Source organism: Pseudomarimonas arenosa, from assembly GCF_014841215.1.
GTDB lineage: Bacteria > Pseudomonadota > Gammaproteobacteria > Xanthomonadales > Xanthomonadaceae > Pseudomarimonas > Pseudomarimonas arenosa.
On sequence record NZ_JACYTR010000041.1, the window covers coordinates 1 to 42,744 of the forward strand.

24 protein-coding genes and 1 pseudogene are annotated in these 42,744 nt (G+C 62.9%); 14 read left to right on the plus strand and 11 right to left on the minus strand.

What is annotated here, in order from left to right:
- Positions 1-314 precede the first annotated feature (314 nt).
- From IFO71_RS15340 to egtD, 3 genes are all read left to right on the plus strand, one after another.
- The gene (locus tag IFO71_RS15340; RefSeq protein ID WP_192030536.1) at positions 315-1,754 is read left to right on the plus strand and encodes a dihydrolipoyl dehydrogenase; all 1,440 of its coding nucleotides are present in this window, start codon (positions 315-317) and stop codon (positions 1,752-1,754) included.
- Positions 1,755-1,857: 103 nt separating this feature from the next.
- Positions 1,858-3,132: an ergothioneine biosynthesis protein EgtB gene (gene egtB / locus IFO71_RS15345; RefSeq protein WP_192030537.1), complete on the plus strand. Its 1,275-nt coding sequence runs from the start codon at positions 1,858-1,860 to the stop codon at positions 3,130-3,132.
- Positions 3,129-4,091, plus strand: a complete 963-nt coding sequence (egtD, locus tag IFO71_RS15350) for an L-histidine N(alpha)-methyltransferase (protein WP_192030538.1) — start codon at positions 3,129-3,131, stop codon at positions 4,089-4,091. Before egtB ends, egtD begins: the two co-directional genes overlap by 4 nt.
- Positions 4,092-4,129: 38 nt before the next feature.
- Here the strand turns inward: egtD and IFO71_RS15355 are convergent, their stop codons facing one another.
- The 3 genes from IFO71_RS15355 to IFO71_RS15365 all read right to left on the minus strand — a co-directional run bounded on the left by IFO71_RS15355 (position 4,130) and on the right by IFO71_RS15365 (position 7,241).
- Positions 4,130-4,579, minus strand: a complete 450-nt coding sequence (locus IFO71_RS15355) for a cache domain-containing protein (RefSeq protein ID WP_192030539.1) — start codon at positions 4,577-4,579, stop codon at positions 4,130-4,132.
- An 84-nt stretch (positions 4,580-4,663) separates the two neighbouring features.
- Complete coding sequence (recQ, locus tag IFO71_RS15360; protein WP_192030540.1) at positions 4,664-6,487, minus strand: DNA helicase RecQ; 1,824 nt, start codon at positions 6,485-6,487, stop codon at positions 4,664-4,666.
- Between the two features lie 226 nt (positions 6,488-6,713).
- Positions 6,714-7,241: a Dps family protein gene (locus IFO71_RS15365; RefSeq protein WP_192030541.1), complete on the minus strand. Its 528-nt coding sequence runs from the start codon at positions 7,239-7,241 to the stop codon at positions 6,714-6,716.
- A gap of 211 nt (positions 7,242-7,452) precedes the next feature.
- Between IFO71_RS15365 and hrpA the strand changes: the two genes are divergently transcribed.
- Positions 7,453-11,340, plus strand: a complete 3,888-nt coding sequence (hrpA, locus tag IFO71_RS15370) for an ATP-dependent RNA helicase HrpA (RefSeq protein WP_192030542.1) — start codon at positions 7,453-7,455, stop codon at positions 11,338-11,340.
- 24 nt (positions 11,341-11,364) lie between these two features.
- Here the strand turns inward: hrpA and IFO71_RS15375 are convergent, their stop codons facing one another.
- Positions 11,365-11,745, minus strand: a complete 381-nt coding sequence (locus IFO71_RS15375; RefSeq protein ID WP_192030543.1) for a hypothetical protein — start codon at positions 11,743-11,745, stop codon at positions 11,365-11,367.
- Between the two features lie 290 nt (positions 11,746-12,035).
- On the opposite strand from IFO71_RS15375, the gene IFO71_RS15380 reads away from it, so the two are divergent.
- The 3 genes from IFO71_RS15380 to IFO71_RS15390 all read left to right on the plus strand — a co-directional run bounded on the left by IFO71_RS15380 (position 12,036) and on the right by IFO71_RS15390 (position 18,797).
- Complete coding sequence (locus IFO71_RS15380; RefSeq protein WP_192030544.1) at positions 12,036-13,988, plus strand: hypothetical protein; 1,953 nt, start codon at positions 12,036-12,038, stop codon at positions 13,986-13,988.
- A gap of 71 nt (positions 13,989-14,059) precedes the next feature.
- Positions 14,060-16,189 carry a RelA/SpoT family protein gene (locus tag IFO71_RS15385; protein ID WP_192030545.1) on the plus strand — a complete coding sequence of 710 codons (2,130 nt, stop codon included), beginning with the start codon at positions 14,060-14,062 and terminating at the stop codon, positions 16,187-16,189.
- A 157-nt stretch (positions 16,190-16,346) separates the two neighbouring features.
- On the plus strand, positions 16,347-18,797 hold the full coding sequence (locus IFO71_RS15390; RefSeq protein WP_192030546.1) for a serine/threonine-protein kinase: 2,451 nt from the start codon (positions 16,347-16,349) through the stop codon (positions 18,795-18,797).
- A gap of 150 nt (positions 18,798-18,947) precedes the next feature.
- Here IFO71_RS15390 and IFO71_RS21960 read toward each other — a convergent pair whose 3' ends face one another.
- On the minus strand, positions 18,948-21,050 hold the full coding sequence (locus tag IFO71_RS21960; protein ID WP_332309384.1) for a glycosyltransferase: 2,103 nt from the start codon (positions 21,048-21,050) through the stop codon (positions 18,948-18,950).
- Between the two features lie 564 nt (positions 21,051-21,614).
- Positions 21,615-22,775, minus strand: a pseudogene (locus IFO71_RS21965) (glycosyltransferase); the annotation flags it as partial.
- Positions 22,776-23,592: 817 nt separating this feature from the next.
- On the opposite strand from IFO71_RS21965, the gene mrcB reads away from it, so the two are divergent.
- From mrcB to tsaB, 5 genes are read left to right on the plus strand one after another with little or no spacing between them, the layout of a single operon-like run.
- The gene (mrcB, locus tag IFO71_RS15400; RefSeq protein ID WP_192030548.1) at positions 23,593-25,884 is read left to right on the plus strand and encodes a penicillin-binding protein 1B; all 2,292 of its coding nucleotides are present in this window, start codon (positions 23,593-23,595) and stop codon (positions 25,882-25,884) included.
- 45 nt (positions 25,885-25,929) lie between these two features.
- Entirely contained in the window at positions 25,930-26,436 is a 507-nt protein-coding gene (locus IFO71_RS15405; protein WP_192030549.1) for a tetratricopeptide repeat protein, read from the plus strand.
- Positions 26,433-28,382, plus strand: coding sequence for a DNA repair helicase YoaA (gene yoaA / locus IFO71_RS15410; RefSeq protein WP_192030550.1), 1,950 nt, complete (start codon positions 26,433-26,435; stop codon positions 28,380-28,382). Before IFO71_RS15405 ends, yoaA begins: the two co-directional genes overlap by 4 nt.
- Positions 28,379-28,816, plus strand: coding sequence for a VOC family protein (locus IFO71_RS15415; RefSeq protein ID WP_192030551.1), 438 nt, complete (start codon positions 28,379-28,381; stop codon positions 28,814-28,816). Before yoaA ends, IFO71_RS15415 begins: the two co-directional genes overlap by 4 nt.
- Positions 28,813-29,529, plus strand: coding sequence for a tRNA (adenosine(37)-N6)-threonylcarbamoyltransferase complex dimerization subunit type 1 TsaB (gene tsaB / locus IFO71_RS15420; RefSeq protein ID WP_192030552.1), 717 nt, complete (start codon positions 28,813-28,815; stop codon positions 29,527-29,529). The genes IFO71_RS15415 and tsaB overlap by 4 nt, the downstream gene beginning before the upstream one ends.
- A 334-nt stretch (positions 29,530-29,863) precedes the next feature.
- Here the strand turns inward: tsaB and mgtE are convergent, their stop codons facing one another.
- The gene (gene mgtE, locus IFO71_RS15425) at positions 29,864-31,225 is read right to left on the minus strand and encodes a magnesium transporter (protein WP_192030553.1); all 1,362 of its coding nucleotides are present in this window, start codon (positions 31,223-31,225) and stop codon (positions 29,864-29,866) included.
- Between the two features lie 195 nt (positions 31,226-31,420).
- The gene (locus tag IFO71_RS15430) at positions 31,421-33,724 is read right to left on the minus strand and encodes an LTA synthase family protein (RefSeq protein ID WP_192030554.1); all 2,304 of its coding nucleotides are present in this window, start codon (positions 33,722-33,724) and stop codon (positions 31,421-31,423) included.
- Positions 33,725-33,945: 221 nt separating this feature from the next.
- Between IFO71_RS15430 and IFO71_RS15435 the strand changes: the two genes are divergently transcribed.
- Positions 33,946-34,887 (plus strand): glycosyltransferase family 2 protein, encoded by a 942-nt coding sequence (locus tag IFO71_RS15435; RefSeq protein WP_192030555.1) that lies wholly within the window; start codon positions 33,946-33,948, stop codon positions 34,885-34,887.
- Between the two features lie 8 nt (positions 34,888-34,895).
- On the opposite strand, the gene IFO71_RS15440 is transcribed toward IFO71_RS15435, so the two are convergent.
- Together IFO71_RS15440 and IFO71_RS15445 are read right to left on the minus strand one after the other, a co-directional pair.
- On the minus strand, positions 34,896-36,989 hold the full coding sequence (locus tag IFO71_RS15440) for a hypothetical protein (RefSeq protein WP_192030556.1): 2,094 nt from the start codon (positions 36,987-36,989) through the stop codon (positions 34,896-34,898).
- 545 nt (positions 36,990-37,534) lie between these two features.
- The gene (locus IFO71_RS15445) at positions 37,535-39,439 is read right to left on the minus strand and encodes a methyltransferase domain-containing protein (RefSeq protein WP_192030557.1); all 1,905 of its coding nucleotides are present in this window, start codon (positions 39,437-39,439) and stop codon (positions 37,535-37,537) included.
- Between the two features lie 230 nt (positions 39,440-39,669).
- On the opposite strand from IFO71_RS15445, the gene IFO71_RS15450 reads away from it, so the two are divergent.
- Complete coding sequence (locus IFO71_RS15450; protein WP_192030558.1) at positions 39,670-40,923, plus strand: 2OG-Fe(II) oxygenase; 1,254 nt, start codon at positions 39,670-39,672, stop codon at positions 40,921-40,923.
- Between the two features lie 105 nt (positions 40,924-41,028).
- Here IFO71_RS15450 and IFO71_RS15455 read toward each other — a convergent pair whose 3' ends face one another.
- Positions 41,029-42,474: a class I SAM-dependent methyltransferase gene (locus IFO71_RS15455; protein WP_192030559.1), complete on the minus strand. Its 1,446-nt coding sequence runs from the start codon at positions 42,472-42,474 to the stop codon at positions 41,029-41,031.
- Positions 42,475-42,744 lie beyond the last annotated feature (270 nt).

Genomic DNA, 42,744 nt, shown 5'->3' on the forward strand with positions numbered 1-42,744 from the left:
CGGCGCAAAGGACCTCAGGGCGAATGCCCTGCGTAGCCGCGCAGCGGCCGAATGAGGGCCGTGCCAGCGCCGAAAGATCGCGAACACTCTGTTATCTCAACACCATCGGTCGAAACTCTCGCCGCGCTTGGAATCGCCGGATCTTTCGGCGCGACCTCATGAAATATCCGGGCTAGGCTGGGGTGCTGTTTCGCGCATGACAGCGCTGAATCGTCATCGATGCAGCTTGCGATGTACCACTGTGTGGCCGGCGACACTTGAGCCCAAGGCGCGCAGCACCTACCGTGTGCCAATCGAACAGCCGGGGCAAGCTGATGCGCACACTGGAAGTCGATGTCGCTGTAATCGGCGCGGGAACCGCGGGCATGAACGCCTATCGCGCAGCGCTAGCCCACACCGATCGCGTCGTGCTGATCGAAAGCGCGCTCTACGGGACTACGTGTGCCCGGGTCGGCTGCATGCCCAGCAAGCTGCTGATTGCCGCCGCCGAGGCCGCCGCCAACGTTCGGCTTGCGCCAACCTTCGGCGTGCACGGAGGCGATCCGGCGATCGATGGGCCAGCGGTGATGCGGCGATTGCGGCATGAGCGCGATCGCTTTGTCGGCTTTGTGGTGGATGCCGTTGAGGCCTGGCCGGAGGCGCACCGGTTGCGCGGAACTGCATGTTTTGCCGATCGCCACACCATCCGCGTGGATGATCAGATCGAAGTACGTGCCGGCCGCACGGTGATTGCCAGCGGCTCGCGGCCCAGGAAACCCGCCGAGTGGAGCGCCGCTATCGGCGAGCGTTTGCTGGTGAATGACGATGTGTTCGAATGGCAGGATCTGCCCAGTTCGCTGGCGGTGATCGGTGCTGGGGTGATTGGCATCGAGCTGGCGCAGGCCCTGCATGCCTTGGGTGTACGGGTGCGCCTGCTGGGTCGCTCCAAGCGCTTGCTACATCTCACCGATCCGCAGGTGGCTGAGTGCGCGCGACAGCTGACGCATCAGCACCTGCCCTACGTTGACGATGCCCAACACCTGCAGTTTCAGCAGGTGGCCGACGGCGTGCGTGTGGGCTGGATGCAGGGCGGCGCCCAGGTTCACGAGGAGTTCGAGTATGTGCTGTGTGCAATTGGTCGCGAATCCAACCTCGACGCCCTGAATCTGCAAGCCATCGATCCGCCGCGCGATGCCCAGGGGCGGCTGCTGGTCGATCGAGACACTTGCCAGCTCGGCGATACACCGATCTTTGTCGCCGGCGATGTGCATGCGCTGACTCCGATCCTGCATGAGGCCGCTGATGATGGCCGGATTGCCGGCGAGAACGCCGGACGCTGGCCCGACCTGCGCGCTCATCCGCGCCGCGTGCGGCTCAACATCGCGTTCAGTGATCCACAGGCAGTGATCGTCGGTGACGGCTACGCAGAATTGCAGGCCAAGGGCCAAGCCTTCGCCTGCGGCGCCGTCAACTGGTCCGATCAAGGGCGCGCCCGGGTAATGGCGCGCAATGCCGGGCTGCTGCGCGTCTACGGCGATTGCGCCAGTGGCCTGTTCCTGGGCGCGGAAATGTTGGGCCCGAATGCCGAACATATCGGCCATCTATTGGCCTGGTCATTGCAACAGGGCCTGACGGTAGAGCGCATGCTGGACATGCCGTTCTATCATCCGGTGTTGGAAGAAGGCCTGCGTACCGCCTTGCGCGAGCTGCTGCGCGAGCTGCGCATGGGGCCGGCGCCAGCGAGGCGTGGACTGGACTGTGGCCCGGGCGCATAGCCCATAGTTTCGCCGTTTTGGCCGGGCCGCCTGTCATGTGAATGAAACTTGTCAGCGCGATCGTTTCCGCCTATGGTCAAGACCTGCGCCAGCGGAGCTGCCTATGACTACGGGACTTGCCAGCGCGCAAGACGGCATTGATATAAATGAACGTTTTCAACAGGTTCGCAAGCAAAGCTTGAGTCTTGTCGAGCCGTTGAGCGCAGAGGACTGCGCCCTGCAGTCGATGCCCGAGGCCAGTCCTGCCAAGTGGCATCTGGGCCACACCACCTGGTTCTTTGAACAGTTCGTACTGCGGCGCTACCAGCCGGATCGGCCTTGGTATGCCGAGGGCTGGGATTACCTGTTCAATTCCTATTACCAAAGCGTCGGGCCGATGCATGCGCGGCCGCGGCGCGGTGTGCTGAGCCGACCTGCGCTGGCCGAGGTGCTGGCCTATCGCCAGCGGATCGAGGCCGAGGTCAGCGATTTGATCGCCGATCGGCCGCAGGATATCGAGCTCAGCCGCCTGATCACTTTGGGTCTGCAGCACGAGCAGCAACATCAGGAGCTTCTGCTCACCGATATTCAGCACTTGCTGTGGTGCAATCCACTGCAGCCGGCATATCGATCGCGTCCGGTGGAACCTGTGGCTGGAGCGAAGGGTGGCAATGAGCTGGACTTTGTCGCGCGCTCGGAAGGCTTTGCCGAGATTGGTAACGAGGGTATCGAGTTCGGCTTTGACAATGAGTTTCCGCGGCATCGTGATTGGTTGCCGGCGCATGCGCTGGGCAATCGCTTGATCACCAATGGCGAGTATCGACAGTTCATACAGGAGGGGGGGTACCGAAGCGCCGCCCTATGGCTGTCCGATGGCTGGGCCACGGTGCAACGTGAAGGATGGGATCGACCACTGTACTGGGCCAAAGACCTCGCCAGCAGTTTCACCCTGCTCGGTGAGATCGAGCTGGATGACGCGGCGCCGGTGTGTCATATCAGCTTCTTCGAGGCGGATGCCTTTGCGCGCTGGGCCGGTGCCCGTTTGCCGACCGAGCAGGAATGGGAGGTGGCTGCCGCTGCACAGCCGGTGCGTGGCAATTTCCGACAACGCGGCAGTCTGCGGCCCTTGCCGCACCAGCCGGTACGGGGAGCAGTCGGACAACTCTATGGCGATTGCTGGGAATGGACAGCCAGTCCCTATGTCGGCTATCCGGGCTTCAAGCCACTGGCCGGTTCGCTAGGCGAGTACAACGGCAAATTCATGTGCGGGCAATGGGTGCTGCGCGGCGGCTCCTGCGTGTCGCCTGAAGATCATCTGCGAGCCAGCTATCGCAATTTCTTTTATCCCGCAGATCGTTGGCAATTCATGGGTCTGCGCCTGGCCAAGGACTTGCCATGAATGCCGTGATGCCCCTGATCGATCTTCGGCCACCGGTCGAGGACATGTTGAGCGAAGTGTGCCGCGGCCTGGCGCAAACGCCGAAGCGGATTTCTTCGAAGTATTTCTACGATGCCCGCGGCTCGGCGCTGTTCGAGCAGATCTGTGCCCAGCCCGAGTACTACCTTACCCGTACCGAGCTGGGCATTCTGCAGCAACAGATCGGTGCGATCGCCGAGGCGCTGGGGCCGGATGTGCTGTTGATCGAGTTCGGTAGCGGCAGCGGCATCAAGACCGAACGCCTGCTGCGCGGCATGCGGACCCCCGTGGCCTATGTGCCGATCGATATCTCGCGCAGCGCGCTCCGCGCCAGCGCCGAGGCGCTGCGTCAGGCCTTGCCCGGCGTGCCGATCATTCCGGTTTGCGCTGATTTCACCCAGGCTCTGTCACTGCCCACGGCACCGCGGCCGACGAAACGGCGAGTGTTGTTCTTTCCCGGCTCGACGCTGGGGAATTTCTCGACAGATGATGCACTGGCCCTGCTGCGCCGCATGCGCCAGGTGGTAGGCACTGGCGGCGCGGTGTTGATCGGTCTCGACATGAAGAAATCGGTTGAACGCCTGGAGGCAGCCTACAACGATGCCGCCGGGGTGACCGCCGAATTCACCCTGAACCTGCTGGTACGCTTGAATCGTGAGCTGGGCGCTGATTTTGCAGTTGATCGGTTCCGCCACCGGGCGCGCTACAACCGTCTGGCCGGGAGGATAGAAACGCATCTGCTCAGCCAATGTCGACAGCAGGTCAGCCTCGACGGTCAGCGCTTTGAGTTCGCTGCCGGCGAGGCGATGCTGGTGGAATACAGTGCCAAGTACGATCAGACCGATGTCGAGCGCATGGCGAGCAAGAGTGGTCTGGCGGTTGAACGCGTATTCAGCGACGCCGAGGGTGATTTTTCGCTGCAGCTGCTGAGCGCAGTCTGATCAGCAGCGCCGCGCTAACAGGCAACTTTGCCTAAGGCTCAGCGCGGCGCCGGGCTGCCCTGGTAGACGCCGGCTCCGCAGATGTCGCTGCCGATACGGCGCAGGAACAGGCGCTTGGACTCCATTCCGCCGGTCTTCGGATTGAGCCAGGGGTACTCGATTTCGCCGTGCTTCTGCCCTTGCATGTCGCGCATTGCCTGTTTGGCGATCTCGCCGACATGACCGAGCTTGAAGTGATCGGCGCGTTTGCCGATGACGCTGTTGAAACCACCATTGGCGACTACCACGCCATCAGCATCGACGCAGAGCACATACAGATCACCCGACACGAACGGGCCGTCTCGATCGGAAATATCGCTCAGCGCCTGCTGGCGCGGTGTGCTGGCGAAATGCGCCTCAACCCGATCCAGCAATTCGGCTGGGCTGGGTGATTGAGCGAACCCAGTGGCGGGCACGCTGGCGGCGAGCAAGATGAGACCCAAACGCATGGCGGCAGCCTGAAAACGAGGGCGCGTAGGCTAGCGTAGTGCGTGAACGACATCCGTGAAGGGCGTTGGGGATTTGATCTTCGCTCAGACCTCGTGCGCAGCCTGCAGGGCTTCGATCACCTGACGCCCATAGCGTTCGAGCTTGCGGTCGCCGACACCGGCCACCGTGGCCAGTTGCTCCAGGCTGAGCGGCTGCTGCTCGGCGATCGCGCGCAGCGTGGTGTCGTGGAAGATGATGTAAGCCGGCACGCTTTGTTCGTTGGCCAGGCGCTGGCGCAGTGCGCGAAGCTGTACGAAGCGCCGCTCGGCCGCTGGCGATGACAGCTGTGGTGCGGTTCGCTCAGTCGCCGGCTGCTTGCCACGGCTGCGCAGTCGGTCGCGTCGCAGATACACCGATTGCTCGCCGCGCAGCACCTGGCGACTGGCTTGCGTCAGTCGCAGTCCGGCGATGCCATCGCCGGTGCTCTGCAGCAGACCGGCCGCCAACAGTTGGCGGAAGACGGAACGCCAGGTGTTGGCGTCGTGCTGCGCGCCGATGCCATAGGTGCTGAGCCGGTCGTGGCCGAAGTCGCGAATCTTGGCCGTGTTGCCGCCGCGCAGGATGTCGATCAGGTGCGCTGAACCAAAGCGCTGGCCGCTGCGGTAGACGCAGCTCAGCGCCTGCTGTGCTTCGCGCGTGGCGTCCCAGGTTTCCGGCGGTTCCAGGCAGTTGTCGCAGTTGCCGCAGGGCTGCGGATAGGATTCGCCGAATGAGGCGAGCAAGAGTTGGCGCCGGCACTGGGTGGTTTCGACCAGGCCGAGCAGAGCATCGAGGCGACGACGCTCGGCCCACTTGCGCGCTTCGCTGGCCTCGGATTCGTCGATCATCCGGCTGAGGTTCACCACATCGGCGAGGCTGTAGCACAGCCAGGCCTCGGCCGGCTCACCGTCGCGGCCGGCGCGGCCGGTTTCCTGATAATAGCCCTCGATGCTCTTGGGCAGATTCATATGCGCAACAAAGCGCACATCGGGCTTGTCGATGCCCATGCCAAAGGCAATCGTCGCCACCATCACCAGGCCTTCCTCGCGCAGGAAGCGGCGTTGGTGCTCGGCGCGCAGCTGGCTGTCCATGCCGGCGTGATAGGGCAGGGCGCGAATGCCGCGCGCGCACAGCTCGTCGGCGGTGCGATCGACCTCTCGTCGCGACAGGCAGTAGACGATGCCGGCCTCGTCGCGGTGGCCAGCCAGAAAGTCAAACAGCTGGTTCAGGCCGGTGCGTTTGACCTCGGCGCGGTAGCAGATGTTGGGGCGGTCGAACGAGCTGAGGAACACCTCGGCCGATTCGAGATTGAGGCGTTCGATGATCTCGGTGCGGGTGGGTAGATCGGCGGTGGCGGTGAGCGCAATGCGCGGCACCTCGGGCCAGCGACGGTGCAACACGTCGAGCTGTCGGTATTCGGGCCGGAAATCGTGACCCCATTGCGAAACGCAATGTGCCTCGTCGATGGCAAACAGGGCGATCCGAACCTCGTCCAGCTGTTCCAGGAACGTCTGGCTGAGCAAGCGCTCGGGTGCCACGTAGAGCAGATCAAGTTCGCCTTTACGCAAGTGACGGGTTACTTCGCGCGCTGCTTCTGCGCTAAGTGATGAGTTAAGAAAGGCAGCGCGCACGCCGAGCTGTTGCAGCGCTTCGACTTGATCCTGCATCAAGGCGATCAGCGGGCTGACCACGATGGCGCAGCCCGGTCGGGCCAGGGCTGGCAACTGATAGCACAGTGACTTGCCGCCGCCGGTGGGCATCAGCACCAGGCAATCGCGCCCCGCGACCAGTGCTTCGATCACCGCCTGCTGCTCACCGCGGAAGGCGCTGTAGCCCCAGGTGTGCTGGAGCAGATCGAGCAGGCGTTGCGGCTGGGAACTATCGGGCATCAGGTAGGCAGGCAGGCGACCGCACAGGCGCCGCGAACAGAGCTAGCGGGCTGCGCAGTATGAGCCCTGGGCGGACAGGTCGCCAGCGTGGTGCCGGCTTCAGGGTCGAGTATGGGGTGCGCCTTGGGCGCACCGGCGGGCGCCAACCCGTGCGACGCGCGGTGCGTCCAGGACCTGTCGTGAGCCTGTCGAACGGTGCACCCTGTGTCCAACGTCTGGCGCGCCGTTACTCCAGCAAGGAACGCAGCATCCAGGCGGTCTTCTCATGCACCTGCAGGCGCTGGGTCAGCAAGTCTTCGGTCGGTTGATCGGCGGCCTTGTCGGTGGCCTTGAAAGCCTCGCGGGCGGTGCGGCAGACCGCTTCGTTGGCCAACACCAGCTCGGTGACCATGCCGCGCCAGTCGCCGGCGGCGATGTCGGCGGCATTGTCGTCGATGCTGCTGAGGCGGGCGAACTCGCGATACGAGCCCGGCGCGCGCTGGCCGAGGGCGCGGATGCGCTCGGCGATGTCATCCAGCGCCTGCCACTGCTCGGTGTATTGAGTCTCGAACATCAGGTGCAGTGTATTGAACATCGGCCCGGTGATATTCCAGTGGAAATTATGCGTCTTCAGATAGAGTGAATAGCTGTCGGCCAGAAGTCGCGACAGGCTGTCGGCGATGGCTTGACGGTCGCCCTTGCTGATGCCGATATCGACCGGCAACGACGTCGGTTTGCTGGCCTTCTTGCTGGCTTTGGCTTTCGACTTCGACATAAGACTGGCTCCTGTTGGTTGAAAGCTGCGGAATGACCGCGTGCGGGGAACCCATTAAACTCTCGGCCCGCTGGGCTCGATCTGACCAAAGTCAAGTTCAGCGGGCGGCGAACGCGCTCCTCGCCGGAGCTGAGCCATGCAACACGGCTTGGGAGAAGACTAGCCTCCCGCCGACCAAATGTGAAATTGATTGAGTAGACGGCTTCGATAGATGAAGGCAATGGATCAGGCCGTGCGCCGCGAGCTGGGGCGCGCGCGGCGCGATATCGAGCAGGGCTTGAGCCGCGACCGTGGTCGTTTGCATCGGCTGTGGTCGAAGTGGAGCGAGCGGCCTGAAGAGGCGGCTCGGCGCCAGGCTTTCGAACAGCTGCTGGAGGGGTCGAAGGCGGCGCGACAACGGCGCGTGGCGGCGATGCCGGCGATCAGGCTGGCCGACGATCTGCCGGTCAGTCGCGAAGCCGAAGCCATCATCGAGGCGATCCAGCAGAATCAGGTGCTGGTGGTGGCCGGCGAAACGGGCTCGGGCAAGACCACCCAGCTGCCGAAACTGGCCATGGCGGCCGGCTGTGGCGCGGCCGGCATGATCGGTTGCACGCAGCCGCGCCGTATCGCCGCGCGCTCGGTCGCGCGTCGTGTCGCAGAAGAACTTAACGCAGAGTTAGGTTCGGTGGTCGGGTTTCAGGTGCGCTTTACCGAGCAGGTGCGCGAGGACACCGTGGTCAAGTTCATGACCGACGGTATTCTGCTGGCCGAGATCCAGAGCGATCGCTATCTGTCGCGCTACGACACCCTGATCCTGGATGAGGCCCACGAGCGCAGTCTGAACATCGACTTTTTGCTCGGCTATCTCAAAGGCCTGCTGCGCAAGCGGCGGGATCTGAAGTTGATCGTTACCTCGGCCACCATCGATACCGAGCGCTTTGCCCAGCACTTCGAAGGCGCGCCGGTGATCAATGTCGAGGGTCGCAGCTATCCAGTTGAGCTGCGCTATCGGCCGCTGGAGGCCGCTGGCGAAATCGAAGATGAAAGCGGTGAAACGGTGCGTGAAGCGCGCAGCGTGACTGAGGCGATCGTCGCCGCCGCCGATGAAATCACCCGCGAAGATCCGCACGGCGATGTGCTGATCTTTCTGCCCGGCGAGCGTGAGATTCGCGAGGTGCACCGGGCGCTGGAACGCCGCCTCTACAAGGCCACCGAAGTGCTGCCCCTGTACGCGCGGCTGTCGGCGCGCGATCAGGATCGGGTGTTCCGCCCAGGGCCGGGCCGACGCATCGTGCTGGCCACCAATGTGGCGGAAACCTCGCTGACCGTGCCGCGAATTCGCTATGTGATCGACCCCGGCCTGGCCCGGGTGAAGCGCTACAGCCCGCGACAGAAACTCGATCGCCTGCATATCGAGCCGATTTCGCGCGCCTCGGCCGATCAACGCAAGGGGCGCTGTGGCCGCGTGGCGGCTGGTGTGTGCTATCGGCTGTACAGCGAGCCCGACTACTTAGCACGGCCTTTGTACACCGACCCGGAGATTCGCCGCTCGGCGCTGGCCGGGGTGATCCTGCGCATGCTGTCGCTGGGCCTGGGGCAGATCGATCGCTTCGCCTTTATCGACGAGCCGGACAGCCGGGCGATTGCCGAGGGCTGGCAGCAGCTCGACGAACTCGGTGCGGTCGACAAGCAGAAGCAGTTGACCGCCACCGGTCGTGCCATGGCCAAACTGCCGATCGACGTCAAGCTGGCGCGCATGCTGATCGCCGCGGTGGAACTCGGTGCTGTCAGCGAGTTGCTGATCATCGCCAGCTTTCTCAGCATTCAGGATCCGCGTGAGCGCCCAGTCGAGGCGCGCGGTGCAGCCGATAGCGCGCACGGGACATGGGCCGATGAGCGCTCGGAATTCGTCGCCATCCTGAATTTGTGGAAGGCGTATCAGCATGAGCATGCCGAGCGTACCCAGAGCGGCTTGCGGCAGTGGTGCGAGAAACATTTCCTCAGCTTCTTGCGCATGCGCGAGTGGCGCGAGCTGCACCGGCAGTTGCTGTTGCTGGCCCAGGAGCAAGGCTGGACCTTGAGCGCCGAGGCTGCCGACTACGCCGCCCTGCACAAGGCGATCATCTGCGGTGTGCCGATGCAGATCGGGCAGAAGAACGACAAGCATCTGTTCGACGCGCCGCGCCAGCGTCGCTTTGCCGTGTTCCCCGGTTCGCGTCTGGCCAAACGGCCGCCGAACTGGTTGATGGCTGCGGTATTGCTCGATATCCACAAGGTCTATGCCATGACCGTGGCCAAGATCGAGCCCGAATGGGTGATCGAACAGCTGCCGCATCTGCTGTCGCGCAAGCATTTTGACCCGCACTGGTCGCGTGCCCAGGGCCGGGTGGTGGGTTTCGAGCAGATCAGTCTGTTTGGCCTGCTGCTGCAGGCCAAGCGACCGATCCACTATGGCGGCCTGTATCCGCAGGAAGCGCATCAAATCTTCGTCCAGCAGGCCCTGGTGACCGGCGAGATCAATACCCGTCTGCCGTTCATCGAGCGCAACCTGAAGATGCTCGACAAGGCGCGGGAAGAAGAGGCTAAGTTGCGGCGGGTCGGCCTGGTGGCCGACGAAGAGTGGCAGGCGCGCTGGTACCTCGATCGCATCCCGCCCGAGATCAATAGCGCGGTGGGTCTCGATGCCTGGCACAAGCGCCTTAACGCACAGCTTAGCCAGGCGCTGGAATGGAATCTGGCCGATCTTCTGCCCGGTGAGGGCAGTGAGCAAGATCGCTTTCCCAAGTTCTGGCCCTTGGCCGAAACTCGGCTGCGCCTGCACTACGCTTTTGAGCCCGGCCAGGGTGCCGATGGTGTGACCCTGGAGGTGCCACTGCACCTGCTGGGCGCCCTGGATGAGGCGCGGCTCAGTTGGCTGGTGCCGGGCTTCGTTGAAGACAAGGCGACCGCGCTGATCCGTGGATTGCCAAAGCAGCTTCGACGAAATTTCGTGCCGGCGCCGGATTTCGCCCGCGCGTTCGCCGAGGCCTTCCCGCAGCCCGGTGCCGATGCTCTGGTGGGCGAACTGGCACGCTTTCTGCGTCGCCTCACTGGGGTGGAGATCCAGGCCAGTGACTTCGATGAGGCAGCGGTAGCCGAGCACCTGCGCATGAATCTGCGCCTGCTGGCGCGCGACGGCCGCAAGGCGCTGGCTGAGTCACGCGATCTTGCCGTTCTGCGCCAGCGCTTCGCCGAGCAGGCCGAGCGCGCGTTTGCAGCGCGCGTGGCCAAGGGCATGGAAGCGCTGGGCCTGATCGATTTCCCAGAGCAAGGCGTGCCCGAGCAAGTGGTCGGTGAAGCAGGGGTGCCGGCGTTTCCGGCCCTGGTCGATCAGGGAGAGTCGGTGAGCCTGCAGGTGCGTGCCGATCGTGATGAGGCGTCAGCGTTGCACGCGCAGGGTGTGCGGCGACTGATGCTGCTGGCCTTGGCGCCGAAGATCAAGCAGGCGCGCAAGCAGTTACCGATCGACCCCAAGATCGGTCTGTTGTACGCCGCCATCGAGTCACAGGAGCGCCTGCGGGGCGATCTGGTCGAGGCGGCGGTGAATGCGCTGTGTGCAGATGGTCTGCAAGCGATCCGCACGGCCGCCGCATTTGCGACGCGCCTGGACGAGGTGCAGCGCAACCTGTTTGCCGCTGCGGTGGAGCGCTTGCGTTTGGCCGAGCAGGTGCTGGCCCAGTACGCCGAGCTGAAGCCGCTGCTGGAGCCGGAGCTGGTCGGCTTCGCCCGGGCCAACTTCGATGACCTGCGCGCGCAGTTGCAGGGACTGATGCCGCCTGGCTTCCTGCGCGACACACCGGCCGAACACCTGCAGAGTTTTCCGCGCTATCTGAAGGCGATGCGCCTGCGGGTCGATCGACTGAACAATGATCCGCCGCGCGATCAGCAAAAAATGCTGGAAGTTCAGCCGTTTACAACCGCGCTGGAGCGGCTGCCGGCGGATCGGCCCGGCCGCTCAGAGCTGCGCTGGGCGCTGGAGGAATTGCGCGTGTCGCTGTTTGCACAGGAGCTGGGCACCCGCGAGCCGATCTCGACCAAACGGGTGGCCAAACTGCTGGAGCGATTGCTCGCCGACTGAGCTGGCAGGTCGCGTGGCGAGCGACTACTGGATGCGCTTGACCTTGACGCTGCTGTTGTAACCTTCCACCTGCAGGAACCAGGTATCCAATACGCCCGGCGAGATCGTCACCGTCGGCGACTGCAGCCTGACCACGAAGCTGGCGCCAGGATCGGTCGATTGCCAGATCTGGCCGTTTTCCAGCGTAAACGTGGTCTGACCGCGCCAGCCGGTGAATTCGCCCGGGATGCGCGAAACGATATTGCCGCCCTTGCGCAGGCTCGATTTGCTCAAGCCTCGAAGATCAGGTGCCTGAGCGGCTGCTGCCGCCGTGGTGCCCTTGCTACGCAGCCAGTCATTGAGGGCGCGCAATTCAGCCTCGCTGAGCTTGTCGAGGCCCGCCGCCTTGAACTCCGCGGCGCTCATTCGCTCCTCCAGCGAGGAAAACGACTGGGCCGACACAGTGGCAGAGAACAGCATAGCGATCAGCAGGGGCGCGAAACGAAGCACAGGCGATCTCACAGTCAGTGGCGTGGGTCGCGGAATTGTACCGGCTGATAACCGAAAATGCTCCGGTGGTCAGGGGATAGCGCGTATTGTTCACGTTTCACCCAGCCAATCGACTAAAATCGCGCGACGGTGCTACAACGATGCCGCGTCCGTCCTTGGGCGCGGTGCGTAGCCCCACCACAGAGTCAGATTCGGAGTAGTTCTTAGTGTCCCAGCGAATTTCACCCCGCCGTCGCATGGTCGAAGCCATTGCCGTCGCTCTTGCCGCAGCCCCCCTGGCGGTCAGTGCGGCCAACCCGTCGGCCAAGCCTGTGGTGAGCGAATCTGCTCCGATGATTTGTTCAGGCAAGGAATCAACCGGAAGTCTGGCGCTCCAATACACGCCGTTTGGTTGGGCTCTGGCCGAAGTGGGTGATGACCCGAAGTCGGCCTGCAACATGAAGCTGACCACGGCGAATCTGCATGTCTTGTTCCCGGGTGACGGCGACAACACTGTGCTGCTGGAGTCGGCGCCGGTGTTCTCGCTCGCAGCCAAGCAATTCAGTCTTGAGTTTGTCGAGCCGGTACTGTGTGAGAGCTACTATCCGGTCGAGAGCCCCAATCTGCTATCGCTGCAGCTGACTGGCCCAGACGGTGCCGTGCAAACCGTGCGCGGTGTGTCGGCGCTGAACTATTCCTTGCCGGTGGCTGGTCAGGCCTCAACGGGGCGACTGTCGCCGGTCATGGCCAACGGCAGCTTCGGCCCCTGGGTGCAGTGCTACGGCGTGCCCTACACCAGTCTGGTGGTGGGCGTGCCTGACGTTCCGGCGTCGGACGCAACCGCAACCGATCTGGTGTTTGCCGCCGGGTTCGAGGATCAGGTCGCGCCGGCAATGCGTTCGGACCTCAAGGTCGAGATTCTGGATGGGCCGGTCGATACCCCCACCGCCTTCCTCACTCGCAACCTCACCAAGACGGTCAATATTCCGTTCCAGTACTCGATTCGAGTGCGCAATATCGGTATGGCCGCGGCCAACAACGTGCGCCTGAAGGAGTTCGTGCCGACCACCGGGCCGCTGACCCCGCTGGTGCAGGCGCAGGCCTTCACCTGCGTTGATCGCGCATCGGGAGAAACGATGGCCGATCCGGGCACCACCTGCGCTGGCGGCACCGGCGTGCTCAACGCCAGTGGTTTCAGCGTGCCGGCGGGCGGGTCGCGTACCTACACTCTGACTCGCAACGTGCCGAGCGGTACCACTGGGCAGAAGTCGGTGCTGGCCGCAGGGCTGTTCTTCGATCCGCAAGATGCGGTGGGTCAGGGCGATGTCGCCACCAATGACAATTCCGCCGCCGCGGTGATCAATCTGATCGAGAATCAGGCGCCGACGATTGCCTGCGTCAGCAACCCGGGGGGCAGCCCTATTGGCGCCACCATCAATCTGACCGAAGACGATCCGACCGCTCCGCGCAACTTCCTGTGCACCCTGGTCGATCCTGAAACCGATCCGCTGCACCCGACCACGCCGTTCACCGCGACCAGTTCGAATCAGAATCTGATCAGCAACGCATCCCTGTTGGGCAGCCCGACCGGCAATCAGTGGCCGCTGAGTATCGGCCCGCAAGCAGAGACCTCGGGCTCGGCGATCATCACCCTGACGTCGCAGGACGACCGCGGTGCGACGCGTGCCGTGAACGTCACGGTCAACGTCAGCAATGTCAATGATCCGCCGGAAGCGTCGCTGCTGCACAACGATCTGAGGCTGAGTTCGGCCGGTGATTTGCCGCGCGATTCGGGCAACCAGTTCGTGCCTGCCACCCGCACCGGCTGTCTGTCCTTGCCGGATGGTCAGGGCGAATGTCAGATTGAGATCGTCGACTTCTTCGCTGTCAGTCCGGGGCCGAACGAGACCAGTCAGACGCTTACCCCGAACGCGGTGAGCTGCGTCAATGAGGGCGGCAGCCCGATTCCGGAGGCAGTCTTCACCGCCATGCCGACCGCTTTGGTGGGAGTGCCGCCGGTCACCGGGGCGTTTAATCTGCGCTTTACCTATGCCAAGAATCTGCCTGCCAACACACAGATTCGTTGTACCTTTACCTTCCGCGACAACGGCTCACCCGTGGAAAACTCGGCCACCGGTGCTGCTGCCGAACTGCTGTTCACCCGTTGGGCCAGCTCCTGATAGCGGCCTGATTCTCATCGAACCCGCAACGCCGGAGCTCGCTCCGGCGTTGTTTTTTCTACACTGCTCCGGTGAAACGTTCCGATACCGCCGTCATCCAGTTTCAGCATTGGTGTCAGTCGCGACCGGCCGAGGCGCCGGCGTTGCCGCCACCGGTGCTGGCCTGGATTGAACAGCAATTGGCTCAGGTCCCGGCGGATCAAGGGCTGGACCGAGAACAGAGCCTGGTCCAGACCCTAAGCATCCTGGATGAGCTGGGCGGCGATCGTGACACCTTGATTGCCGCAGCGATCTACGGATTGGCTACCGCGCCGCCGGAGGCCGAATGGGCCAAGGGCAGTGTGGAGAGTCTGATCCTGGGGCAGGCCGAGGCCGAAAAGGTCTGGTCGATCTACGATCAGCGCAGCGCCTCGGCTGGCACGGAAGGACTGCGTCGTCTGCTGCTGTCGATTGTGCGCGATGTGCGGGTGGTGTTGATCCTGCTGGCGCGGCAGCTGGTGCGGATGCGCGATGCCGGATCGCTGCCTGAGGACGAACGTCGACGACTGGCGCAGCTGACTGCCGACATTCATTCGCCGCTGGCCAACCGCCTGGGCATCTGGCAGGTCAAATGGGAACTGGAGGATCTGGCCTTCCGCCACCTTCATCCAGACACCTACAAGCGCATTGCCAAGTTACTCGATGAGCGTCGCATCGATCGCGAGCAGTACATCGAGAGCTTCAAGCAGCGTCTGCGTGAGGCGCTGAAGGAAGCCAATCTGAAGGCCGATGTGGCTGGGCGGCCGAAGCATATCTACAGCATCTACAAGAAGATGCAGCGCAAGAACGTGCCGTTCAGTGAGCTGTACGACATCCGCGCGGTGCGGGTGATGGTGAACGACATTGCCAGCTGCTATTCCGCACTCGGCGTGGTGCATGGGCTGTGGACGCCGGTGGCCAAGGAGTTCGATGACTACATCGCGCATCCCAAGGGCAACAACTACCGATCGCTGCACACCGCGGTGCTGGGGCCTGAGGGCAAGACGGTCGAGATCCAGATCCGCACCCACGAAATGCACGCCCAGGCGGAACTCGGTGTTGCGGCGCACTGGCGCTACAAGGAAGGCGGTCACGCCGATGCCGAGTTCCAGCGCAAGATTGCCTGGATGCGCCAGCTGCTCGACAACAACGCTTCCGACGAGGAAGCGCTGGCTGCCGAACTTAACGCTGAGTTGGTGGAAGATCGTGTCTACGCGCTGACCCCGCAAGGCCAGGTGATCGATTTGCCGAACGGTGGCACTGTGCTGGATTTCGCCTATCACGTGCATACCGAAGTTGGCCATCGTTGTCGCGGCGCCAAGGTCAACGGCCGCATCGTGCCGCTGACCTATGCGGTGAAGAGTGGCGAGCGGGTGGAGATTCTCACCGGCAAGGTGTCCGAGCCGCGCCGCGACTGGCTGTTGCCGCACAACGGCTTCCTGCAAAGCTCGCGTGCTCGCGACAAGGTGCGAGCCTGGTTCCGCCGGCTCGATTTCGAGCGCAATCTGGCCGAGGGCAAGGAGCTGCTGGAGCGCGAACTGAAGCGTCTCGGCCTGCATCAGAGCGACCTCGGCTCGATTCTCGCGCCGCTGCGCTTTCAGCGACTGGAAGATCTGTACGTGGCGGTGGCCCTGGGTGATGTCGGGCCGACCCAGGTGGCGCGTGCCCTGCATGAGCCCAAGGCCGAAGCACCCGCCAAGCCTGCGCATACCCTGGCCAAACCGCCCAAGCCGGCGACCGGCTTCACCATCGAGGGTGTGGGCAATTTGCTGACGCAAATGGCGCAATGCTGTCAGCCGGTGGCCGGTGACCCAATCGTCGGCTATCTCACCGTCGGGCGTGGGGTCAGCATTCATCGCGAGCAGTGCAGCAACTTTGAGCACCTGGCCTCGCAGCACCCGGAGCGGGTGTTGCCGGTGGAGTGGGGCGGCAAGGCCGGGCAGAGCTTCCGAGTCGATCTGCGCATTCACGCCTTCGATCGCAAATGGCTGCTGAAGGACATCACCAATATCATCGGCACCAGCAATGCGCATATTCTCTCCCTCGACAGCCATGTCGATGATCAAAGCGGCAATGCCGAGCTGCGCATGGCGGTGAAGGTCAGTGACTACGATCAGCTCGGCAGCCTGCTCTCCAGCCTGTCGGCGGTGCCGGGCGTGTCCGGCGTCGAGCGCGCACGTTAGTCGACCCGGCGCCGACGTCGGCTGGTATGCTGCGAGAAACCGGGCCAGCCAGGGCAAATCGGCTGCCGGGTAGGATGCTGTCGCGTTGGATGCCCCAGGGGTGAGGCACCGCGACCCGATGCCGCTAGAGGCGCCCAGCCATGGAAATGCAACACGAATGATCGAGGTGCCGGGGTACCGAATTCTCAAGCCGCTGGGGCGCGGCGGCATGGCCAGCGTCTATCTGGCCATCCAGGAATCGGTGGATCGCGAAGTCGCATTGAAAGTCATGGCGCCGACCCTGCTGGGCGACCCGCAGTTTGGCGAGCGCTTTCTGCGTGAGGCGCGTATCGCGGCCAAGCTGCGGCATCCGCACGTGGTGCAGGTGCACGACGTCGGACGCTTCGACGAAATCCACTACATGGCCATGGAGTACCTGCCGGGCGGATCGGTGGTCACCTCCGGGGCCGGGCCGCGCGGCTTGCGCTATGCGCTGCGAGTGACGCGGGAAATCGCCTCCGCGCTGGGCTATGCCCATGCTCGTGGTGTGGTCCATCGTGACATCAAGCCCGATAACATCCTGTTGCGCGAGGACGGTGCGGCAGTGCTGACCGATTTCGGTATCGCCCGCGCCAACGACAACGTCCGCATGACGCGCACCGGCTCGATCATGGGCACCCCGAGTTACATGAGCCCGGAGCAGGCGCAGGGGTTCGAGATCGACGGTCGTGCCGATCTGTACAGCCTGGGGATCGTGTTCTTCGAGCTATTAGTGGGACGGTTGCCGTTTGCCGCGCAGGATTCGATTTCGGTCGGGGTCATGCATATCACCGCGCCAGTACCGCAGCTGCCGCCGGAACTGAACTGGCTGCAGCCGTTGCTCAATCGCCTGCTGGCCAAGGAGCCGGCGGCCCGGTTCCAGAGCGGCAGCGATCTGGCGCAGGCGCTGGCCGATATTGAATCGCGATTTACCCCGAGCCCAGTCAGTGTGCCGAGCGGGCACAACAGTCAGTCGACCACCAAGGTGTTCGAGCCGGATGCAGACGCCGCCGACACCGAGCCGACCCTGGGGCAGATTGATCCCGACCTGCTGGCTGCAGCGGCAGCGCGGCGCAGCGGTTCGCGACGCACTCGGCGCCAGACTGGCGGCCCGCGGCTCTGGCTGTGGGGCGCGCTGTTGTTGGTCGGCGGCGGTGGCGCGGCACTATGGACCTTTCAGGACCAGCTGCGCGAGGCTCTGCTGCCACGGACCAAGGTCGATCTCGATCTGGAAAAGGCCGAGCAGGCGTTTCGCGAGGGACGGCTGGCCCAGCTTGACGGCACCGAGCCGGGTGCCGCCGAGCTGTATGAGCAGGTGCTGGCCATGGACCCGGAAAACCAGCGTGCACTGCAGGGTCGTCAGCGTCTTGGCACACAGTGGATGGCGCGTGCCCGCAATGCGATTGCCGCCCAGCAGTTCGCTGAGGCCGAGCAGGCCCTCAACCAAGCCAAGCGTTATGTGCCAGCGGCGCAGACCGATGCCCTGCAGGCGCAGCTGCAAACGATATCCGTCAGTGAACAGGAGATTGGCCAACTGCTCGCCGCCGCCGATGCCGCCCTGCGTTCCGGCCGCATTGATCAGGGTGCCGACAGCGCCCTGGCCCTGTATGCCCAGGTGCTCAAGCTGGCGCCGGAGAACGCCTTGGCCAAGGCTGGGCAGGGTGATGCACTGATCCAGCTGTTTGAGCGCGCCGCGACGCTGTCCGAACAGGGAGAACTGGAGGCCGCCGAGCGGGTCTTGGATCGCATCGCCGAAGTGGAGCCGGCCAATCTGAAGCTGCCCGATGCCCGGGCCAGAATTGCCGAGCAACGACAGGCGGGCAGCGTCGCGCTGAGCAAGGAATTGGAACGCGCCGAGCAGTTGTTGCGCCAGGGCCGACTGAGCGGCGCGCTGGCTCTGTATCGCTCGGTGCTGGAGAAGGATCCGAACAACAGCAGCGCCAAGGCAGGCGTGCAGAGCATCGTCAGCCAGCTGCAAAGCCAGATCGATCGTGTCCTGGGCGATTTCCAGATCGACCGTGCCGATGCTCTGCTGGCCACCATGGCCGATGCTGGCGCCAGCGGTGGGCAAATCGCCGCCACCCGGGCCCGGATCAGTGAGGCGGCCGAGCGTGCCGCTCAGCTGAACTCAAGGATGAGCGCCGATCGGGATCCGGCCCGACTGAACCAGATGTTGCAACAGGCGGAGCAGGCGATGTCGAACGGCCAACTGTTCGCGCCGCCCGGCGAGTCGGCGTTCGATCTGTTCAGTCGGGTGCTGAGCGCCGATCCCAGCAACGCCTTGGCTCGCGCCGGACGCGATCGTCTGGCCGGAGAGGCCAAACGTCGATTCGAGGAGTCGTTGGCGGGTAGCCGCTTGAGCTCGGCGCGCGGCTATGTCGAGGGGCTGGAGAGCTACCGGGCTGACGACCCCGGTCTGCCGGGCATGAAGCGGCGACTGGCCAGTCTGTATCTCGGGGATGCCCGGCAGCGGCTCGAGCGCAATGAGTTGCAGCAGGCGCAACGCTCGCTGAACTATGCCCGCGAACTCGACCCCAACAACCCCGACTCGGTGGAACTGCAGGCCCGGCTGGATCGGGCCGGCGGATAGTCGGGCGATGGTGGTCGCCTTCTTAACATGCCGATTGGGTGAGTCGGTGGTAGGAAGGCGAAGCACCGGCCAATCGTGGTCAACGCTGGCTGAGTTTGCCGAAGCCAGCCGGCCTCCACGGAGCGCAAGTCGATGCCCCTGGGCCGTCGCTCAGCGCGTACCCAGGGCGCGGTGCACGGCGGCACGTGCGGCAGCGAAGCCGAAGTGTCGCTCAACATTGGCCAGGCCGTTGGCAGAGAGCTGATTCCACAGCGTCTCATCCTGGTACGCCTGGACGATGGCTTCGGCCATCTGAGCCGGATCATCGCCGATCAGCACGTCTTCCCCCACCCGCAGGTGCATACCTTCCATCGCCATGCTGGTACCCACCACTGGCTGGCCATAGCTCATGCTCATATTGACCTTGCCTTTGACGCCGGCACCGTAACGCAGCGGTGCAACCGCCAGGCGGCAGCCATCGAGATAGGGTTCGATGTCTTGAACAAAGCCGTGGAAGCGAATGCCGGGCAGATCACCCACCGCCTTCAGGTCGGCCGGTGCCTTGCTGCCAATGATGTGGAATTCCACCTCAGGCAGTCGCTCGCGTACCCGTGGGAAAATCTCGCGACTGAACCAGGTCACTGCATCGATATTCGGCGGGTGTTGAAAGCCACCGACAAACATCAAATCCTTGCGCTCGGCGAAAGGCCGCCGACAGCCGAACACTGGATGCACATTGGATAGCACGTCGACGGCAGCGGCCGGTGCCTCCTTGGCCAGCAATGCCTGCTCAACTGGACTGACCACCCAGGTTAGATCCACCTTGTTGATCAGGCCAAGCTCTTTCCTACGCGTTTCAGCGGCGGTCTTGCGCAGGTCATCGCGGTCGGCCAGATCGGCAGCGCGTTGTTCACGCAGATAGTGCAGGTCCACGGTGTCGAACACCAACCTGGCGCGCGGTGCATGGCGTCGGATCAGCTCGTAGAAATTGCTCAGCACGTAGTGACGCGAGACCACGATGCAGTCGAATCGCTTGCCGTGCTCGGCGAACCAGCTCACCGGTTCGGCCATGAACGGATGCCATAGCACTTCGACGCCGAGTTGCTGCAATTGCCCGGTGTAGCGCTCGACCCAGGCACGGTTCTCGGCAAAGAAGGTCACCGCGCAACCGTCCTCAACCAGCAGGCGGAACAGATTGGTCAAGCGCACCGAGCCCGAATCCTGATCTGGCTGCGGCGTGGTGGCATCAATCACCAGCACTTGCTTGCGGCAGCGGTGCTGGCGGGCGATCAGGATATCGGTGCCGGGTGCCGCATGCGTTTTTAACACCTCTTTCCAGCGTTCCAGGAACTTGCTCTGATTGATCACCTGGTAGCGCTTGGTGCCGCTGGAAGTGTCGGTGCCCGAGGTCACACCTTCGAAGTGCACCACCACCGACTTGGGTTGATAAAGCACGCGCAGGCCGGACTGCCGCACCCGCATGGCGAGATCGGTATCCTCGTAGTAGGCTGGCGCATAGTGCGCATCGAAGCCCTGCAGCTGTTCGAACAAGGCGCGCGGCAGGGCAATGGCGGCGCCTGAGCAGTAGTCGACCTCACGCACGAAGTTGTAGCGCGGATCGGCCGGATCATCGAAGCGGCCGTAGTTCCAGCCCGAGCCATCGGAGAACACAATGCCGCCGGCTTCCTGCAGGCGGCCATCCGGGTAGACCAGTTTGGCGCCGACCAGGCCGACTCTGTCATGCTGCTCGAAGGTGGCCAGCAGGGCCTCCAGCCAGCCCGGCTGTACGGCCGTGTCATTGTTCAGGAACACCACGTACTCGCCGCGGGCGCGCGCAGCGCCGGCATTGCAGGCGCCGATAAAGCCGAGATTCTGCGGGTTCTTGTGAAACACCAGGCCGGGTATCTGCGGCAGCAGCTCGGCGGTGGCGTCACTGGAGCCATCGTCGACCACGATGACTTCGAAGGCGTCACGATCGGCGCAGGCCATCAGCGCGCGCAGACAGGTCAGGGTGTGCTGCAGCTGGTTGTACACCGGCACGACGACGCTGGCGCGCAGCGTTTCGCTGTGCGCTGTGAAGCGAATGTCTTCGATACCCGAACTTTGTTCGGGCACGCTGAGCGCCGTCTTTGGCTGCGGCGGCCGAAACTCCTGTCCCAGTCGACGCATGCTGCCGGCCACGCCGCGCGTCTTCAGGCTGCGCTTGGCGCGATGACCAAGGCTGCCGGCGCGGCCGATACTGAAGCGGGCGCGTTCCGCCAATCGCTTCAGAATCCGCCTGCTGACGCGAATGGGAGCGGTAATCTTCCACGAGGTGCTGGACAGGATCTCGTTGCGCTCGCGCTCGAATTCGTCGCGCTGCAGCTCCAGTGACTCTACCCAGCGCTGATGCTCGCCCAGGGTGTGCTGGAGCGCTTCGATTTGACCCAAGGCCGATTGCCTGGCCTGTTCCGCAATCTGATGTGCCTGTTCGGCTTCCAGCCGAGCGTGCTCGGTACGTTGCCAATCTGCTCTTGTCCGCTCAACCTCACGTTCCAGCGAGCAGGCCCACTGCAGACGCGAATCCGCCAGCGTCGATTGCTCGCGTGCCCAGGCGCCGCGCCGGGCCGCTTCCTCGCGCAGGGCTTCAAGGGCGCCGATCGAGTCGGCAAGGTCTTTCTCACGCTGGCGCAATTGCAGCTGCAAGTGGCTGACCTCACTGACTTCCAGGGCCATGGGCTGGGCGGCGGCCACCCGACTTTCGGCCAACTGCAACAGCTCGGTATAGGCTTCTGCCATCCGCGTCAGCGAGTTCGAAGCGAAGTCGAACTCCGGCCCCGGAGGAGCCTCGCCGCGCAGCAATCGATTGAGAGCCGCCAGCACGGCATCGGCGTTGGGGTCGACCAGCCAGCCCGTGCGGCCGTCGTGCAGGCGGTCGACAAAGGCGCCGATTCGGGTGGCGATCACCGGTACGCCAAGACTGAGCATCTCGCTCAGCGCGTAGCTGAATGTTTCGGCGACCGTGGATAGTAGCAGGCAGGTGCGCGGCCGCAGCGCTGCAATGCGGAACGGCAGTTCGTCGCGCTGATAGTCGAGCAGCACATGGACCTGTGGGTGTCCAAAGAACTCCATGCCGGCATCGCCGGCGCCGAGCAACACCAGTTCGATACCCTTTGGCAATCGTCCCAGGATCTGCCGCAGCAGTTGCTGACCCTTGCCACCCTTGATCCGACCTGGAATCAGCACTCGATAGCGCAGCAAATCCGCAGACCAGCCCGGGCGAGCCGCCCACGCCGCCAGACCGTGTGGAATGACCTGCCAGCGCAGCGTGCCCAGCTTGGGTTCGATTCGCTGCAGGTTGCGTTGCACGCCGGGGCTGGGTGCAATCAGTTGAACGCGGTGTTGCACCAGGGCATCGACCCATCCGCGGCGAAGTCCCTGCCACCAGGCGGCGCGGCGTTCACCGAACACCTGGTTTGCGTTGGCCTGGTCCAGCGCCTGGGCAATCGCCTGGCAGCTGAAGTCCTGGCGAGTGTCATCGAAATTGGCATGCAGGATCGGCCAGGCTGGAAAATAGTCGTGACAGACCTGAGCGGTCGGCAGGTCAGTGCGCAGCGCATCCAGCGCGTGGCCAATCAGTGAAGAAACCAGAATCGACGCTGGCGCGAATTCCTGGCGGATCCGTTGCAGCAGCGCACGATACTCGGCATGACTGTGGCTGCTGCTGCGAATGGGCAGTTGCAGGTGCCAACGCCGGATCGGGGCGCGGTCCAGATCCAGCAGCAGCTCGTAGCCGATGGCGGCCAGCCCCCGGTCGGGATCATTGATCGCTCGCAGCACCAGGTGTTGGTGCTTCTGGTCAGCGCTGATGAGGTCACGGACGAAGCGTTCGGCGCCTCCCCCCCAGCCGTGCAGGATGTGCAGAAGCAGGGGGCGGTCGCCCAGCGCCGCCGGCACGGCGAAATCGCACCCTGGCAAGCTGTCGGACAGCGTCTGCAGAGCCGCCGGACAGGGCTCCATCGGCAACCAGGCCGGGGCCTCCGGCGCGCCGATGAGCAGCCGTGGATAGAGGAACCCGCCGTCCGCGGATCCTGCGCTGTCCAGTAAGTTCGTGCTCCTCGCGGGCCAGAAGCACAAGCGCTGCGACAGCCGCTCGCTGGGGATCAGCTCGTTGCCGGCCAGCCAACTGAGGAGGCGATTGCAGGCATCGAGTCGGACCTGGCTATGGGTCTGATCCGACAGGGCTGACGGTAGGAAGCCGCATTCATTCGATAGCGGGCTGACCGGCGCGTCGTGACCGGCTTCGATGGCGGGCCAGAATCGCGTCCACCAGCCTTTCGGAAGGCGGCAGGTGGTGTCGATCAGCAATAGGCCTTGATCAGGGTACTCGCGAGCCAGCTCACGCAGTGTCTGCAGGCGGTCGACGCCGCCAAGATGACTGATGTCGCGATCCTGCCAGGCCTGCGGCAGGGCCAGCGATCCGATCACGCTGATCGGCAGCGCGGCGGGCAGTTCGCACAGGCGATCCCACCAGACGGCTAGTTCGCTCGCGTCATCCGTGCTCGGATCACGAAAAAGGCAGAGTCGAATGGGCGGCGTGGAACGAGAAGACAGCGCAGAATTCACAAGGGCACTCGGGCAAGGCTCGCCAGGGCAGAGCTTGGTGACAACATCAGAATCAAGGATCGCGCCGTGGCAGCGGCGGCCGTCGGTCTTTCGATCGGCGGGCAAAGGTTAGAATTATCGCCGTTTGGCGGCCTCGGTCGCCAGCCGACCGCGTGTACAGGTCGTCTTGCCGTGTTTTGGCCGCTGCCGGCCTCGAACTTGATGGAGTGGTGTGGCTCGTTCAACTGCGTCGGCCCCGGCCGCCGAAAAATCGTCTCATTGGCGCTGGCTGCGCTACCCGACCCTGCTCGGCATTGGGCTGGCCCTGGGCTTCCTGGTGCCGTATTTCTGGGCCGTCGATCGCTGGCTGCAGCAGGAGTTCGGTCGTCTGACCTGGAGCGAGCCGACCCGGGTATGGGCGCGGCCGCTGCACCTGCGGCCTGGCTTGGCGATGACGGCCAAGGCCCTGGGCATCGAATTGGCTGCGGCGCAGTACCGCAGCCAAGGGCGCGGCGCGGGCAGCTATACGCAGACCGGCAACAGTTTCGAGCTTCGGACTCGCGCCTTTCGCGATGTCGACTTGCAGCGACCGGCGCAGCAGCTGCGCCTGGAACTGGCCAACGGTCGCCTGCGCAGCCTGCAATCGAGTGACGGCAGGGCACTGGCCGAGGCCTGGCTGGACCCGGCGCGGATTGCCACCTTGTACGGGCCCGAGCGCGAAGAGCGGCGCCTGGTGCGTCTGGCCGAGTTGCCGCCGACCCTGCTGGCTGCGGTGCAGGCAGTCGAAGATCGTAGCTTCAAGCATCATCGTGGGATCGATTTCTGGGGCATCCTGCGTGCCCTGGTCAGCAATATCGAGGCGGGCGAGATTCGACAGGGTGCCAGTACCCTGACCCAGCAGCTGGTGCGCAATCTGTACCTGAGTCGGGATCAGACCTGGTCGCGCAAGCTGCGTGAGGCGGCCTATTCCCTGGTCATCGAGGCGCGTTTCGACAAGGCGCGGATCTTCGAGGCGTATCTCAATCAGGTCTATCTGGGGCAGTCCGGCGGTCAGGCCATCCACGGAATTGGCGCTGCCGCCGAATTCTGGTTCGGTCGACAGGCCATTGATCTGGAGGCAGCCGAGATCGCCCTGCTGGTCGGGATGATTCAAGGGCCCTCTTACTACGACCCGCGCAAGCATCCCCAACGCGCCACCCAGAGGCGCAATCTCGTGCTGAAGATGCTGCTCGATACCGGCGTGCTTGATCAGGCCGTGGTCGAGGCGGCGCAGGCGGCGCCGCTCGGCGTGTTGGCCAAGCCGCAGCTGGCGGCCAACGTATTCCCGGCTTTCCTCGCCTTGGTGCAAACGCAGCTGGAGCGCGACTACCCGGCCGAACGCCTGCGCGGCGCCGGATTGAACGTGTTGACGACGCTGGCGCCCAGTGCACAACGTGCGGCTGAACAAGCATTGGCCCAGACCTTGAAGTCGCTTGACGGCGCCGCCAAAGGCGCAACGCTGGAGGGTGCGGTGGTGCTGACCGATACCGGCAGCGGCGAAGTGCAGGCCGTGGTCGGGGCGCGCGATCCGCGACGACAAGGCTTCGATCGTGCTTTGCAGGCGAAACGGCCTGTTGGGTCTTTGCTGAAACCGTTCGTCTACCTGCTGGCACTGGCTCAGCCTGGCCGCTATCACCTGGCCAGCGAGATCGAGGATGCACCGATCACGCTGCGGGTCAGCGCTGGCAAGGAATGGTCGCCGGACAACTACGATGGCCGCAGCCACGGCTGGGTCACCCTGATGGATGCCCTGGCGCAGTCCTACAATCAGGCCGCTGTGCGTCTGGGGATGGACATCGGTGTCGATCGCTTGGTTCGATTGATCGATGTGTTAACCTCGATTCGTCCTGATGCGCATCCGTCCTTGCTGCTTGGTGCGGTGGATCTCAGTCCGCTGGAAACCGCACAGCTGTATCAGTTTCTGGCCTCGACTGGGCAGGTGCAGCCATTGCGCGCGGTGCGCGGCGTACTCGATGCCGAAGGGCGCGCCCTGAGCCGCTACGCGCGACCGCTGCCCGAGGCAGAGCGCGGCGACGCCATTGCCACCCGTTTGATCGCCATCGCCCTGCAATACGCGGCCCGCAGTGGCACTGCCCGGCGACTGCAGCAAGAAGGCGTGGCCTACCTCAATACGGCCGGCAAGACCGGCACCAGCAACGACAGTCGTGACAGCTGGTTCGCCGGTTGGACAGGATCGCATCTGGGTGTGGTTTGGATCGGCGACGACCAGAACCGCCCCACCGGCCTGACCGGCGGGGCAGGGGCGATGAAGGTGTGGGCGGCGATCTTCCGCGATCTGCCCAGTGAGCCGCTCAAGGTCTCGGCCGAGGGGCTGGAGAGCGCTTGGCTGGCCGCCGACGCACCGGTCCAAACCGATCCTGAATGCGAGGGCGCGCGGCAGTTCTGGTTCGTGGCGGGATACTCGCCAGCCGAACACCGTGGTTGTACGCTGTCGCGTCTCAGAGACTGGTTCAGCAGAGAGTAGTGTGTCATGGCGGCTGCGGTGCAAGATTCGAGAGTGCGAGAGGGCATGGTCTGGCTTGCCAGTCTGCTCACCCTGGCAGGCTGCGCCAGCACGCCGCCTCCGGTCGCGCAGCAGCCCCCCGAGCCGCCCGCTCCGACGCGCGATCTGTTGGCCGAAGTGCGGCTGGCCGCAGCGGATGCGGGTGATGTGATCGAAGTGCAGCCACTGCGCGACCCGGGCGTCGACGATCTCTTGCTGCGCGCCGAGCGCGGCACCGAGCGTGGTCGCTTGAAGTCAGCCGATCGCGCATTGAGCAAGGCGCTGGAACTGGTGCCGAATGATCCCGAGATCATGCAGCGGCGTGCCGAAGTGCTGTTGGCCCGACGGCAGCTCGACGAGGCCGAGCAACTGGCCTACCAGAGCTTCGAGCGTGGCCCGCAGCTTGGATCGCTGTGTCGGCGCAATTGGGCAACCGTGCAGTTCGCCCGCGAAGAGCGTGGCGATCAGGAGGGCGCCGCGCGCGCCCTGGATCAACGGCTGCGTTGCGTGGTCGAACCGCCGGTACGAATGTGAAGCTGGCGAGCGCCAGTCTGGCGGCGCTCAGTGAAGACGGTGCGCTGGCCGGGGCCATACCCGGCTTTGCGCCGCGGCAAGCGCAACAGGGCCTGGCCGAAGCCATCGCCCAGGCGATTGCCGATCGCGAATGCCTGGTTGCCGAAGCCGGCACCGGTACCGGCAAGACCTATGCCTATCTGGTGCCGGCCCTGCTTTCCGGCCTGCGGGTGATCGTGTCAACTGGCACCAAGGCCTTGCAGGACCAGCTTTACGATCGCGATCTGCCGCGGGTGCGCGATGCCCTGGGCCTGCCGATCAAGACCGCCTTACTCAAGGGGCGAGCCAATTACGCCTGCTGGTTTCGGCTCGAACGGGCCAAGAAAGAGGGCCAGTTCAGCAGTCGTGAGATCGCCTCGCAGCTGGTCGATGTGCACAGTTGGGCCGGACGCAGTGCCCGTGGTGATATTGCCGAACTCGACAGCATTCCCGAGGATTCGCCGATCTGGCCGCAGGTTACTTCGACCACCGACAATTGCCTCGGCGCAGAGTGCGACTACTACGACGACTGCTTCGTGGTGAAAGCGCGCCGTGCCGCTCAGGAGGCGGATCTGGTGGTGGTGAACCACCACCTGCTGCTGGCCGATATGGCACTACGCCAGGAAGGCTTTGGCGAAATCCTGCCCGGCGCCCATGTGTTTGTGCTCGACGAAGCGCACCAACTGCCCGAGCTCGCCTCGCAGTTCTTCAGCCTGTCGCTGTCGGCCAGGCAGCTGCTTGATCTGGGCCGCGATGCGCTGTCCGAGTGCAGTCAGGTGACCGGTGCCTTGGCCGAGATCCAGCGGCCGGTCAAGGATCTCGAACAGGCCATCCGCGAATTGCGCCTGAGCATGGACCCGCTACCGGCGCGCGCGGCGATGGCACGACTAACCGAGAACGAAGCGGTGATGCGTGACCTCGACAAGCTGGCCGACGCCTTGGCCGCGCTCGGCGAGGCGGTGGCCAGTCAGTCCGAACGCAGTACCGGGTTCAAGGCGCTCGATGAGCGCGTCGAAGACTTGCAGCAGCGCCTGCGTGAATTGAAACAGCCCCGCCCCGAGGGGCAGGTGCAGTGGTACGAGCTCACCGCACGCGGTTTCACTTTCAGTCAAACCCCGCTGGATGTGGCCGGGCCACTGCGCGCGTTTCGCGAGAAGACCGGCGCCGCCTGGATCTTTACCTCAGCCACCGTGGCCGTTAACGGAAAGTTTCATCACTTTGCCTATCAGCTGGGGCTGGATGAGCCACGTACTTCGCTGCAACCCAGCCCATTCGATTTTCAGGCGCAAGCGCTGGCCTACCTGCCCAAGGGGCTGGGTGAGCCGGCCGGAGCCGAGTTCGGCCCACGTCTGTTGGCCGCCATTGAGCCGGTGCTGCAGGCCTCAAAAGGTCGCGCCTTCCTGCTTTTCACCTCGCACCGCGCCCTGCGCGAAGCAGCGGAACGGCTGGCTGGGTCGTCGCCGTTTCCATTGTTTGTTCAAGGCACCACGCCACGCACTCGTCTGCTGCAGGAGTTCCGAGCATCCGGCAATGGCGTGCTGCTAGGGGCCGCCAGCTTCTGGGAAGGCGTAGACGTGGCCGGCGAAGCGCTCAGCGTCGTGGTGATCGACAAGCTGCCGTTCGCCGCGCCGGATGATCCGGTACTGGAAGCACGCCTGGAGGCGATCCGGCATCGCGGCGGCAATCCGTTCCGTGACTGGCAGCTGCCCAGCGCGGTGATTGCGCTGAAACAGGGCGCCGGTCGGCTGATTCGCACGCCGCAGGATCGTGGTGTATTGGTTCTATGCGACACTCGCCTGGTCACCAAGCCCTATGGTCGCCTGTTTATCGACAGTCTGCCGCCATTCCGGCGCACGCGCGATCTGTCTGAGGTGCTGAATTTCTTCGCTTCGGGCCCTGACCACAGCGACGAGGAGGAAGCCGCATGAGCAAAGCAAAAGTGCACGGGCTGGGAGGTCTATTCTTCAAGGCGAAAGACCCGGAATCGCTGGGGCGCTGGTATGCCGAGCACCTTGGAATGCCGGTGCTGCCCTGGGGCGGTGCCGTGCTCGAATGGCAGCGCCGAGATCCGGCGCCTGAACCAAGATTGCAGCACGGCTACACCGTATGGGGGCCGTTCAAGCCCGATACGGAGTACTTCCAGCCGAGCCAGAAGGACTACATGATCAATCTGCGCGTCGACGATCTCGATGCCATGCTGGCGCAGCTGCGCGAGGCCGGTGCCCAGGTGCTGGATCGTCGCGAGGATTGCGAGAACGGGCAGTTTGGCTATGTGCTGGATCCCGAGGGCACCCTGATCGAACTGTGGCAGCCCAGCGCGGATGATCCTGGCTTGCAGGAGAACGAGGGCGGCGGAGAGTGAAACTGCTGGCTATCGACACCGCCACCGAAGCACTGAGCCTGGCTCTGCTCGATGGTGAGATGCTGCACACTCGGCACGCACTCATGCCACGCCAGCATGCCGAGCAGGTGTTGCCCTGGATCGACCAATTGCTGGCCGAAGCCGATATTGGTCGCGAGCAGCTTGATGCCGTGGCCGTTGGGCGAGGACCTGGCGGATTCACCGGTGTGCGGCTTGGGGTCTCCCTGGCACAAGGCATCGCGTTCGGGCTGGATCGGCCGCTGTTTGCCGAATCCAGCCTGGCTGCGCTGGCCGGTCAGGCCCAGGCAAGCGCTGGACAGCGGGTGCTCGCCGCCATCGACGCGCGCATGGGGGAGCTGTATCTCGGCGCTTTCAAGATCGATCAGGCGGGCTTGCCGCGGTTGATCGGTGAAGAATGGCTGGCAGCCGTCGATCAGGCGGAACTACCTGCTGAGGGCGCATGGATTGGCGTGGGTAGCGGCTTTGCCGCCGCCGAGGGCAAGCTCAGCCAGCGCTGGCAAGCCGGCCTGGTTCGCTCCGACTCCGATCAGTATCCCAGCGCCGCCGTCATTGCCCGGCTTGCGGCAGGCCGCTATCGCGCCGGCGAGCGACCCGAGTCGGCCCTGGTTGAACCGGCCTACTTGCGCAACAAGGTGGCGCAAACTTTGCTTGAGCGTGGTCAGCCGCTGCCGAGGATGCCGGCGGGGTTGTAGCGCAGCGGTGCGCCAAGGCGCGGGGGCGGTGCGCCTTGGCGCACCCTATTATTGATTCGGCAACTTGAAGTTTGAACATCCTGTTCAGACCTCAAGTCCCGCGCGTCCGGTACCGTTCGACAGGCTCACGGCGAGCATGCCCGTACGCGCGGCGCTGCGAAGCGACTGCATCGCTGCGCGCGTGCAGCCCATCCTTGGGCTGCTCATTGACCCGGCCAATTAAACATCAATTGGCCGGGTCAATATCTCGACTTAACCATAGGGTGCACCAAGGTGCACCTTGGTGCACCATTGCCGACCCAGCTGTGCACCTACGATGAGGTTCGCCGCCGGCTCATTTCAGCAACAGCACGGTCCCCAGCCCGAGGAAGGCCAGAAAGCCAATCACATCGGTCACCGTGGTCAGCACCACGCCGCCGGCCAGCGCCGGATCGATGGCCAGGCGCCGCAACAGCAGCGGGATGGCCACGCCGCTCAAGGCCGCAACGATCAGGTTTATCGCCATTGCCGCTGCAATTACCAGGCCAATGGTGGGATCGCTGAACCAAAGGCTGGCCAGGGTGCCTACCACGATCGCCCAGATCAGACCATTCAATGCCCCGACCGAGAGTTCCTTGGTCAGCAGGGCTCGGGTGTTGCCGGTGCCGACCTGGCCCAGGGCCAGGCCGCGCACCATCAGGGTCAGCGTTTGGGTGCCGGCAATGCCGCCCATGCTGGCCACGATCGGCATCAGTACGGCCAGCGCAACGACTTGTTCAAGGGTGGCCTCGAACAGACCGATGACCCAGGAAGCAAGAAAGGCCGTGGCCAGATTGATGCCGAGCCAGATGGCGCGACGCCGCGCGGCGCGGCGCACCGGGCTGAACAGGTCTTCCTCTTCATCCAGACCCGCTGCCGACAGCACCTGGTGTTCGGCCTGTTCACGAATGATGTCGACCACGTCGTCGATGGTGATGCGACCGAGCAGGATATTGTTGTCGTCCACCACCGGCGCCGAGATCCAGTCGCGGTCGGAGAACTGATGCGCCACTTCGTCGGCCGGGGTTTCGACCGAGATTGCCGGCTGCTCGTCATCGATCAGCTCATTGATCGGTCGCGAGGGCTCATTGGTGAGCAGGCCGGCCAAGGACAGGCGGCCAAGATACTGATGGCGGCGGCTGACCACGAATAGATGATCGGTGTGCTCGGGCAACTCGCCACGCAGGCGCAAGTAGCGCAACACCACATCAACCGTGACATCAGCCCGCACGGTGACCACGTCCGGGTTCATCAAGCGCCCGGCGGTATCTTCGGGATAGCTCAGCACCTGCTCCAGGCGCTCGCGGTTCTCCCGATCCATCGCGCTGAGCAACTCGTCGATCACCTGATCTGGCAGGTCCTCGACCAGATCGGCCAGATCGTCGATATCGAGGTCCTCGACCGCGGCGACCAGCTCATCGGTGTCCATGTCGGCGATCAGCGCTTCACGCACCTCATCGCCAACGTGCAGCAACACCTCGCCGTCGTCTTCCGGATCGACCAGCCCCCAAACGATTTCACGCTTGCCGGGTGGCATCGACTCCAGCAAATGGCCGATCTCGGCCGGGCTCAAGGTGTTGACCAAACGCCGCACCGGCCCCAGCCGCCCCGACGCCAGCGCCTGCGACAGCAGCTTGAGTTGACGTGAAGAACGGTCGTGGCGCGCAGCGTCAGCCATGAATACCTCCCGGGAAGCCCTGCGCATTATCGGTGATTGGCGCCAAATTGCCGAGGCGAGGCTCTGGCCTCGGCATCTGACGCTACCGACCCGGTGGCTTTTGCATCCCAGAGATAAGGCCGGCTTGATGGCTCACAGGCATCGACACAATGCTCATGCCGTTCGTTTGTCAGTGAAACTACGTGTTCAAGGGGGCTAGTGCGGCATGACTCTGAGCTGCCCGACCGATAGACGCTCTTGACCAGAAACCAGCTCCACTGAAAGGTACTCGGCCTCGGTGAGAAGAGTTGCCGACACGCTGCTGGATACAATCAAATCGCCGGCCCCCCAATTGCTCTGCAGGGGGCGACCTGCAAGCCAAATGGTGACATCCTCGGGGAAGCAGTTCGACTTGATCCACAACCCCATGCCGCCATCGGGTTGTCGATTCTCGATATTGGACAAGCGTGTGCTGCGCGGCCCCCAGTCTTCAATGGGGCAGAACGGCCCGCCACCCCAGCCGAAGAACTCACCGACTCGTGGTGTTCTCGGTCGGATCTCGAACTCGCCAATCGATTGGCGTCGCTTGGTCAATGGGTCAAGGATCTCCAGCGGCAATGTCTCTGGTCTTGCCAACATGGCAACTGACTGCTGTAGGGAAAGCCAGGTAGACCAAACGAGGGCGTCAGAGGATGTGTGCGGCATTTGAATGTTGCCGAGACGGATTCGCCAGTTGGGGTTGGGCGGCTCGCCAAACCGGATCCAAAGTCTGAGCGGGCCCTCGTGCTCGCTTTGTTCCTCTCGCCCGCGTGGCCCCCAATTGTCAATGAGGGCGAAGTTCTCCACTGTCTCGGCGTGTTTGACCTCAGAGACCGGCGCCAGAAAGTTGTGCAGGGCGAGCGTCTGCAGAGAGGTGGAATAACTCGCTTCTGCAACCGACTCTCTTCGCGCCAGCAAGTCGGCCATCTTTGACATGTCGCTGCGGTCGCTGATTCCGCTGGTCTTCAGCAGCAGGGCCGCCAACTCGCTGCTGTCCAGTTCTTCAGGAAGCGCTGGCAGCGAGAAGTTGCTCAATAGGATCCAAGGAGTGCGCTGTTGATTGGCGGGCAATTCGTTCTTGAAGCCGATCCGCCCGAACAGCTGATGAAGGCCCGGCAGATGATCGCCATAGAACAGCACGAGAGTCGGGGTTGAGCGTTGTTCAACCCAAGCATCAAGTCGCGCCAGCTCGGCATCGGCGTGGCGCAAATGGGTCAAGAACTGGCTCAAGCTGACTCGTGTCTCGGGCGGCAGGGCAGCGAAACTCGGAGTATCCGGCGGCGCGACCAAGTCGGGCTCAGGCAAGGCTCGGTTTGCATCCCAGGGGCCGTGGTTCTCGATGCTGACGGCAAAGACGAAATCCGGGCCGTCGGCTTCCAATAGTTCGATCACATGGTTGCTAAGCGAGTGGTCGCTTATGTAGTAGCCGAATCGCCGCGCCGTGCCGAACTGCGGCTCAGCGTCGAAGCGTTCAAACCCTAGCCAGTCGTATACCTTGTCGCGGCGGTAGAAACTTGGGCTATAGGGATGAACGGCCACACTGCTGTAGCCCATCGATGTCAGGTGGCGCGGAAGGCTGTTGCGCGGACGATGAACCAGGGCGGCATACGGGTATTGAATCTGCGGCAATTCTTGCAGCGAAAGGCCGGTCAGCACCTCGAACTCCGTGCGCGTAGTAAGCCCGCCGTAAGTGGGCACGCGCAGCTTGCCGTGGGGGTGACGTGCTTTTAATGCTTCGAGATGAGGGGTGAATTGTCCCGCTTCGATGCCGCGAAGAATGGATGGATCAAAGAAGGACTCGCTTTGCAAGACCAAGATATCGGGTCGGCTGTGACGCGCCTCGCGCGGCTGGGCCAGCGCGTAGGCGGCCTGCAACTGTTGCGCTGTGGGGGCGCTCAAGCTGGATCGATTGATCAGCGCCAGATGAACGAAATGGGCCATCCAGCCGACACGATCTGCCGCCTCGGCCGGCAACCAAATCGAAACGCCCAGTCGATCCGACTGGTAGAGCGCGGTCAGTGGAGGCGAACGGAGAGCGAAGGCCAGCATCATCAACACAGACAGAATGCCGGTAGCAAGGCGCGCTTTGCCGCGCAGACGCCAACGTCTCGGCTCGATCCGCCACAGCAAGGCGGCAAGCAGCAGTCCGAGTAGCCACCAGGCCAGATTCGGGGTCGCATAGCGCAGATACAGGGAGGGCGTTGCCAGCACGCTATGCAGCGCCTCACTGTCTTCTGGAGTCAGAGGTAATGCTAGATTGGCCAGCTTCAGCTGGTTGATCTCGCATAGCAGCCAGTAGCTTGCAGCAACTGCACAAGCTGCGAACCCGGGCCGAGCCAACAAGGTGTACAGGAACAGCCAGAGCACCGCGAGCGGCAGCGCATTGGCGGCATGAATCCAGGGAGACTGATGGGCCTGATCGTAGCTGATATCGCTCAAAGGCAGGCACAGCACGCAGATCAGCGCCAATAGCGCGACCATGCTTGCCCTGGAGGCTGAACTGTTATGATTGCGCGCGGTCAAGGTGAGCTCTAAAGCTGAAAAACCAACGCCACCGTGGCCGCAAGTTCGACCTCATTGTCTGATGACTTGGATCGTTCGACTGGCGCCTTGAACGGACGTCGGCCAGCAATGTAACCAATTTGTCATGGTCCGAACAGTAGTGCCCACCGCTTCCAACCCGATCCCTGCTGACTGCCCATATGAGTCATCCTCCGCGTATTGCCGTTCTTATTCCCTGCTACAACGAAGCGGTCACCATCAAACAGGTGGTCAGTGATTTCAAGGCGGCCCTGCCGCTGGCCGACGTGTATGTCTTCGACAACAACTCGAAGGACGATACGGCCAGAATCGCTTCGGAAGCGGGAGCCCGGGTGCGCCGCGTTGGATTACAAGGAAAGGGCAATGTCGTAAGACGGATGTTTGCTGACATCGATGCCGATATCTATGTCATGGTTGATGGTGACGACACCTACCACGGTGCCAGTGCGCCGATGTTGATAGACACCTTTAACTCAGGCTGTCACGACATGGTGGTGGGCATTCGCAAGGCACAGAATGAGGCTGCCTATCGCAGTGGCCACGCGTGGGGAAACAAGCTGTTGACTGGCTTTCTTAGCTGGTTATTTGGACGGAATTGCCGGGATATTCTCTCCGGCTATCGTGTCTTCAGCCGTCGCTTCGCCAAGAGCTTCCCCGTGCTGACAGCAGGGTTCGATATTGAAACCGAACTGACCGTGCACGCCTTGGAATTGAAGATGTCTGTGGGAGAGGCGGAAACGCCGTACAAGGAGAGGCCCGAAGGTTCGTTCAGCAAACTGAGCACCTATCGCGATGGCTGGCGCATACTCGGCACCATGCTGCGCCTGTTCAGTGCCGAGCGGCCGCTGGCGTTTTTTGGCGCCATTGCCTGCATGTTGGCTCTTCTCTCTATCGTGCTCGGTATTCCGTTGATCAATGAGTTCGTTGAGACCGGCCTGGTGCCGCGTTTCCCAACGGCAATCCTGAGTACCGGGCTGATGATTCTGGCTGCGCTATCAGGCTTTGCTGGACTTATCCTGGATACCGTGACCCGTGGTCGGCGTGAAACCAAGATGTTGGCCTATTTACAGCTGTCGGTGGCAAACGACAAGGCCGCGAGTTGATGCTGAGATCAGCTGCAGCCGCCAATTCGAGCTGCAAATGGCCGATACTCGAAGCGTAGTCTGTGGTCTCCAGGCGGCGCTTTGATCGCACGCAGCGGGATCTCCCGTCCGCCGAGTACGGCGTTGTGAATCGCGGTAGGCTGGTCATTGAGGAAGGCGCACCAGCCGGGGTAGGTCAGCTCGGAAACGACGACTGTGTCGGCGTTCGTCAAACTGAAGCGGAACTCGATGCGATGGTCGTCGTAATGTTCCAGCGTGAGGCTTTCAGGGGCGCTGTGGGCCGCGTCACCATACCTGCTGGCGAGAAACAAGCGCGGGTATGCCGAGGGGCGTTGATACAGATTCAACTTGCGGGCCTCGTCGCGACCCAATAGAGGGAGGTCGAGCTCGTTGCGGGTCAAGACGTAACGCATGTTGAGGAGATCATTGATCTCGCTGTTAAGCGACCAGTCGATGGCGAGAAAGTCGAAGTAAGGACGGTACATGGTGGCCGAGTGGCCCAGCCGCGACTGCATGGAATGGGCGTCGGCATAGTTTTTCGGCAACCCCGTGCTTTCATCGAGAATGATGCGTGCTTGCCCGTAGTCGGCAAGAACGGGCGCAAGCACGGTCAGCTCGGCAAACGCTTGCTCGGGCAGCGGACTCGATCCTGCGGCGGGCAGAGTGAGGGGTCGGTACAGCCAGGCGGAACACAGCAGGGCAGCGAGCGCCATCGGCGCAAACAAGCGCCTTCTAAGAAAGGTGTTGAGTAAGGTCGCCAGCGTTGCCAAGGCCAAGAGTAGAGTGAAGATGCTGCTCTTGCTCAACCCACCGGCCAGATACAGACTGCTCGCCAGGACGCCGGTTGCCATCAGCGCTACGATCGCCGCCGCTTGGCGCCGACCTTCGACAACGGACTGCTGCAACACCGTGAATGCTGCGACGGCAAAAACACAGAAACAGAATTGAAACAAAATCGCATAGCGGCCGAGCTGGCGAATTTGTCCCAAGACCGGGAGTTTTCGCAGAATATGGGCCAGCGGCGTCAAGTGGCCCAGCATCGCCAGCAAGGCGAAGACCGAGACGACCAACATCCACGGCCAATGTGGAAGCAACTGCTTCAATCGCTCTCGCCAGGTCTTGCGGGCGGATATCATCGCAATCATCAGCAAGCCGAGAACGCTCAGGTGCAACGTGTTGTTATCGATCCATCTCACTCGCCAGGGATCAATCAGGCTCCACAGCTGCATTGGCGCGACCGAGAAATCGCGGGAGAAGATTCGATAGGGAACTGATTCTCCCGGGCCGATGGGGTCAGGGCCGACCCATCGGTAGGCATCCGAAAGGTACTCCATGCTAAGGAGTAGCTGTGGCAACGCCACCAGCACGAGGGCGGCGATCATCGGGGCTCCGCTGCGGGCAATTGCCCGTAGGCGCTGGTAGTGCGTGGGTTCTCGTCGCCAATGGAAGTAGCTGCACAGCACGCCGCACAGCAAGGCGGTATGGATAGCGGGTTGCGCATGGCCTGACAGCACTTGCAGGCCGATCACGGCGCCTGCTGCGAGTGCGAATCGAGTTCGTCCCGATTCCACGTGCAGACTTGCAAACTGTACTGCCAGAGGTAGCCAGCACAATCCAAAGAAGATGTTGGGTTGGGCCGCTGCCCGCTCTGCAACAGGCCCCATCAAGGCGAAACTCAAAGCCCCGAACAGTGCGGCCGCGGGGGCAAACTTCCAATGTCGAAGCAAGCACCACATGGTGGACGAGGCGATCGAAAAGTGGAGCACGATCGAAAGCTCGATGGCCAAGCGCGGCATGCTGCCGTCCTGAGCGAACAGGACCAACCAGAGCCAGGTCAGCGGATAATAAACCGAGGCTTGAATCTCGCCGGCGAAACTTCGGCCTGAGTAAATATTCGCGTCCCAGAGGGGGAGATAGCCCGCATTCCAGCCGTGGGCAAGCTTCTGCCACCATGCGTAGGTTTGGTCCTGTGCATCTTGAAACAGCAAGAAGCTGGACGAGCCATCCCACAAGAAGGGCAGCAGCAGCAACAGGGGTGTCGCGAATGCAACCAGCAGGGACGAGTAAGCCAAATAACCACGTTGGTCGCTGGTTGTAAGCATATAGGCTCATCATTCGCATGGATGGGATTAACGTCGATCCATGCGGTTTCGTTAGTGACAGTGAGGCAACTCAGCGATACGCGAGGCACCTCACTCCAAAGTGATAGTTCGCTCGCCAAGTGATTGGCAAGTTGCTGAATAACCTCCATCCGGGAGTTCTTCAGCACAACCGTTCGGCAGGCTCACGGCAAGCCGGTCGCGGCAGAGCCGCGCCACACCTGCCGTGAGCCTGTCGAACGGTTTGCCGAGGATCAAACGCTTATCGTGTCCGATTCTCGAGCGCACCATCCTTGGCGCGCCTTAACAGGCCGCTGAAATCAGTCTCAGCAGCCTGTTAGAGCAGTCCTCAACTCAAGTAGTTCCGCTTCGGCCTGGTTGAGTTGTCTATTGTCTGACGGTCTGCAATTGCATGGTGCTCAACCGCTGAGAAACCTCTTTCTTGACAAGTTTCAGTGCAAGAGGTCGCGTGTTGAGTTGCGCTGTCCTGTCGAGAGCTGTTGCGCATTCGGTTTCCGTGCGCGCCGTCCGTGGCGTGCAATACCAGGCTAGTTAGCCGCGGCGGATGCCTTGCCCAACACCACTTCGAACGCTTGCCCGCCGTCTTGTTCCTGGCTCCAATGCAATACGGCAAGCCCGAGTCGTTGGCAGACTTGGTCGAACCAGCGCTTGGACAGGTAGCTGATATGGGCCGGCACGTGCAGGTAGGAGTAGCTGTTCCAGGCAGAAATGCCTTGATTCGGTTGCCAGCCAATCGGGCGGAATGGAGCGGTGATAAAGATCTTGCCCTCATTTTCCAGTCGCGCGTTCAGCTCGCCAAGCAACACTTCCGGGTCAGGGACATGTTCGATGACGTGGGTCAGCGAGATCAGCGCATAGCGCTGCTCGGTTGCTAGTTCTTCCACCGGCACCACCCGATACGAGTCGACCCACGGGCAGCGCAGCGAACACTCGTCGCTCAGATCCTGTGCGGTGGTGTGAATCTTGGTGTCGAGCTGTTTGCAGCCCCGCGACACCCAGGCCAGGCCTGCTCCGACTTCGAGACAGCGCCCGCCGGGTTTTGGCAATAACTTCAGCGAAGTCAAACAGTGGGTGTAGTAGTCGAGGATTTGCGCCACTCGCTCCGGGGCGGTGTAGGTATCGTCGGAAAACTGCACCGAGCCGCAATACAGGGTATTCAGATCGGCCGCGTTCGGCGTCGGGTCCAGGCGCACGGTGTCGCAGTTTGCGCAGTGCAGCAGGCGATACTCATTGACCTGGAATGGACCTGGGTGGGTGGGCGCGACGGCGCCGACCTGTTGCAGTGCAGCCGCTTCGTTGCCACACAACACACACTTCATCTTGATTTGGGTGGTGGCGGTGGTTGCAGGTGACGCATCCGCGACCACGCTTGCAGGCGCTGGTTTTTGCATGCGCCGCCACATACGTCGCAGCGGTTGCCGCACGAGGGGGGGCAGGTGGCTGACGAACGGCAGGAAGGCATCTCGGGCCTCGCGGATCATCGGCGCGCGATCGGCCGCGCCCAGCCGTGAAGCGAAACGCAGGCTACCGTTCCAAAAGCGAGCGGCATGACCGAATGGATTGCCGCCGGCGCTTTGTTCGAGCAGCGCCACCCGGTTTTGCGCCGCGGTGAGCTCGCGATACAAACGCTGGTTGTGCTGGTCTCGACGGGCCAACAGCCCCTTGATTTCCTGCAGGTCGGCCTCGCTCAACACGTGGCCTGCATGAAATCGTTCGGGCAAGGGACGATCAACGTAGATCGTCGAGTGGGTCGGCGCGACTTCCTCGCTCGGACGCGAGGCGGTGTAGAAGTACAGTGCAATCGATTTCCGGCTGCGGTGATGCTCCGCTTCGGGCAGGGTGATCCTGCTGAAGCCGTGCCAGCTGTGCTCGGTGGTCTCGAACACCACGCAGTGGTTGAACAGTGGTTGGATGATGCTGACTTGATCGGCCTCACTGCGAGGGTCCGAATGCAGTTCCAGACCACCGCCCCAATCGGGCTGCCAGTCCTTGTTCAAATAGACGATGAGGTTCAATCGACGATGGCTGCCATTGCCTGGGTGGCGATTGAAGTCGACGTGGACGTCGAGGTCTTGGCCATGGCGGTTGTCGTGGGTTCCGCCGCCAAAATACTCCGGGTCGTAGAGCAGGTCAGGAATTCCGGTGCTGGCTGACAACCAAGACAGAAACGCTGGGGACTTCGCCAGATCATCGAGTGCAGCGTAGGCTGGGCCGAGGTCGCGAATGCGCTCAACGACTGATTTGCCGCCCAATTCGCCGTTTTCGTTGCGGGCGTTGCCGCGTTCGAAGTCCGGGAACTCGGCGATCAGTCGATCGGCCCACTCCGCGTTGAAGAAGTCTTCGATCAGCCAATGGCGAAATGGGCGGGCGGAATGAAACCGACGGTACAGGGCGTCGGTGTCGTCGGTTGATCGCGGATTGAGCAAGTACATGGGGCCTATCAAAGCTTAGCGGAAAACTGAAAACTCCCTGATGGAGTTCTTCAGCACAAACGGTCGCGGCAGAGCCGCGCCACCTTCATTAAAAATCAACGGCTTGCGTGTTCCATCGGCGTGCGCGCCTGGCGTGACGCGCTGCAGCCGGCGGCTGAAACGAGCATTTCAGCCGCCTGTTAGGCAAGACCCCTACAATAGCAGGTCGCTTTGACCGTACGGATGGCAAAATGTTCTCTGAATCCACTGGGCGCCGCCTGCAGCAGGATGGGCAGGCGTTTCGCAGCGCCCAGCCGTTTCGTTTTGTGGTGATCGATGATTTCTTCCAGTCGGCGGTGGCCCAGGGGCTGCTGGCCGAATTTCCGCGTTTCGATCCTCAATTCGCCCTCAACGAAATGGGTGAAGTGGGCGGCAAGGCGGTTCGCACCCGTGTCCGCGAACTCGGCGCCCACTATGCATCGCTGGATGATTTCATCCAAAGCCGTGAGTTCCTTGACTATGTGTCGCAACTCACCGGTATCCCGGGCCTGCTTTACGATCCTGACTACGAGGGCGGCGGGACGCATGAGAACGTCCAGGGGCAGGGGCTCGATCAGCACATTGATTTCAACTACCACCCGCGAACGGGCTGGCACCGGCGATTGAATCTGATCGTCTACCTCAACCCCGAATGGGAGGTCGATTGGGGCGGGGCCTTGCAGCTCTACCGCGACCCTTGGACCGACCAGGCGCCGACGCACGAAGTGTTGCCGCTGTTCAATCGCTGCGTGGTTTTCGAAACCAATGAGGTTTCATGGCACGGATTCGCGACGGTGGCGCTGCCCGAAGAAAAGCAGGCGCTCAGTCGGCGTTCGTTCGCAATCTATCTTTATACCCGCGAGCGTCCTGCAGAGGAGACTGCGCCGCCACACGCCACGGTGTATGTGCCGAGCGGAATGCCGGCAGACCTGCAACCAGGGGTAACTCTGGACGCTGAGCGTCACCTCGAATTGCGCGCAGGATTTGCCCGGCTGCGCGCACAGCTGCGCTTCCTCTATGAGCGTGAGCTGGAGTTTACGGCGCAGATCGAGCGCATCAAGCATGCTCTGGAGGACAGTCGGCAGGTTCAACGAGCACCTCTGCAAGGCTACGCGATACAGAAATCAGTCAGTGGGTTGTGGCCGGACGATTGGGCGGGACAGCGTGTACGGATCGCAGCGGAATTGACCCGTCCTGCACGCGGCGTGCGTATCGGATTGTGGGCGCCAGCGCAGCTGCCCAAGGGGCAGTCAGTGCGGATCCGCTGTGGCGATGAGAGTCGCGAGATCCATGTGGCGCCGGGACGCGTGGCGGAAAGCGAGGTTCGTCTGCGGCTTGGTGCTGGCGCACTACTTAGCCTGGAGTTCGACGCCGAGCATTGTTGGATTCCTTCATCGGAGGGCGCTTCAGGGGATGAGCGTCCTCTGGCGTTCCGCTTTGCCCACCTGGAAATCGACCACGGGTAGTGCGGCTCGCCGGCGCGGCCAAACCGAGTTCGGGCTGTGCCGAACTCGGCGCGTCTGAAAAGTCCAGAGCCTGCCCCGTCGGCAGCCTGTTCGAGGGGTCTTGTGCTACGACGGCTGGCGCACACAGAACTGGGGCGACAGATTGCCGCGGAATCGACCCTGAACAGATCGATCCAGCGTCATGACAGCGATCATATGCGTCGGCTTGATCGTGCCAGCTGCCAATTCGGCTTCGTCGCGCGCGTGCACTTCGTCGATGAAGGCTCGATTCCACTCGAGATCTGGCGCGAAGTGATGGCCGAAACTACGACCGACAAAGGGGTCGATTAGGTTTCCAAAGCCCAGAAACAGCTCAAAGCCAAAACGCTCCAGCAACAAAGGCAGGATGTCTTGTGCACGAATCCCTTCAAAGCACTCGGACGAGCAGTCCCAGTCCAGGAATCGCTCCTCCATTCGCTGCAATTGCAGGTTGTAGCGGTGGCTGTCCGGTAGTCGCTGCCAGTATTCGTCCAGGATTTGCCTCGCCTCTGGCCACAGTTGATGGCCGTTGCGGCCGATCATGTCCGAGGTCAGAAACAGGCCCTGCGGGATCAGGCCGGCTTGTATCCGACCGAAAAGGGTTTCAAGGTCGAGTACATGATGCAGACTTTGATTGGCCATGACCGCCGCATACTGGGCATGCGGAGACCAGGCATTGAAATCGCAACAGGTAAATTCAAGGTATTCGCTCACGCCTTGATCGGACGCCAGCTGTTGACCGCGTTCGAGCATGGTCTGGTTGATGTCGATGCATTCCAGACGGAAGCGACGCAGGCCACGCTTGAGCAAGTCAGCCGCGATGCGTACCTCGGCATCGCAATTGCCCGCGCCTACGCTGACAAAGCGGGCATGCTCCATTCCGCTGCGTTGCGCTGCTTTGAGCAGGAATTTGGCAAAGAAGTCTTCTGGATGACTGAAGCCAAAAGCTTGTTCCATCGGCAAGATGTACTTGTTCGACCAGTAGTGAAAGATCTCCGGCAGGTCATGCACATTGACCTGATCTTTGAAGATCTCCTGCTCGCGCTTGATGCGTTTGGCGTAGGTCGAAGTGTCTTCATCTTTGACCGCCGCGCGGGCCGGCTGGCGCGCTGTGGGGGCCGAGCTCTGATAGCCGAATCTCCGCAGCACATCGCCGATTTGCTTGCGTCGATGGTTCGGAATTGCAGTGATCGTGGCGTTGAAGGCGACTCGAACGGAAGGGCGCCCGGCTTTACCCGATCGTGTGCGATCACGCAGCCAATAGCTGCCATCGCGCGCCGCGTGGCCGGCGATGCGAGACACTAGGGATAGCCAGTAGCGCAGGCGCTCGCTCAAAGATAAATGCCCGGTGGCTGGTCGACTGGCACGCTGGGCCTGGTCGCGTCCTGCGAGCAGTTGCTTGAGCTCCTGAACATCGGCTTCCGTCAGTCGATAGCCGGCGGCAAAGCGTTCGGGCAGAGATCGATCGACGTCGGGCGTGTTCAGGGGCAGAACAGAATCCTCAGCGAAGTCACGGATGCGGGAGTCGAGCATGCTTGGCGGTGGCGATACGGAAAATGGGAACTACGATAGCAGACCGCTGCGCACGCACGCGGTTCTCCGCCTGAATGAATCTTCAGATCTCCTTGCAGTGCAGGAATGCTCCGCCGCGATCAACAACGTGAGTGGTTGATCATCGTGTTAGCCCGGATATTTCATGAGGGGGCGCGGATGATCACCGAGGACTTTGCGTCGAGTGCAAGGCGCGACGAGCCCAAGTGGTGGGCCCACTTGGGCGAGATCGGGACGCAGTCCCGCGTAGCT

Coding starts and splice junctions, on each gene's coding strand:
- IFO71_RS15340 (WP_192030536.1), top strand. CDS start 315: ATGCGCACACTGGAAGTCGATGTCGCTGTAATCGGCGCGGGAACCGCG.
- egtB (WP_192030537.1), top strand. CDS start 1,858: ATGACTACGGGACTTGCCAGCGCGCAAGACGGCATTGATATAAATGAA.
- egtD (WP_192030538.1), top strand. CDS start 3,129: ATGAATGCCGTGATGCCCCTGATCGATCTTCGGCCACCGGTCGAGGAC.
- IFO71_RS15355 (WP_192030539.1), bottom strand. CDS start 4,579: ATGCGTTTGGGTCTCATCTTGCTCGCCGCCAGCGTGCCCGCCACTGGG.
- recQ (WP_192030540.1), bottom strand. CDS start 6,487: ATGCCCGATAGTTCCCAGCCGCAACGCCTGCTCGATCTGCTCCAGCAC.
- IFO71_RS15365 (WP_192030541.1), bottom strand. CDS start 7,241: ATGTCGAAGTCGAAAGCCAAAGCCAGCAAGAAGGCCAGCAAACCGACG.
- hrpA (WP_192030542.1), top strand. CDS start 7,453: ATGAAGGCAATGGATCAGGCCGTGCGCCGCGAGCTGGGGCGCGCGCGG.
- IFO71_RS15375 (WP_192030543.1), bottom strand. CDS start 11,745: ATGAGCGCCGCGGAGTTCAAGGCGGCGGGCCTCGACAAGCTCAGCGAG.
- IFO71_RS15390 (WP_192030546.1), top strand. CDS start 16,347: ATGATCGAGGTGCCGGGGTACCGAATTCTCAAGCCGCTGGGGCGCGGC.
- IFO71_RS15405 (WP_192030549.1), top strand. CDS start 25,930: ATGGTCTGGCTTGCCAGTCTGCTCACCCTGGCAGGCTGCGCCAGCACG.
- IFO71_RS15415 (WP_192030551.1), top strand. CDS start 28,379: ATGAGCAAAGCAAAAGTGCACGGGCTGGGAGGTCTATTCTTCAAGGCG.
- mgtE (WP_192030553.1), bottom strand. CDS start 31,225: ATGGCTGACGCTGCGCGCCACGACCGTTCTTCACGTCAACTCAAGCTG.
- IFO71_RS15430 (WP_192030554.1), bottom strand. CDS start 33,724: ATGGTCGCGCTATTGGCGCTGATCTGCGTGCTGTGCCTGCCTTTGAGC.
- IFO71_RS15435 (WP_192030555.1), top strand. CDS start 33,946: ATGAGTCATCCTCCGCGTATTGCCGTTCTTATTCCCTGCTACAACGAA.
- IFO71_RS15440 (WP_192030556.1), bottom strand. CDS start 36,989: ATGCTTACAACCAGCGACCAACGTGGTTATTTGGCTTACTCGTCCCTG.
- IFO71_RS15445 (WP_192030557.1), bottom strand. CDS start 39,439: ATGTACTTGCTCAATCCGCGATCAACCGACGACACCGACGCCCTGTAC.
- IFO71_RS15450 (WP_192030558.1), top strand. CDS start 39,670: ATGTTCTCTGAATCCACTGGGCGCCGCCTGCAGCAGGATGGGCAGGCG.
- IFO71_RS15455 (WP_192030559.1), bottom strand. CDS start 42,474: ATGCTCGACTCCCGCATCCGTGACTTCGCTGAGGATTCTGTTCTGCCC.